The organism is Streptomyces sp. NPDC051172 (assembly GCF_040682555.1).
GTDB lineage: Bacteria > Actinomycetota > Actinomycetes > Streptomycetales > Streptomycetaceae > Streptomyces.
In genome coordinates this window covers 57,672-111,745 of sequence record NZ_JBFBBE010000020.1, presented here as the reverse complement: position 1 = coordinate 111,745, position 54,074 = coordinate 57,672, and the positions used below count along the sequence as shown (strand labels likewise).

General features: G+C 67.1%; 66 protein-coding genes, 1 tRNA gene and 1 pseudogene (2 of these 68 cut by a window edge). 58 read left to right on the top strand and 10 right to left on the bottom strand.

From position 1 onward, the window contains the following. Positions 1-292: the beginning of an NAD(P)-binding oxidoreductase gene (locus AB0N07_RS15220; RefSeq protein WP_365834969.1), read on the bottom strand. 341 nt of this gene lie to the left of the window's left edge; only the first 292 of its 633 coding nucleotides appear in the window; its start codon is at positions 290-292; its stop codon lies off the left edge, out of view. Between the two features lie 104 nt (positions 293-396). Here AB0N07_RS15220 and AB0N07_RS15215 point away from each other — a divergent pair, with 104 nt between their 5' ends. After that, complete coding sequence (locus tag AB0N07_RS15215) at positions 397-1,008, top strand: TetR/AcrR family transcriptional regulator (RefSeq protein ID WP_365834967.1); 612 nt, start codon at positions 397-399, stop codon at positions 1,006-1,008. A 54-nt stretch (positions 1,009-1,062) separates the two neighbouring features. Continuing rightward, positions 1,063-1,770 (top strand): hypothetical protein, encoded by a 708-nt coding sequence (locus tag AB0N07_RS15210; RefSeq protein ID WP_365834965.1) that lies wholly within the window; start codon positions 1,063-1,065, stop codon positions 1,768-1,770. Here AB0N07_RS15210 and AB0N07_RS15205 read toward each other — a convergent pair. Continuing rightward, positions 1,715-2,689: an adenosine deaminase gene (locus AB0N07_RS15205; RefSeq protein WP_365834963.1), complete on the bottom strand. Its 975-nt coding sequence runs from the start codon at positions 2,687-2,689 to the stop codon at positions 1,715-1,717. The genes AB0N07_RS15210 and AB0N07_RS15205 overlap by 56 nt on opposite strands. 215 nt (positions 2,690-2,904) lie before the next feature. After that, complete coding sequence (locus AB0N07_RS15200) at positions 2,905-4,131, bottom strand: pyridoxal phosphate-dependent aminotransferase (RefSeq protein ID WP_365834961.1); 1,227 nt, start codon at positions 4,129-4,131, stop codon at positions 2,905-2,907. A 282-nt stretch (positions 4,132-4,413) separates the two neighbouring features. Here AB0N07_RS15200 and AB0N07_RS15195 point away from each other — a divergent pair. The 15 genes from AB0N07_RS15195 (at position 4,414) to tuf (ending at position 23,676) form a co-directional block, all read left to right on the top strand. Further along, positions 4,414-4,486, top strand: a tRNA-Trp gene (locus AB0N07_RS15195). 108 nt (positions 4,487-4,594) lie between these two features. After that, positions 4,595-4,882 carry a preprotein translocase subunit SecE gene (gene secE / locus AB0N07_RS15190; RefSeq protein ID WP_365834959.1) on the top strand — a complete coding sequence of 96 codons (288 nt, stop codon included), beginning with the start codon at positions 4,595-4,597 and terminating at the stop codon, positions 4,880-4,882. 80 nt (positions 4,883-4,962) lie between these two features. Beyond that, positions 4,963-5,802, top strand: a complete 840-nt coding sequence (nusG, locus tag AB0N07_RS15185) for a transcription termination/antitermination protein NusG (protein ID WP_365834957.1) — start codon at positions 4,963-4,965, stop codon at positions 5,800-5,802. Positions 5,803-5,970: 168 nt separating this feature from the next. Next, positions 5,971-6,405, top strand: coding sequence for a 50S ribosomal protein L11 (gene rplK, locus AB0N07_RS15180; RefSeq protein ID WP_037858373.1), 435 nt, complete (start codon positions 5,971-5,973; stop codon positions 6,403-6,405). Positions 6,406-6,485: 80 nt separating this feature from the next. Continuing rightward, positions 6,486-7,211 (top strand): 50S ribosomal protein L1, encoded by a 726-nt coding sequence (gene rplA, locus AB0N07_RS15175; protein WP_365834955.1) that lies wholly within the window; start codon positions 6,486-6,488, stop codon positions 7,209-7,211. A gap of 140 nt (positions 7,212-7,351) precedes the next feature. Then, positions 7,352-8,284, top strand: coding sequence for a hypothetical protein (locus AB0N07_RS15170; protein WP_365834953.1), 933 nt, complete (start codon positions 7,352-7,354; stop codon positions 8,282-8,284). A 110-nt stretch (positions 8,285-8,394) separates the two neighbouring features. Next, on the top strand, positions 8,395-9,249 hold the full coding sequence (locus tag AB0N07_RS15165) for a DUF1396 domain-containing protein (protein ID WP_365834951.1): 855 nt from the start codon (positions 8,395-8,397) through the stop codon (positions 9,247-9,249). A gap of 280 nt (positions 9,250-9,529) precedes the next feature. After that, positions 9,530-10,060: a 50S ribosomal protein L10 gene (gene rplJ, locus AB0N07_RS15160; protein WP_365834949.1), complete on the top strand. Its 531-nt coding sequence runs from the start codon at positions 9,530-9,532 to the stop codon at positions 10,058-10,060. Between the two features lie 109 nt (positions 10,061-10,169). Continuing rightward, complete coding sequence (gene rplL / locus AB0N07_RS15155) at positions 10,170-10,559, top strand: 50S ribosomal protein L7/L12 (RefSeq protein ID WP_365834991.1); 390 nt, start codon at positions 10,170-10,172, stop codon at positions 10,557-10,559. 558 nt (positions 10,560-11,117) lie between these two features. Further along, positions 11,118-14,603, top strand: coding sequence for a DNA-directed RNA polymerase subunit beta (gene rpoB / locus AB0N07_RS15150; protein ID WP_365834947.1), 3,486 nt, complete (start codon positions 11,118-11,120; stop codon positions 14,601-14,603). A gap of 99 nt (positions 14,604-14,702) precedes the next feature. Next, positions 14,703-18,602, top strand: a complete 3,900-nt coding sequence (locus tag AB0N07_RS15145; RefSeq protein ID WP_266958967.1) for a DNA-directed RNA polymerase subunit beta' — start codon at positions 14,703-14,705, stop codon at positions 18,600-18,602. 699 nt (positions 18,603-19,301) lie between these two features. After that, entirely contained in the window at positions 19,302-19,673 is a 372-nt protein-coding gene (gene rpsL, locus AB0N07_RS15140; protein WP_003948652.1) for a 30S ribosomal protein S12, read from the top strand. Positions 19,674-19,676: 3 nt separating this feature from the next. After that, on the top strand, positions 19,677-20,147 hold the full coding sequence (gene rpsG, locus AB0N07_RS15135) for a 30S ribosomal protein S7 (RefSeq protein ID WP_003992340.1): 471 nt from the start codon (positions 19,677-19,679) through the stop codon (positions 20,145-20,147). Positions 20,148-20,186: 39 nt separating this feature from the next. After that, positions 20,187-22,313, top strand: a complete 2,127-nt coding sequence (gene fusA, locus AB0N07_RS15130; RefSeq protein WP_365834944.1) for an elongation factor G — start codon at positions 20,187-20,189, stop codon at positions 22,311-22,313. 169 nt (positions 22,314-22,482) lie between these two features. Next, positions 22,483-23,676 carry an elongation factor Tu gene (tuf, locus tag AB0N07_RS15125; RefSeq protein ID WP_115906452.1) on the top strand — a complete coding sequence of 398 codons (1,194 nt, stop codon included), beginning with the start codon at positions 22,483-22,485 and terminating at the stop codon, positions 23,674-23,676. Between the two features lie 203 nt (positions 23,677-23,879). Here tuf and AB0N07_RS15120 read toward each other — a convergent pair whose 3' ends face one another. Continuing rightward, positions 23,880-24,185 (bottom strand): hypothetical protein, encoded by a 306-nt coding sequence (locus AB0N07_RS15120; protein ID WP_365834997.1) that lies wholly within the window; start codon positions 24,183-24,185, stop codon positions 23,880-23,882. Between the two features lie 475 nt (positions 24,186-24,660). Here AB0N07_RS15120 and rpsJ point away from each other — a divergent pair, with 475 nt between their 5' ends. From rpsJ to truA, 31 genes are all read left to right on the top strand, one after another. Next, entirely contained in the window at positions 24,661-24,969 is a 309-nt protein-coding gene (gene rpsJ / locus AB0N07_RS15115; protein ID WP_003948644.1) for a 30S ribosomal protein S10, read from the top strand. Between the two features lie 17 nt (positions 24,970-24,986). Then, a complete protein-coding gene (rplC, locus tag AB0N07_RS15110) occupies positions 24,987-25,631 on the top strand; it encodes a 50S ribosomal protein L3 (protein ID WP_365834942.1) in 645 nt (214 codons plus the stop codon). A 7-nt stretch (positions 25,632-25,638) separates the two neighbouring features. Continuing rightward, a complete protein-coding gene (rplD, locus tag AB0N07_RS15105; RefSeq protein WP_142141938.1) occupies positions 25,639-26,295 on the top strand; it encodes a 50S ribosomal protein L4 in 657 nt (218 codons plus the stop codon). Beyond that, complete coding sequence (gene rplW / locus AB0N07_RS15100) at positions 26,295-26,714, top strand: 50S ribosomal protein L23 (protein ID WP_030930522.1); 420 nt, start codon at positions 26,295-26,297, stop codon at positions 26,712-26,714. The genes rplD and rplW overlap by 1 nt, the downstream gene beginning before the upstream one ends. Before the next feature lie 38 nt (positions 26,715-26,752). Beyond that, the gene (gene rplB / locus AB0N07_RS15095; protein ID WP_007494772.1) at positions 26,753-27,589 is read left to right on the top strand and encodes a 50S ribosomal protein L2; all 837 of its coding nucleotides are present in this window, start codon (positions 26,753-26,755) and stop codon (positions 27,587-27,589) included. A 12-nt stretch (positions 27,590-27,601) separates the two neighbouring features. Then, positions 27,602-27,883 (top strand): 30S ribosomal protein S19, encoded by a 282-nt coding sequence (gene rpsS / locus AB0N07_RS15090; protein WP_030930516.1) that lies wholly within the window; start codon positions 27,602-27,604, stop codon positions 27,881-27,883. Between the two features lie 44 nt (positions 27,884-27,927). Next, complete coding sequence (gene rplV, locus AB0N07_RS15085) at positions 27,928-28,275, top strand: 50S ribosomal protein L22 (protein WP_003974262.1); 348 nt, start codon at positions 27,928-27,930, stop codon at positions 28,273-28,275. After that, positions 28,275-29,102, top strand: a complete 828-nt coding sequence (gene rpsC / locus AB0N07_RS15080) for a 30S ribosomal protein S3 (RefSeq protein ID WP_030839666.1) — start codon at positions 28,275-28,277, stop codon at positions 29,100-29,102. Before rplV ends, rpsC begins: the two co-directional genes overlap by 1 nt. Positions 29,103-29,107: 5 nt before the next feature. Then, positions 29,108-29,527 carry a 50S ribosomal protein L16 gene (rplP, locus tag AB0N07_RS15075; RefSeq protein ID WP_009327094.1) on the top strand — a complete coding sequence of 140 codons (420 nt, stop codon included), beginning with the start codon at positions 29,108-29,110 and terminating at the stop codon, positions 29,525-29,527. Continuing rightward, positions 29,527-29,751: a 50S ribosomal protein L29 gene (gene rpmC / locus AB0N07_RS15070; RefSeq protein ID WP_030930505.1), complete on the top strand. Its 225-nt coding sequence runs from the start codon at positions 29,527-29,529 to the stop codon at positions 29,749-29,751. The genes rplP and rpmC overlap by 1 nt, the downstream gene beginning before the upstream one ends. Beyond that, entirely contained in the window at positions 29,751-30,041 is a 291-nt protein-coding gene (rpsQ, locus tag AB0N07_RS15065; protein ID WP_099930779.1) for a 30S ribosomal protein S17, read from the top strand. Before rpmC ends, rpsQ begins: the two co-directional genes overlap by 1 nt. A 201-nt stretch (positions 30,042-30,242) precedes the next feature. Next, positions 30,243-30,611, top strand: a complete 369-nt coding sequence (gene rplN / locus AB0N07_RS15060) for a 50S ribosomal protein L14 (protein WP_003998823.1) — start codon at positions 30,243-30,245, stop codon at positions 30,609-30,611. Between the two features lie 2 nt (positions 30,612-30,613). Then, on the top strand, positions 30,614-30,937 hold the full coding sequence (gene rplX, locus AB0N07_RS15055) for a 50S ribosomal protein L24 (RefSeq protein WP_030930498.1): 324 nt from the start codon (positions 30,614-30,616) through the stop codon (positions 30,935-30,937). Then, positions 30,937-31,494 (top strand): 50S ribosomal protein L5, encoded by a 558-nt coding sequence (rplE, locus tag AB0N07_RS15050; RefSeq protein WP_007494758.1) that lies wholly within the window; start codon positions 30,937-30,939, stop codon positions 31,492-31,494. The genes rplX and rplE overlap by 1 nt, the downstream gene beginning before the upstream one ends. Positions 31,495-31,499: 5 nt before the next feature. Then, complete coding sequence (locus AB0N07_RS15045; protein WP_003948630.1) at positions 31,500-31,685, top strand: type Z 30S ribosomal protein S14; 186 nt, start codon at positions 31,500-31,502, stop codon at positions 31,683-31,685. 212 nt (positions 31,686-31,897) lie between these two features. Next, a complete protein-coding gene (rpsH, locus tag AB0N07_RS15040; RefSeq protein WP_007384075.1) occupies positions 31,898-32,296 on the top strand; it encodes a 30S ribosomal protein S8 in 399 nt (132 codons plus the stop codon). 24 nt (positions 32,297-32,320) lie between these two features. Beyond that, positions 32,321-32,860, top strand: a complete 540-nt coding sequence (rplF, locus tag AB0N07_RS15035; RefSeq protein ID WP_365834936.1) for a 50S ribosomal protein L6 — start codon at positions 32,321-32,323, stop codon at positions 32,858-32,860. A gap of 3 nt (positions 32,861-32,863) precedes the next feature. Beyond that, positions 32,864-33,247: a 50S ribosomal protein L18 gene (rplR, locus tag AB0N07_RS15030; protein WP_030930487.1), complete on the top strand. Its 384-nt coding sequence runs from the start codon at positions 32,864-32,866 to the stop codon at positions 33,245-33,247. A 36-nt stretch (positions 33,248-33,283) separates the two neighbouring features. Continuing rightward, entirely contained in the window at positions 33,284-33,889 is a 606-nt protein-coding gene (gene rpsE, locus AB0N07_RS15025) for a 30S ribosomal protein S5 (protein ID WP_009190144.1), read from the top strand. 2 nt (positions 33,890-33,891) lie between these two features. Next, positions 33,892-34,074, top strand: coding sequence for a 50S ribosomal protein L30 (gene rpmD / locus AB0N07_RS15020; RefSeq protein WP_003974250.1), 183 nt, complete (start codon positions 33,892-33,894; stop codon positions 34,072-34,074). A 2-nt stretch (positions 34,075-34,076) separates the two neighbouring features. Further along, positions 34,077-34,532, top strand: coding sequence for a 50S ribosomal protein L15 (rplO, locus tag AB0N07_RS15015; RefSeq protein WP_006140897.1), 456 nt, complete (start codon positions 34,077-34,079; stop codon positions 34,530-34,532). Between the two features lie 187 nt (positions 34,533-34,719). Continuing rightward, positions 34,720-36,033, top strand: a complete 1,314-nt coding sequence (secY, locus tag AB0N07_RS15010) for a preprotein translocase subunit SecY (protein WP_365834933.1) — start codon at positions 34,720-34,722, stop codon at positions 36,031-36,033. Next, a complete protein-coding gene (locus AB0N07_RS15005; RefSeq protein WP_344404664.1) occupies positions 36,033-36,695 on the top strand; it encodes an adenylate kinase in 663 nt (220 codons plus the stop codon). The genes secY and AB0N07_RS15005 overlap by 1 nt, the downstream gene beginning before the upstream one ends. Before the next feature lie 99 nt (positions 36,696-36,794). After that, on the top strand, positions 36,795-37,631 hold the full coding sequence (gene map / locus AB0N07_RS15000; RefSeq protein ID WP_365834931.1) for a type I methionyl aminopeptidase: 837 nt from the start codon (positions 36,795-36,797) through the stop codon (positions 37,629-37,631). A 164-nt stretch (positions 37,632-37,795) separates the two neighbouring features. Further along, the gene (gene infA, locus AB0N07_RS14995) at positions 37,796-38,017 is read left to right on the top strand and encodes a translation initiation factor IF-1 (protein ID WP_003948620.1); all 222 of its coding nucleotides are present in this window, start codon (positions 37,796-37,798) and stop codon (positions 38,015-38,017) included. A gap of 59 nt (positions 38,018-38,076) precedes the next feature. Continuing rightward, on the top strand, positions 38,077-38,190 hold the full coding sequence (gene rpmJ / locus AB0N07_RS14990) for a 50S ribosomal protein L36 (protein WP_003998809.1): 114 nt from the start codon (positions 38,077-38,079) through the stop codon (positions 38,188-38,190). A 195-nt stretch (positions 38,191-38,385) separates the two neighbouring features. Then, the gene (rpsM, locus tag AB0N07_RS14985) at positions 38,386-38,766 is read left to right on the top strand and encodes a 30S ribosomal protein S13 (RefSeq protein WP_020135802.1); all 381 of its coding nucleotides are present in this window, start codon (positions 38,386-38,388) and stop codon (positions 38,764-38,766) included. A 70-nt stretch (positions 38,767-38,836) separates the two neighbouring features. Then, complete coding sequence (gene rpsK, locus AB0N07_RS14980) at positions 38,837-39,241, top strand: 30S ribosomal protein S11 (protein ID WP_003956432.1); 405 nt, start codon at positions 38,837-38,839, stop codon at positions 39,239-39,241. A 120-nt stretch (positions 39,242-39,361) separates the two neighbouring features. Further along, on the top strand, positions 39,362-40,384 hold the full coding sequence (locus AB0N07_RS14975; RefSeq protein WP_003966937.1) for a DNA-directed RNA polymerase subunit alpha: 1,023 nt from the start codon (positions 39,362-39,364) through the stop codon (positions 40,382-40,384). Positions 40,385-40,470: 86 nt separating this feature from the next. Next, a complete protein-coding gene (gene rplQ / locus AB0N07_RS14970) occupies positions 40,471-40,986 on the top strand; it encodes a 50S ribosomal protein L17 (protein WP_365834928.1) in 516 nt (171 codons plus the stop codon). A 165-nt stretch (positions 40,987-41,151) separates the two neighbouring features. Further along, positions 41,152-42,009, top strand: coding sequence for a tRNA pseudouridine(38-40) synthase TruA (gene truA / locus AB0N07_RS14965; protein ID WP_365834926.1), 858 nt, complete (start codon positions 41,152-41,154; stop codon positions 42,007-42,009). Here truA and AB0N07_RS14960 read toward each other — a convergent pair whose 3' ends face one another. Next, on the bottom strand, positions 42,010-42,912 hold the full coding sequence (locus AB0N07_RS14960) for a hypothetical protein (RefSeq protein WP_365834924.1): 903 nt from the start codon (positions 42,910-42,912) through the stop codon (positions 42,010-42,012). It abuts the gene before it with no gap. 349 nt (positions 42,913-43,261) lie between these two features. Between AB0N07_RS14960 and rplM the strand changes: the two genes are divergently transcribed. The 4 genes from rplM (at position 43,262) to AB0N07_RS14940 (ending at position 46,437) form a co-directional block, all read left to right on the top strand. Then, positions 43,262-43,705: a 50S ribosomal protein L13 gene (gene rplM / locus AB0N07_RS14955; protein ID WP_030930458.1), complete on the top strand. Its 444-nt coding sequence runs from the start codon at positions 43,262-43,264 to the stop codon at positions 43,703-43,705. Positions 43,706-43,748: 43 nt separating this feature from the next. Beyond that, positions 43,749-44,270, top strand: coding sequence for a 30S ribosomal protein S9 (gene rpsI / locus AB0N07_RS14950; RefSeq protein WP_115906438.1), 522 nt, complete (start codon positions 43,749-43,751; stop codon positions 44,268-44,270). A 162-nt stretch (positions 44,271-44,432) separates the two neighbouring features. Further along, entirely contained in the window at positions 44,433-45,791 is a 1,359-nt protein-coding gene (gene glmM, locus AB0N07_RS14945) for a phosphoglucosamine mutase (RefSeq protein WP_365834920.1), read from the top strand. Positions 45,792-45,906: 115 nt separating this feature from the next. After that, positions 45,907-46,437, top strand: coding sequence for a hypothetical protein (locus AB0N07_RS14940; protein ID WP_365834918.1), 531 nt, complete (start codon positions 45,907-45,909; stop codon positions 46,435-46,437). On the opposite strand, the gene AB0N07_RS14935 is transcribed toward AB0N07_RS14940, so the two are convergent. The 3 genes from AB0N07_RS14935 to AB0N07_RS14925 form a co-directional block, all read right to left on the bottom strand. Next, positions 46,434-47,381: a DUF389 domain-containing protein gene (locus AB0N07_RS14935; protein ID WP_365834916.1), complete on the bottom strand. Its 948-nt coding sequence runs from the start codon at positions 47,379-47,381 to the stop codon at positions 46,434-46,436. The genes AB0N07_RS14940 and AB0N07_RS14935 overlap by 4 nt on opposite strands. A 21-nt stretch (positions 47,382-47,402) precedes the next feature. Continuing rightward, positions 47,403-48,392 (bottom strand): type I pantothenate kinase, encoded by a 990-nt coding sequence (coaA, locus tag AB0N07_RS14930; RefSeq protein ID WP_365834914.1) that lies wholly within the window; start codon positions 48,390-48,392, stop codon positions 47,403-47,405. A gap of 112 nt (positions 48,393-48,504) precedes the next feature. Further along, the gene (locus AB0N07_RS14925) at positions 48,505-49,497 is read right to left on the bottom strand and encodes a LysR family transcriptional regulator (protein WP_365834912.1); all 993 of its coding nucleotides are present in this window, start codon (positions 49,495-49,497) and stop codon (positions 48,505-48,507) included. A 176-nt stretch (positions 49,498-49,673) separates the two neighbouring features. On the opposite strand from AB0N07_RS14925, the gene AB0N07_RS14920 reads away from it, so the two are divergent. Continuing rightward, positions 49,674-50,009: an EthD family reductase gene (locus AB0N07_RS14920; protein WP_365834910.1), complete on the top strand. Its 336-nt coding sequence runs from the start codon at positions 49,674-49,676 to the stop codon at positions 50,007-50,009. Between the two features lie 50 nt (positions 50,010-50,059). Next, positions 50,060-50,929, top strand: a complete 870-nt coding sequence (locus tag AB0N07_RS14915) for a PhzF family phenazine biosynthesis isomerase (RefSeq protein WP_365834908.1) — start codon at positions 50,060-50,062, stop codon at positions 50,927-50,929. Positions 50,930-51,024: 95 nt separating this feature from the next. Here the strand turns inward: AB0N07_RS14915 and AB0N07_RS14910 are convergent, their stop codons facing one another. Further along, the gene (locus AB0N07_RS14910) at positions 51,025-51,243 is read right to left on the bottom strand and encodes a hypothetical protein (protein ID WP_365834906.1); all 219 of its coding nucleotides are present in this window, start codon (positions 51,241-51,243) and stop codon (positions 51,025-51,027) included. 146 nt (positions 51,244-51,389) lie between these two features. On the opposite strand from AB0N07_RS14910, the gene glmS reads away from it, so the two are divergent. After that, positions 51,390-53,237: a glutamine--fructose-6-phosphate transaminase (isomerizing) gene (gene glmS / locus AB0N07_RS14905; protein WP_365834904.1), complete on the top strand. Its 1,848-nt coding sequence runs from the start codon at positions 51,390-51,392 to the stop codon at positions 53,235-53,237. On the opposite strand, the pseudogene AB0N07_RS14900 reads toward glmS, so the two are convergent. Beyond that, positions 53,198-53,407, bottom strand: a pseudogene (locus tag AB0N07_RS14900) (DUF397 domain-containing protein); the annotation flags it as partial. The gene glmS and the pseudogene AB0N07_RS14900 sit on opposite strands and share 40 nt — an antisense overlap. Here AB0N07_RS14900 and AB0N07_RS14895 point away from each other — a divergent pair. The 3 genes in view from AB0N07_RS14895 to AB0N07_RS14885 are tightly spaced (at most 16 nt apart) and all read left to right on the top strand, a layout consistent with a single transcriptional unit that may run on beyond the window. After that, entirely contained in the window at positions 53,378-53,584 is a 207-nt protein-coding gene (locus AB0N07_RS14895; protein ID WP_365834995.1) for a hypothetical protein, read from the top strand. The pseudogene AB0N07_RS14900 and the gene AB0N07_RS14895 overlap by 30 nt on opposite strands. 9 nt (positions 53,585-53,593) lie before the next feature. Beyond that, on the top strand, positions 53,594-53,965 hold the full coding sequence (locus tag AB0N07_RS14890; protein WP_115906428.1) for a holo-ACP synthase: 372 nt from the start codon (positions 53,594-53,596) through the stop codon (positions 53,963-53,965). A gap of 16 nt (positions 53,966-53,981) precedes the next feature. Beyond that, on the top strand, positions 53,982-54,074 hold the 5' portion of the coding sequence (locus AB0N07_RS14885; RefSeq protein WP_365834902.1) for an NAD(P)H-hydrate dehydratase. 1,380 nt of this gene lie beyond the right edge of the window; the window shows 93 of its 1,473 coding nt (coding positions 1-93); the start codon lies at positions 53,982-53,984; its stop codon lies beyond the right edge, outside the window.

Sequence of the window (54,074 nt, the reverse complement as noted above, 5' to 3'; positions counted from 1 at the left end):
CGTGCTCGGTCTCCATGGCGCGCAGGACCGTACGGGTCAGCCGGGTGGCGACCCCGGCGTCCTTGCGGCTGCGCGCGCCCAGGCCGGACAGGACGGCGTCCCGGCCGCTGACGGCGGCGCGCAACGCGTCGGGGTCGGTGAGGTCGGCGCGGAAGACCTCCAGCGCGTCCCCCGTGACGTCGAGCCGGGCCGGATCGCGGACCACGGCCGTCACCCGGTGGCCGGCCCCGAGGGCCTGGCGCACGATCTCCCGGCCGATGCCGCCAGTGGCGCCGAAAACGGTGAGGTTCATGAGTGCTCCCGTGTTCGGGGTTGGTGGGTGAGTATTCACTCACCCCTGCTGCCTTCTAGAGTGGGTAATCACACACTCACCCGTCAAGCCCGATTGGACGCCCCATGGAGCCGAAGCCGGCGCGTGTCCGCATCCTCGACGCCGCCCACGAGCTCATGCTCACCGTCGGACTCGCCCGCACCACCACCAAGGAGATCGCCCGGGCGGCCGACTGCTCCGAAGCGGCCCTCTACAAGTACTTCGAGAGCAAGGAGGAACTGTTCGTGCGCGTGCTCGCCGAGCGGCTGCCCCGGCTCACGCCCCTCCTGGCCGGCCTCGCCGCCGAACCGGGACAGGGCACCCTGGAGGCAAACCTCACCGGGATCGCCCGCCAGGCCGCACTCTTCTATGAGCAGAGCTTCCCGATCGCCGCCTCCCTGTACGCCGAGCCCCAGCTCAAACGGCGCCACGACGACGCCCTGCGCACGCTCGGCGCCGGCCCGCACCGGCCCATCCAGGACCTGGATGCCTACCTGCGAGCCGAACAGGCCCTCGGCCGCGTCCGCGCCGACGCCGACACCTTTGCCGCGGCGTCCCTGCTGCTGGGCGCCTGCGCACAGCGTGCGTTCGCCTACGACATGACCGGCACGGGGGAGCGGCCCCCGGTCGACGCGTTCGCCGCACGGCTCGCGAGGACACTGCTGGGCGGAATCTCCGTTGCACCCACGCACGCGTGAACCTCACGCTGTGAGCATGACAAGCACCCGGACCGGCACCTCGGGCAGCACCGTATGCGACTGAGGCTGCGCCGGTTCCAGCCCCGCACCGGCCCACACACATACCGGGTCGTCCAGCCCCGGCACCCCTTGCGGCACACCTCGTTGCGCGCTCCCGACCCCATCGGCCTGCTGCTCGGCGACCACGACGGACTGAGCAAGCTGGCGGGTCTGTTCTCCTTCGCCGCCTGCTCCCGGCGCACCATCGTTCATGTGCCGCTGCGCGACGGCGTGCCGCCCGACGAGGGCGTCGGCGAGTTGGTCGACCTCGTCCTGGTCCACCACAGCCTCGGCCTGCGCGCCGGCCAGTGGCCCGAACTGCGGCGCAGGCTACGGCAGTCCACCCCGCTCACCGTCCGCACCGACGAGGCGCGGACCGCGCGGGACGCCGCCGCGTGGCGCGCAGGCCAGGAGCGGACCGGTTTCCAGGACGCCCCGAGGCACGCCACGCACGCGCGGACGCTCTTTTTCTTCGGCGACCGCGACCTGTTCGCCGACACCGCGGTCCGGCTCGCCCATGCGGCGGGCCACGGGCCGCTTCAGAAGGGTGTCGGCGAGGGGCACATGGCGTACATGGGATCGATCTTCCCCCTGGTCGACCCGCCCGGCGGCGGGCATCCGGTCGAGGTGATGATCTGCTTCAAGGCATATCCGCCCTACGCCCACTTCAGGCCGCCGGGCGGGCCAGCCACTCGTCCACGCCGGCCAGCAGCCGTGCCCTGACGTCCTCCGGGGCGGCCGAGCCCCGGACCGACTGGCGGGCCAGCTCGGCGAGTTCGGCGTCCGAGAAACCGTGGGCCTGCCGGGCGATCTCGTACTGCGCGGCCAGCCGGGAACCGAACAGAAGCGGGTCGTCGGCGCCCAGGGCCATCGCGACACCGGCGTCGTACAGCGTCCGCAGCGGAACGTCCTCCGGCTTCTCGTACACGCCCAGGGCCACGTTCGAAGCGGGACAGACCTCACACGTCACCCCCCGCTCAGCGAGGCGCCTCAGCAGCCGCGGGTCCTCCGCGGCCCGCACCCCGTGACCGATCCGGTCCGCGTCCAGGTCGTCGAGACAGTCCCGTACCGACGAAGGACCCGTCAGCTCGCCGCCGTGCGGCGCCGACAGCAGCCCACCCTCGCGGGCGATCGCGAACGCCCGGTCGAAGTCCCTCGCCATGCCCCGGCGCTCGTCGTTGGACAGTCCGAAGCCGACCACACCCCGGTCCGCGTACCGCACGGCCAGCCGGGCCAGCGTCCGCGCGTCCAGAGGATGCTTCATCCGGTTCGCGGCGACCAGCACCCGCATCCCGAGCCCGGTCTCCCGCGAGGTCGTCTCCACCGCGTCCAGGATGATCTCCAGCGCCGGGATCAGACCGCCCAGACGGGGCGCGTACGAGGTCGGGTCGACCTGGATCTCCAGCCACCCCGAGCCGTCCTTCAGATCCTCCTCGGCGGCCTCCCGCACCAGACGCTGGATGTCCTCGGGCACCCTGAGGCACGAGCGCGCCGCGTCGTACAGCCGTTGGAAGCGGAACCAGCCCCGCTCGTCCGTCGCCCGCAGCCTCGGCGGCTCCCCGCTGGTCAGCGCCTCGGTCAGGGCTTCGGGCAGTCGCACACCGTACTTGTCGGCCAGCTCCAGCACCGTGACGGGCCGCATCGACCCGGTGAAGTGCAGATGCAGATGGGCCTTCGGCAGCTCAGAGACATCACGTACACGCGGGGGGTTCGGGGGGTGCCCCCCTGAAGAGCTCAGCATTCCAGGATCCTGCCGTACGCCCCAGCCGTCCCGGAAGCGGATTCCCCGTTCGTGGTCTTGCTCGCACGAAAAAACGGACCCCCTCGCACGAGGGGGTCCGCATCCGTCCGCGCAGGTCAGTCCTGCGCCTCCGCCAGCAGCTTCTGGATCCGGCTGACACCCTCGACGAGATCCTCGTCACCCAGGGCGTACGACAGCCGCAGATAACCCGGCGTACCGAAGGCCTCGCCCGGGACGACCGCGACCTCCGCCTCCTCCAGGATCAGCGCGGCCAGCTCCACGGTGTCCTGCGGACGCTTGCCGCGGATCTCCTTGCCGAGCAGGCCCTTGACCGACGGGTACGCGTAGAAGGCACCCTCGGGCTCCGGGCAGAGCACGCCGTCGATCTCGTTCAGCATCCGCACGATGGTCTTGCGGCGGCGGTCGAAGGCCTCGCGCATCTTCGCGACCGCGTCCAGGTCGCCGGAGACGGCGGCCAGGGCGGCGACCTGCGCGACGTTCGACACGTTCGACGTGGCGTGCGACTGCAGGTTGGTCGCGGCCTTGACCACGTCCTTCGGGCCGATGACCCAGCCCACGCGCCAGCCCGTCATCGCGTACGTCTTCGCGACACCGTTGACCACGATGCACTTGTCGCGCAGCTCGGGCAGCAGCGCGGGCAGGGACACGGACACCGCGTCGCCGTACACCAGGTGCTCGTAGATCTCGTCGGTCAGCACCCACAGGCCGTGCTCGACGGCCCAGCGGCCGATCGCCTCGGTCTCGGCCTCGGAGTACACCGCGCCGGTCGGGTTGGACGGCGACACGAACAGGACGACCTTGGTCTTCTCCGTGCGGGCGGCCTCGAGCTGCTCGACCGACACGCGGTAGCCGGTGGTCTCGTCGGCGACGACCTCCACCGGCACGCCACCCGCGAGACGGATCGACTCCGGGTACGTCGTCCAGTACGGCGCCGGGACGATGACCTCGTCGCCCGGGTCGAGGATCGCGGCGAAGGCCTCGTAGATGGCCTGCTTGCCGCCGTTGGTGACGAGGATCTGCGACACGTCCGGCTCCCAGCCGGAGTCGCGCAGCGTCTTCGCGGCGATCGCGGCCTTCAGCTCGGGCAGACCGCCGGCCGGGGTGTACCGGTGGTACTTCGGGTTCTTGCAGGCCTCGACGGCGGCCTCGACGATGTAGTCCGGGGTCGGGAAGTCCGGCTCACCGGCGCCGAAGCCGATCACCGGACGCCCGGCGGCCTTGAGGGCCTTGGCCTTGGCGTCCACGGCGAGGGTGGCGGACTCGGAGATCGCGCCGACTCGGGCGGAGACCCGGCGCTCGGTGGGAGGGGTTGCAGCGCTCATGGGGCCCATCGTTTCAGACCGGAAACGACCCCGGCACGCGGGTTTCACAGACTGAACATGTGTGGGTCGACCACTGAACACCTGTCCGGAATCAGCCGGTGGCCTGGGTGATCTTCCATCGGTTTTCCGGCGATCTTCCTCCGCCAAGGCCCCTACGGGCGCTTTCTGTTCGACGATGCGCTCCGGACCACGTACACTCTCACCTCGTTGGCCATCAGCTGCCGCGCCGCAGGCGGTGCACACCGAGCACCCGGTCGGATGCGGTACGTTGGGGACACACAAAGGGTCGTAGCTCAATTGGTAGAGCACCGGTCTCCAAAACCGGCGGTTGGGGGTTCAAGTCCCTCCGGCCCTGCTACACACACCTTCGCCAGGATGTGTGCGCATGTACGTACAGCAATGCAACGCCGTGCGGCTCAGACCGGGCGCGGCACGGCCACGACCCGGGAACAGGTGAGGACGAATGGCGGACGCCGTGGGCTCCATCGACACGCCTGATGCCCAGGACGAGGCGCAGGAGTCGAGGAAGAAGGCCCGCAAGGGCGGTAAGCGGGCCAAGAAAGGTCCGTTCAAGAGGCTTGCCCTCTTCTACCGCCAGGTCATCGCCGAGCTACGCAAGGTCGTCTGGCCTACGCGCAACCAGCTGACGTCGTACACCACCGTGGTGATCTTCTTCGTCGCCGTCATGATCGCCCTGGTGACCGTGATTGACTATGGGCTCAACCACGCGGCCAAGTACGTCTTCGGCTGAGCCGAGAGCGAAGGGCGCCGAGGTACCCGGCGCCCCTTTCGCATGTTCCACCCCTATGTATCCAGGAAGAAGCAGCCACCGTGTCTGACACGAACCTGAACGACGACGCCATCGAGCCGGACGAGTCCGTGGACGACGAGCTCGACATCGTCGAGGGCGCGGACGAGCAGGACGAGTTCGAGGCTGCCGAGGCCGAGGCGGGCGAGCCGGCCGAGGAGGCCGCCCTGCAGGTCGTGGACGAGGACGAGACCACCGCCGACGAGACCGCCGAGGAAGAGATCGCGGAGGAGGAGTCCGAGCCGGTCGACCCCGTCGAGGCCCTCCGCGAGGAACTGCGCACTCTGCCCGGCGAGTGGTACGTCATCCACACCTACGCCGGTTACGAGAACCGCGTGAAGACCAACCTGGAGCAGCGCGCCGTCTCGCTGAACGTCGAGGACTACATCTTCCAGGCCGAGGTGCCGCAGGAAGAGGTCGTCCAGATCAAGAACGGCGACCGCAAGACGATCAAGCAGAACAAGCTCCCGGGCTACGTCCTCGTCCGCATGGACCTGACGAACGAGTCCTGGGGTGTCGTCCGCAACACCCCCGGCGTCACCGGATTCGTGGGCAACGCCTACGACCCGTACCCGCTGACCCTGGACGAGATCGTCAAGATGCTCGCCCCGGAGGCCGAGGAGAAGGCCGCCCGCGAGGCCGCCGAGGCCGAGGGCAAGCCCGCTCCGCAGCGCAAGGTCGAGGTCCAGGTGCTGGACTTCGAGGTCGGCGACTCGGTCACCGTCACCGACGGCCCGTTCGCCACGCTGCAGGCGACCATCAACGAGATCAACCCCGACTCGAAGAAGGTCAAGGGTCTGGTGGAGATCTTCGGTCGCGAGACGCCGGTCGAGCTTTCGTTCGACCAGATCCAGAAGAACTAGCAGCTTCTGGACGGACCGCTTCCGCGCAGGTCAGGCAGGCTCTCGTAGCCGGTCTGACCTGCTCGGTTTTCAGCCGCGCATCTATACCCGTTATCGTTGTGCGGTATGCCTTCATCCGGGACGCGACCCGGGCGGGGGCACGCCTCAATCGAAAGGACCCGGAGAGCAATGCCTCCCAAGAAGAAGAAGGTCACGGGGCTCATCAAGCTCCAGATCAACGCCGGTGCGGCGAACCCGGCTCCGCCGGTCGGCCCCGCGCTGGGCCAGCACGGCGTCAACATCATGGAGTTCTGCAAGGCGTACAACGCCGCGACCGAGTCGCAGCGTGGCTGGGTGATCCCGGTGGAGATCACGGTCTACGAGGACCGCTCCTTCACCTTCGTCACCAAGACGCCGCCGGCCGCCAAGATGATCCTCAAGGCCGCGGGTGTGGAGAAGGGCTCCGGCGAGCCGCACAAGACCAAGGTCGCCAAGATCACCGAGGCGCAGGTCCGCGAGATCGCCCAGACCAAGCTCCCCGACCTCAACGCCAACGACCTGGACGCCGCGTCGAAGATCATCGCCGGCACCGCCCGTTCCATGGGCATCACGGTCGAGGGCTGAGCCCAACTCCCGCACGTAGCAGAAGTGGCAGGGCCTGCTCGGCCCGGACCACGACTCCTCAGACACACACAGGAGCAGTAGTGAGCAAGCGCAGCAAGTCTCTCCGCGCTGCGGACGCCAAGATCGACCGGGAGAAGCTCTACGCCCCGCTCGAGGCCGTCCGTCTCGCCAAGGAGACCTCCACGACCAAGTTCGACGGCACCGTCGAGGTCGCCTTCCGTCTGGGTGTCGACCCGCGCAAGGCCGACCAGATGGTCCGTGGCACCGTGAACCTTCCGCACGGCACCGGTAAGACCGCCCGGGTCCTGGTCTTCGCGACCGGTGACCGTGCTGCGGCCGCGGAGGCCGCGGGCGCCGACATCGTCGGCTCCGACGAACTGATCGACGAGGTCTCGAAGGGCCGCCTGGACTTCGACGCCGTCGTCGCCACCCCGGACCTCATGGGCAAGGTCGGCCGCCTCGGCCGCGTGCTCGGTCCCCGTGGTCTCATGCCGAACCCCAAGACCGGCACCGTGACCCCGGACGTGGCGAAGGCCGTCAACGACATCAAGGGCGGCAAGATCGAGTTCCGCGTCGACAAGCACTCGAACCTGCACTTCATCATCGGCAAGGTGTCGTTCGACGACAGCAAGCTGGTGGAGAACTACGGCGCCGCGCTGGAGGAGATCCTCCGTCTGAAGCCGTCCGCCGCCAAGGGTCGCTACATCAAGAAGGCCGCGATCAGCACCACGATCGGCCCCGGCATTCCGCTCGACCCCAACCGCACCCGCAACCTCCTCGTCGAGGAGGACCCGGCCGCCGTCTGATCCTGACGGCAGTCGCGCGTACGCGTTTTTCACACGAGCCCCGCAACCTCACTGGTGCGGGGCTCGTCCCTTTTCCCGGACGGGTGTCAGTGCTCTGCGTTAGCGTGCGGGCACAGCAATCGCACAGGGGTGGGGGACCGATGAAGAGCACGACCGTGCGCCGGGTCAGCCTTTCGATCGCAGCGCTGACCGCGCTGTCGGGCGTGGCAGCCTGCAGCTCCTCGGATGCCTCCGGAAAGCGCGAGGGGACCTCCGGCAAGGGCGCGGCGTACGTCAGCCCCATAGCGGCCCTGCGCACCGCTGAGAAGTCCACCGACGGCGCCGACTCGGTGAAGGTCGAGTCCACGACCACCATGGGCTCCCTGATGTCCATGACGGGCGACGGAGCCCTGGGCTGGGCGGACGGCCTCACCGGCAACATGACCATCACGTACACCGGCGGCACCGTCGCGGACACCATGCGCCGGCTCGGCACCACGTCGATGGAGGCCCGCTATCTGCCCGACGCCTACTACGCGAAGATGGGCGACAAGTTCGCCGAGCGGGCGGGCGGCAAGCACTGGCTCCGGTACGGCTACGCGGACCTCGCCGAGCTGGGTGGCAGCTCCGGCGCCTACCTCAGGGACCAGATGCAGAACACGACCCCCAACCAGTCGGTGAAGCTCCTGCTGGCATCCGGGGACGTCAAGGAGGTCGGCACCGAGAAGGTGCGCGGCGTCGACACCACGCACTACTCGGGCACGGTGGACGTCGCCGACCTCGCCCGCAAGAACTCCAACCTCACCGCGAGCCAGCTCGCCGGCCTGAAGAAGCAGCTCACCCAGGCCGGCGTCAGCACGGAGTCCGTCGACATCTGGGTCGACGACCAGAACCTCCTGGTCAAGAAGGTCGAGAAGGGCCGCTTGTCGGCCGGGGAGTACACCCAGACCGCGTACTACAGCGACTACGGCGTGCCGGTCTCCGCCACCGAGCCGCCGGCGAGTGACACCGAGGACTTCAAGCAGCTGCTGAAGAAGCAGGGCTGGACACCGGGCAGCAGCGACACCGCGAGCGGATCCGGCAGCAGCTCCTGAGGCGGCGGGGCTGCCGATGTCCGGGGGAATACGGAAGACTCCTGCAGCCTCCTGAGGTTAGGCTCGGCTCCTTACTGTGTATCAGCCATGCATTCCATGGGGGGAAATCAATGGGGACTTCCGTACGGGTTTCAGCGCGCCGTAAAGCGACGGGGGCCGGGGTCGCCGCCTTGCTGCTCGCCGGGGGAGCGGTCGGCTGTCAGAAGAGCGACTCCGCCGAGTCGCCCGCGATGACTCCGGCGGCGGCCGTCGCCAAGGCGGCGAAGAACAGCGAGGCGATCAAGTCCGCGCATTACAGGATGACGGGCCAGGTCCCGGGGGCCGGCCGGATGTCCGCCGAGGCGGCGGTGAGCATCAAGCCGCTGGCCATGAGCATGAAAATGACGGCCCAGAACCAGGCAGCCAAGGGCCCGGTCGAGATCCGCCTCGTCGGCAAGGCCATGTACATAGGCGGGAACGCCTCCATGGCCAAGGAGATGGACGGCAAGAGCTGGATCAAGCTCGACCTGTCCGCACTCGGCGGCAAGGGGCTGAACGCGGATCAGCTGGGCGCCGGCCAGGCCGACCAGAACCCGGCCGCCAACTCCACCTTCCTCACCGGCTCCAAGAACGTGAAGAAGGTCGGCACCGAGACCGTCGACGGGGTCAAGACCACCCACTACAAGGGCAAGGTCACCGTCGAGGACCTCAAGGCCTCGCTCAAGGACAAGGACAAGACGGTACGGGAGCAGCGCGAGAAGGCTCTGGAGCAGTACGAGAAGCTGGGCGTCGACTCGTTCACCATGGACGCGTGGATCGACGGCGACGACCACACCAAGCAGTTCCGGATGCGCGGCGAGGCCGACAAGGGCCCGCTCGACCTGACGATCACCTTCCTCGACATCAACCAGCCGGTGAAGGTGACGGCCCCGCCGGCCAAGGACACCGCCGACCTCGCCAAGATGATGAAGGGCGCCCAGAGCTGAGCCGTAGGACCGGATTTGCTTGACAGCGATCCGGTCACGTACCCTCCTGGAGAAGCCAAAGACCGCTGGTCGTTGCCGTGCGCTCCTGGAGGGTGCGGTGGCCGAAGGATCCGCTGAACCGCGGACGACCCGCGCAGGTGACTGTGGAAGTGCTCCCGGAGTTCGCAGCTGGCGCTGTGATGATCCGGTCGAGCTACGCCCCGTGCGCCTGCGCCGGGGCGTTTCGTTTGCTCCAGCCCCTTCCGAGCGGTCGTCATCACCCGGAAGGAGGCCGACGCTCATGGCAAGGCCCGACAAGGCTGCCGCGGTGGCCGAGCTCACGGAGCAGTTCCGTAGCTCGAACGCCGCTGTGCTGACCGAGTACCGGGGTCTCACCGTGGCGCAGCTCAAGACGCTGCGCCGTTCGCTCGGTGAGAACGCCCAGTACGCCGTGGTGAAGAACACGCTGACCAAGATTGCGGCCAACGAGGCCGGGATCTCGACGCTCGACGACCTGTTCAACGGTCCGACGGCGGTCGCCTTCGTCACCGGTGACCCGGTGGAGTCGGCGAAGGGTCTTCGTGACTTCGCCAAGGACAACCCGAACCTCGTCATCAAGGGCGGTGTCCTTGACGGCAAGGCGCTGTCCGCCGACGAGATCAAGAAGCTTGCGGACCTTGAGTCCCGCGAGGTTCTGCTCGCCAAGCTGGCGGGCGCCCTGAAGGGCAAGCAGACGCAGGCTGCACAGCTCTTCCAGGCGCTTCCGACGAAGCTCGTCCGCACCGTGGACGCCCTTCGCGCCAAGCAGGACGAGCAGGGCGGTGCCGAGTAACTCGGCTCGCGCATTGACCGCCGCCTGAGGCGACGGTCACAGCGGGCCGAACGTACGCCCGCCAGACATGTACATCCCGGCACCAGCCGAAATTAGTGGAAGGAAAGCCATCGTGGCTCTCACCCAGGACGAACTGCTCGCCGAGTTCGAGGGCATGACCCTCATCCAGCTCTCCGAGTTCGTGAAGGCGTTCGAGGAGAAGTTCGACGTCACCGCCGCTGCCGCGGCCGTCGTCGCCGCCCCCGCTGCCGGCGGTGCCGCCGGTGGTGCCGCCGAGGTCGAGGAGAAGGACGAGTTCGACGTCATCCTCACCGGCGCCGGCGACAAGAAGATCCAGGTCATCAAGGTCGTGCGTGAGCTGACCTCGCTGGGCCTGAAGGAGGCCAAGGACCTCGTGGACGGCGCCCCGAAGCCCGTTCTCGAGAAGGTCGCCAAGGACGCCGCCGAGAAGGCCGCCGAGTCCCTCAAGGGCGCCGGCGCCTCCGTCGAGGTCAAGTAAGACCTCTCGGCTCCACAGGGGCTGTAACGCCTGAGCACTGAAGAGCGATCATCCATCCGGGTGGTCGCTCTTCGGCGTTCCTGAGCGCCGAGTGGTGGCTGCCTTGCACCCTCGGGTGTGCGGAGTATGGTGATCTTCGTCGTGCCTCCAAGCACCCCAGGTGGTATGTGGTTTGGGCCATGGGGGCCTTGACGAACCGCACGCAGCGCGCAATTCTCAGGACGCGTCGTCACAAGGATCCGAATCCGAGGCATGGATCGACGACGAAGAGGGCAGTATCAACGTGCATTGAGGGCGTGGGCTTGCTGCAGGTGTTGAGAACAACGAGGGTCTCCGAAAACCGGGACTGGACATCAGTGTGCCGAGTGGCTACACTGACCCTTTGCGCTGCCTGTTAGCTGTCCCCTGCCCGTCACCAGGGGCATGCCCTCGCTTGAACACCGACGATCGGAACGACCCTGACCTGGCCTTTCGGCCAAATCGGGGAGTCCTGTCTCTGTGTGTGGGAGAGGGACCGGTACGCGCGTAGTGAGTCCGAGCCCTCGGAAGGACCCCCTCTTGGCCGCCTCGCGCACTGCCTCGACCGCGAATACGAACAACGGTGCCAGCACCGCCCCGCTGCGCATCTCCTTTGCAAAGATCAAGGAGCCCCTCGAGGTTCCCAACCTGCTCGCGCTGCAGACCGAGAGCTTTGACTGGCTGCTCGGGAACACCGCCTGGCAGAGTCGGGTCGAGGCGGCTCTGGAGTCCGGTCAGGACGTCCCCACCAAGTCCGGTCTGGAGGAGATCTTCGAGGAGATCTCTCCGATCGAGGACTTCTCCGGGTCGATGTCGCTGACGTTCCGCGACCACCGTTTCGAGCCGCCGAAGAACAGCATCGACGAGTGCAAGGAGCGCGACTTCACGTACGCCGCTCCGCTCTTCGTGACGGCTGAGTTCACCAACAACGAGACCGGCGAGATCAAGTCCCAGACGGTCTTCATGGGCGACTTCCCGCTCATGACCCACAAGGGCACCTTCGTCATCAACGGCACCGAGCGTGTCGTGGTGTCGCAGCTGGTCCGTTCGCCCGGCGTCTACTTCGACTCCTCGATCGACAAGACGTCCGACAAGGACATCTTCTCGGCCAAGATCATCCCGTCCCGGGGTGCCTGGCTGGAGATGGAGATCGACAAGCGCGACATGGTCGGTGTGCGCATCGACCGCAAGCGCAAGCAGTCCGTGACCGTTCTGCTCAAGGCTCTCGGTTGGACGACCGAGCAGATCCTGGAGGAGTTCGGCGAGTACGAGTCGATGCGCGCCACCCTGGAGAAGGACCACACCCAGGGCCAGGACGACGCGCTGCTCGACATCTACCGCAAGCTGCGCCCGGGCGAGCCCCCGACGCGTGAGGCCGCGCAGACGCTGCTGGAGAACCTGTACTTCAACCCGAAGCGTTACGACCTCGCCAAGGTCGGCCGCTACAAGGTCAACAAGAAGCTGGGTGCGGAGGCCCCGCTCGACGCGGGCATCCTGACCGTCGAGGACGTCATCTCGACGATCAAGTACCTGGTGAAGCTGCACGCCGGCGAGACCGAGACGGCCGCGGACAACGGCCAGACGATCGTTGTCGAGACCGACGACATCGACCACTTCGGCAACCGTCGTCTGCGCAGCGTCGGCGAGCTCATCCAGAACCAGGTCCGCACGGGTCTGGCTCGTATGGAACGCGTCGTCCGCGAGCGCATGACGACTCAGGACGTCGAGGCGATCACGCCGCAGACCCTGATCAACATCCGGCCGGTCGTCGCCTCCATCAAGGAGTTCTTCGGCACCAGCCAGCTGTCGCAGTTCATGGACCAGAACAACCCGCTGTCGGGTCTCACCCACAAGCGCCGTCTGTCGGCTCTTGGCCCGGGTGGTCTCTCCCGTGAGCGGGCCGGCTTCGAGGTCCGTGACGTGCACCCGTCTCACTACGGCCGTATGTGCCCCATTGAGACCCCCGAAGGCCCGAACATCGGTCTGATCGGTTCGCTCGCCTCCTACGGCCGCGTCAACGCGTTCGGTTTCGTGGAGACGCCGTACCGCAAGGTCGTCGACGGTCAGGTCACCGACGAGGTGGACTACCTGACGGCCGACGAGGAGGACCGCTTCGTCATCGCGCAGGCCAACGCCACGCTCAACGACGACCTGCGCTTCACCGAGAACCGTGTCCTGGTCCGCCGTCGTGGCGGCGAGGTCGACTACGTCGCCGGTGACGACGTGGACTACATGGACGTCTCGCCGCGCCAGATGGTGTCGGTCGCGACCGCCATGATCCCGTTCCTCGAGCACGACGACGCCAACCGTGCCCTCATGGGCGCGAACATGATGCGTCAGGCCGTACCCCTGATCAAGAGCGAGTCCCCGCTCGTCGGCACCGGCATGGAGTACCGCTCCGCCGTCGACGCCGGCGACGTGGTCAAGGCCGAGAAGGCGGGTGTGGTCCAGGAGGTCTCCGCGGACTACATCACCACCGCCAACGACGACGGCACGTACATCACGTACCGCCTGGCCAAGTTCGCCCGCTCCAACCAGGGCACCTCGGTCAACCAGAAGGTCATCGTCAACGAGGGCGACCGGATCATCGAGGGCCAGGTCCTGGCCGACGGTCCGGCCACCGAGAACGGCGAGATGGCGCTGGGCAAGAACCTGCTCGTGGCGTTCATGCCGTGGGAGGGTCACAACTACGAGGACGCGATCATCCTGTCGCAGCGCCTCGTGCAGGACGACGTCCTCTCCTCGATCCACATCGAGGAGCACGAGGTCGACGCCCGTGACACCAAGCTCGGCCCCGAGGAGATCACCCGGGACATCCCGAACGTCTCCGAGGAGGTCCTCGCCGACCTCGACGAGCGCGGCATCATCCGTATCGGTGCCGAGGTCGTCGCCGGCGACATCCTCGTCGGCAAGGTCACGCCCAAGGGTGAGACCGAGCTGACCCCGGAGGAGCGCCTGCTCCGTGCGATCTTCGGTGAGAAGGCCCGTGAGGTCCGTGACACCTCGCTGAAGGTGCCGCACGGCGAGATCGGCAAGGTCATCGGCGTCCGCGTCTTCGACCGCGAGGAGGGCGACGAGCTTCCCCCCGGTGTGAACCAGCTGGTGCGCGTGTACGTGGCGCAGAAGCGCAAGATCACCGACGGCGACAAGCTCGCCGGCCGTCACGGCAACAAGGGTGTCATCTCGAAGATCCTGCCCATCGAGGACATGCCGTTCCTCGAGGACGGAACTCCGGTCGACATCATCCTCAACCCGCTGGGTGTGCCGTCCCGAATGAACCCGGGACAGGTTCTCGAGATCCACCTCGGCTGGCTCGCCAGCCGTGGCTGGGACGTCTCCGGTCTCGCCGACGAGTGGGCGCAGCGCCTGCAGGCCATCGGCGCCGACCAGGTCGACCCGGGCACGAACGTCGCGACCCCCGTCTTCGACGGTGCGCGCGAGGACGAGCTCGCGGGTCTGCTGCAGCACACCATCCCGAACCGCGACGGCGAGCGCATGGTGCTCCCGTCCGGCAAGGCGCGGCTGTTCGACGGCCGTAGCGGTGAGCCGTTCCCGGAGCCGATCTCGGTCGGCTACATGTACATCCTGAAGCTGCACCACCTGGTCGACGACAAGCTGCACGCGCGTTCGACCGGCCCGTACTCGATGATCACCCAGCAGCCGCTGGGTGGTAAGGCCCAGTTCGGTGGCCAGCGGTTCGGCGAGATGGAGGTGTGGGCGCTGGAGGCATACGGCGCCGCATACGCCCTCCAGGAGCTGCTGACCATCAAGTCCGACGACGTCACCGGCCGCGTGAAGGTCTACGAGGCCATCGTCAAGGGCGAGAACATCCCCGAGCCCGGCATCCCCGAGTCCTTCAAGGTGCTCATCAAGGAGATGCAGTCGCTCTGCCTGAACGTGGAGGTGCTGTCCAGCGACGGTATGTCCATCGAGATGCGTGACACCGACGAGGATGTCTTCCGCGCTGCGGAGGAGCTCGGCATCGACCTGTCCCGGCGCGAGCCGAGCAGCGTCGAAGAGGTCTGACGGGAGTCCGGCCGGAGGCCCTGGTGAGGACCCTCCGGCCGGCCCCTGGACCCCCGTATCAGACCAAAGACTTACAACCCTGAGAGGGATTGACGCATAGTGCTCGACGTCAACTTCTTCGACGAGCTCCGGATCGGCCTGGCCACCGCTGACGACATCCGTCAGTGGAGCCACGGCGAGGTCAAGAAGCCCGAGACGATCAACTACCGCACCCTCAAGCCCGAGAAGGACGGACTCTTCTGCGAGAAGATCTTCGGTCCGACCCGGGACTGGGAGTGCTACTGCGGCAAGTACAAGCGTGTCCGGTTCAAGGGCATCATCTGTGAGCGCTGCGGCGTCGAGGTCACTCGCGCCAAGGTGCGCCGTGAGCGGATGGGCCACATCGAACTGGCCGCCCCCGTCACGCACATCTGGTACTTCAAGGGCGTCCCGTCGCGTCTGGGCTACCTGCTCGACCTGGCTCCCAAGGACCTCGAGAAGGTCATCTACTTCGCGGCGTACATGATCACGTACGTCGACGAGGAGCGCCGTACCCGCGACCTGCCCTCCCTGGAGGCGCACGTCTCCGTGGAGCGTCAGCAGGTCGAGAACCGCCGGGACGCCGACCTGGAGGCCCGCGCCAAGAAGCTCGAGTCCGACCTGGCCGAGCTCGAGGCCGAGGGTGCCAAGGCCGACGTGCGCCGCAAGGTGCGCGAGGGTGCCGAGCGTGAGATGAAGCAGCTGCGCGACCGTGCGCAGCGCGAGATCGACCGTCTCGACGAGGTGTGGACCCGGTTCAAGAACCTCAAGGTCCAGGACCTGGAGGGCGACGAGCTCCTCTACCGCGAGCTGCGGGACCGCTTCGGCACGTACTTCGACGGTTCGATGGGTGCCGCGGCGCTGCAGAAGCGCCTGGAGTCCTTCGACCTGGAGGAGGAGGCCGAGCGCCTCCGCGAGATCATCCGCACCGGCAAGGGCCAGAAGAAGACCCGTGCGCTGAAGCGGCTGAAGGTGGTGTCTGCGTTCCTGCAGACCTCCAACAGCCCCAAGGGCATGGTCCTCGACTGCGTCCCGGTCATCCCGCCGGACCTTCGCCCGATGGTGCAGCTGGACGGTGGCCGCTTCGCGACCTCCGACCTGAACGACCTGTACCGCCGTGTGATCAACCGCAACAACCGACTGAAGCGCCTTCTCGACCTCGGTGCCCCCGAGATCATCGTCAACAACGAGAAGCGCATGCTCCAGGAGGCCGTCGACGCGCTGTTCGACAACGGCCGTCGCGGTCGCCCGGTCACGGGCCCCGGCAACCGCCCGCTGAAGTCCCTCAGCGACATGCTGAAGGGCAAGCAGGGCCGTTTCCGTCAGAACCTGCTCGGCAAGCGTGTGGACTACTCCGCGCGTTCCGTGATCGTCGTCGGTCCGCAGCTGAAGCTGCACCAGTGCGGTCTGCCGAAGGCGATGGCGCTGGAGCTCTTCAAGCCGTTCGTGATGAAGCGCCTGGTCGACCTGAACCACGCGCAGAACATCAAGAGCGCCAAGCGCATGGTGGAGCGCGGCCGTACGGTCGTGTACGACGTCCTCGAAGAGGTCATCGCCGAGCACCCGGTTCTGCTGAACCGTGCTCCCACCCTGCACCGCCTCGGCATCCAGGCCTTCGAGCCGCAGCTGGTCGAGGGCAAGGCCATCCAGATCCACCCGCTCGTCTGCACCGCGTTCAACGCGGACTTCGACGGTGACCAGATGGCCGTGCACCTGCCGCTGTCCGCGGAGGCGCAGGCCGAGGCCCGCATCCTGATGCTGTCCTCGAACAACATCCTCAAGCCCGCCGACGGCCGTCCGGTGACGATGCCGACCCAGGACATGGTCCTCGGTCTGTTCTTCCTCACCACCGACGGCGAGCTGCGTGACACCAAGGGCGAGGGCCGGTCCTTCGGCTCCACGGCCGAGGCGATCATGGCGTTCGACGCCGGCGAGCTGGCGCTGCAGTCCGCGGTCGACATCCGCTTCCCGGTGGGCACCATTCCGCCGCGCGGCTGGACCCCGCCCGCCGTCGAGGAGGGCGAGCCGGAGTACCAGACCGGTGACACCTTCCGGCTGCGCACCACCCTGGGCCGCGCGCTCTTCAACGAGCTGCTGCCCGAGGACTACCCGTTCGTCGACTACTCGGTGGGCAAGAAGCAGCTCTCCGAGATCGTCAACGACCTGGCCGAGCGCTACCCCAAGGTCATCGTGGCGGCGACGCTCGACAACCTGAAGGCGGCGGGCTTCTACTGGGCGACCCGTTCCGGTGTCACCGTGGCCATCTCCGACGTCGTCGTTCCCGAGGCGAAGAAGGAGATCGTCAAGGGCTACGAGGCGCAGGACGAGAAGGTCCAGAAGCAGTACGAGCGCGGTCTGATCACCAAGGAAGAGCGCACTCAGGAGCTCATCGCGATCTGGACCAAGGCGACCAACGAGGTCGCCGAGGCGATGAACGAGAACTTCCCCAAGACGAACCCCATCTTCATGATGGTTGACTCGGGTGCCCGAGGAAACATGATGCAGATGCGGCAGATCGCCGGTATGCGTGGTCTGGTGTCGAACGCCAAGAACGAGACGATCCCGCGTCCGATCAAGGCGTCGTTCCGTGAGGGTCTGTCCGTGCTGGAGTACTTCATCTCCACGCACGGTGCCCGTAAGGGTCTGGCCGACACCGCTCTGCGTACCGCCGACTCGGGTTACCTGACCCGTCGTCTGGTGGACGTCTCGCAGGACGTCATCATCCGCGAGGAGGACTGCGGCACCGAGCGCGGTCTGAAGCTGCGGATCGCCAACCGCGGCGCCGACGGTGTGCTGCGCAAGGCGGACGACGTCGAGACCAGCGTCTACGCCCGCATGCTCGCCGAGGACGTCGTCATCGACGGCAAGGTGATCGCGCCGGCCAACGTGGACCTGGGCGACGTGCTCATCGACCAGCTGGTGCACCACGGTGTCGAGGAGGTCAAGACCCGCTCGATCCTGACCTGTGAGTCCCAGGTCGGCACCTGCGCCATGTGCTACGGCCGCTCGCTGGCCACCGGCAAGCTGGTCGACATCGGTGAGGCGGTCGGCATCATCGCCGCCCAGTCCATCGGTGAGCCCGGTACCCAGCTGACGATGCGTACCTTCCACACCGGTGGTGTGGCCGGTGACGACATCACCCAGGGTCTGCCGCGTGTCGTCGAGCTCTTCGAGGCCCGTACCCCGAAGGGTGTCGCCCCGATCTCCGAGGCCTCCGGCCGCGTCCGGATCGAGGAGACCGAGAAGACCAAGAAGATCGTCGTCACCCCGGACGACGGCAGCGACGAGACGGCGTACCCGATCTCGAAGCGTGCCCGACTCCTGGTGAGCGAGGGCGAGCACGTCGAGGTGGGCCAGAAGCTCACGGTGGGTGCCACCAACCCGCACGACGTGCTGCGCATCCTGGGCCAGCGTGCCGTCCAGGTCCACCTGGTCGGCGAGGTCCAGAAGGTCTACAACTCGCAGGGTGTGTCGATCCACGACAAGCACATCGAGATCATCATCCGGCAGATGCTCCGCCGTGTGACGATCATCGAGTCCGGCGACGCCGAGCTGCTGCCCGGCGAGCTGGTCGAGCGCTCGAAGTTCGAGGTCGAGAACCGTCGTGTGGTCCAGGAAGGCGGCCACCCGGCCTCCGGCCGTCCGCAGCTGATGGGTATCACCAAGGCCTCGCTGGCGACCGAGTCGTGGCTGTCGGCGGCGTCCTTCCAGGAGACGACCAGGGTCCTCACGGACGCGGCGATCAACGCCAAGTCCGACTCCCTGATCGGCCTCAAGGAGAACGTCATCATCGGTAAGCTCATCCCGGCCGGTACGGGCCTGTCCCGCTACCGCAACATCCGGGTCGAGCCGACCGAGGAGGCCAAGGCCGCTATGTACTCGGCCGTCGGCTACGACGACATCGACTACTCGCCGTTCGGCACCGGCTCCGGCCAGGCCGTCCCGCTGGAGGACTACGACTACGGTCCGTACAACCAGTAAGCGAGCAGCTTGAGCCGAAGGGCGGTCGCCCCCGTTGGGGGTGGCCGCCCTTCGGCGTTGCAAGACGTCAGGACGCGCCCCTGCGGCCCTGGCAGCAGGCCTGGCAGGGGCTGACCGTCCCGTCCGTCCGCGCCTGCCACGCCGGGGCCCGGGCCGGTCGGTCAGGCCGCTCCGGCCGTGCCCGCGGCCTTTCTGGCGGCCCCGCCGCCCATGAACGGCAAGGCGGTCGGCGCCATGGTCTGCGGGATCCCCACGTTCTTCACCGCCGGGCTCTCCGGGAGCCCGCGGTCGTCCTCGGCCGGCTGTCGGTCGCCGGATGGGCGCTGGTCATCACGATCCTCGTCGCCGCGGCCCTGGCCTCCGCATGACCTGCGGTGACGTAGCTGCTCGGGGTGTCGGGAACGTGAATTCGAAGATCATGTACGGCGTAGGGTCTTGACACGCTTCGCATGGCGATGCGGGCGCGGCCCATTTGTTTTGACCGCAGCGTATGAGGTAGGTACGCTCAGACCTTGTGCCTGGGGTGTGCCCTGGCTCTCGTGCGTGCCTTCAACCGCATAGCGAGCCGTCATTGGCCACCGTAATCTGCGCCCTTTCCGCCTGGCGGCGGGAGTCTGCCGGATTCGACACACCCGACCGCGTGGGTCGGCGACGTTCCAGGTTAGCTTCACCATTCGGCACACAGAAACCGGAGAAGTAGTGCCTACGATCCAGCAGCTGGTCCGCAAGGGCCGGCAGGACAAGGTCGAGAAGAACAAGACGCCCGCACTCGAGGGTTCCCCTCAGCGTCGTGGCGTCTGCACGCGTGTGTTCACGACCACCCCGAAGAAGCCGAACTCGGCCCTGCGTAAGGTCGCGCGTGTGCGTCTGACCAGCGGGATCGAGGTCACCGCTTACATTCCGGGTGAGGGACACAACCTGCAGGAGCACTCCATCGTGCTCGTGCGTGGTGGCCGTGTGAAGGACCTGCCGGGTGTTCGCTACAAGATCATCCGCGGTTCCCTTGACACCCAGGGTGTGAAGAACCGCAAGCAGGCCCGCAGCCGCTACGGCGCCAAGAAGGAGAAGTAGAAAATGCCTCGTAAGGGCCCCGCCCCGAAGCGCCCGGTCATCATCGACCCGGTCTACGGTTCTCCCCTGGTGACGTCGCTCATCAACAAGGTGCTGCTGAACGGCAAGCGCTCCACCGCCGAGCGCATCGTCTACGGCGCCATGGAGGGTCTGCGTGAGAAGACGGGCAACGACCCGATCATCACGCTGAAGCGCGCGCTGGAGAACATCAAGCCGACCCTCGAGGTCAAGTCCCGCCGTGTCGGTGGTGCGACGTACCAGGTTCCGATCGAGGTCAAGCCCGGTCGCGCCAACACGCTCGCGCTGCGCTGGCTGGTCGGTTACTCCCGCGCCCGTCGCGAGAAGACCATGACCGAGCGTCTGCTCAACGAGCTTCTCGACGCTTCGAACGGCCTCGGTGCGGCCGTCAAGAAGCGCGAGGACACGCACAAGATGGCCGAGTCCAACAAGGCCTTCGCGCACTACCGCTGGTAGTCGCTACCCACATCGAGACCGAGAGAAGACTGAAGCCTTATGGCTACCACTTCACTTGACCTGGCCAAGGTCCGCAACATTGGGATCATGGCCCACATCGACGCGGGCAAGACGACCACCACCGAGCGGATCCTGTTCTACACCGGTGTGTCCTACAAGATCGGTGAGGTCCACGACGGCGCTGCCACCATGGACTGGATGGAGCAGGAGCAGGAGCGTGGCATCACGATCACCTCTGCTGCCACCACCTGTCACTGGCCGCTGGAAGACGTCGACCACACCATCAACATCATCGACACCCCGGGCCACGTCGACTTCACCGTCGAGGTGGAGCGTTCCCTGCGCGTGCTCGACGGTGCCGTGACGGTGTTCGACGGCGTCGCCGGCGTTGAGCCCCAGTCCGAGACGGTGTGGCGTCAGGCGGACCGCTACGGCGTCCCCCGCATCTGCTTCGTCAACAAGCTCGACCGGACCGGTGCCGAGTTCCACCGCTGCGTCGACATGATCTCTGACCGCCTCGGCGCTCAGCCGATCGTGATGCAGCTCCCGATCGGTGCCGAGGCCGACTTCAAGGGCGTCGTCGACCTCGTGACGATGAAGGCCTTCGTGTGGTCCGCCGAGGCCACCAAGGGTGAGATGTACGACATCGTCGACATCCCGGCCACGCACACCGAGGCTGCCGAGGAGTACCGCGGCAAGCTGATCGAGGCCGTCGCCGAGAACGACGAAGAGATCATGGAGCTGTACCTGGAGGGCGAGGAGCCTTCCGTGGAGCAGCTGTACGCCGCGATCCGTCGTATCACCATCGCGTCCGGCAAGTCGAAGGACACCACGGTCACCCCGGTGTTCTGCGGCACCGCGTTCAAGAACAAGGGCGTCCAGCCCCTGCTCGACGCGGTCGTGCGCTACCTGCCCTCTCCCGTTGACATCGAGGCCATCGAGGGCCACGACGTCAAGGACGCGGAGACGGTCGTCAAGCGCAAGCCGTCCGACGAAGAGCCGCTGTCGGCGCTGGCGTTCAAGATCATGAGCGACCCGCACCTCGGCAAGCTCACCTTCGTCCGGGTGTACTCCGGTCGCCTGGAGTCCGGCACGGCCGTGCTGAACTCCGTCAAGGGCCGCAAGGAGCGCATCGGCAAGATCTACCGTATGCACGCGAACAAGCGTGAGGAGATCGAGTCGGTGGGCGCCGGCGACATCGTCGCCGTGATGGGTCTGAAGCAGACCACGACCGGTGAGACGCTGTGCGACGAGAAGGCCCCGGTGATCCTGGAGTCCATGGACTTCCCGGCGCCGGTCATCCAGGTCGCCATCGAGCCCAAGTCGAAGGGCGACCAGGAGAAGCTGGGCATCGCGATCCAGCGCCTGGCCGAGGAGGACCCGTCCTTCCAGGTCCACTCGGACGAGGAGACCGGCCAGACCATCATCGGTGGCATGGGCGAGCTGCACCTCGAGGTGCTGGTCGACCGTATGCGCCGTGAGTTCAAGGTCGAGGCCAACGTCGGCAAGCCGCAGGTCGCCTACCGCGAGACGATCCGCAAGGCCGTCGAGCGCGTGGACTACACCCACAAGAAGCAGACCGGTGGTACCGGTCAGTTCGCCAAGGTGCAGATCGCGATCGAGCCCATCGAGGGCGGCGACGCCTCGTACGAGTTCGTGAACAAGGTGACCGGTGGCCGCATCCCGAAGGAGTACATCCCTTCGGTGGACGCCGGTGCGCAGGAGGCCATGCAGTTCGGCATCCTCGCGGGCTACGAGATGACGGGCGTCCGCGTCACGCTCATCGACGGTGGCTACCACGAGGTCGACTCCTCCGAGCTCGCCTTCAAGATCGCCGGTTCGCAGGCCTTCAAGGAGGCCGCGCGCAAGGCCAGCCCCGTGCTGCTCGAGCCGATGATGGCCGTCGAGGTCACCACGCCCGAGGACTACATGGGTGAGGTCATCGGCGACATCAACTCCCGCCGTGGTCAGATCCAGGCCATGGAGGAGCGGGCCGGTGCCCGCGTCGTGAAGGGCCTCGTGCCCCTCTCGGAGATGTTCGGCTACGTCGGAGACCTCCGCAGCAAGACCTCGGGTCGCGCAAGCTACTCGATGCAGTTCGACTCCTACGCCGAGGTTCCGCGGAACGTCGCCGAGGAGATCATCGCGAAGGCCAAGGGCGAGTAACGCACTGCGTTAACGCACTGCGTTCACACGCCGTAGGCTTGACTCCGGAGCCTCACGGGGCATTCCGCCGCAAGAGCGGAGGAATGCCCCGGGGATCCGGGCCATCCAGCAAAGATCACCTGGCGCCGATGAAGTAAGGCGTACAGAACCACTCCACAGGAGGACCCCAGTGGCGAAGGCGAAGTTCGAGCGGACTAAGCCGCACGTCAACATCGGCACCATCGGTCACATCGACCACGGTAAGACGACCCTCACGGCCGCCATTACCAAGGTGCTGCACGACGCGTTCCCGGACCTGAACGAGGCCTCGGCGTTCGACCAGATCGACAAGGCTCCTGAAGAGCGCCAGCGCGGTATCACCATCTCCATCGCGCACGTCGAGTACCAGACGGAGACGCGTCACTACGCGCACGTCGACTGCCCCGGTCACGCGGACTACATCAAGAACATGATCACCGGTGCTGCCCAGATGGACGGCGCCATCCTCGTGGTCGCCGCCACCGACGGCCCGATGCCGCAGACCAAGGAGCACGTGCTCCTGGCCCGCCAGGTCGGCGTTCCGTACATCGTCGTCGCCCTGAACAAGGCCGACATGGTGGACGACGAGGAGATCCTGGAGCTCGTCGAGCTCGAGGTCCGTGAGCTGCTCTCCGAGTACGAGTTCCCGGGCGACGACGTCCCGGTCGTCAAGGTCTCGGCGCTCAAGGCGCTCGAGGGCGACAAGGAGTGGGGCCAGTCGGTCCTGGACCTGATGGCCGCCGTCGACACCGCGATCCCGGAGCCGGAGCGCGACGTCGACAAGCCCTTCCTGATGCCGATCGAGGACGTCTTCACGATCACCGGTCGCGGTACGGTCGTCACCGGCCGTATCGAGCGTGGTGTCCTGAAGGTCAACGAGACCGTCGACATCATCGGCATCAAGACCGAGAAGACCACCACCACGGTCACCGGCATCGAGATGTTCCGCAAGCTGCTCGACGAGGGCCAGGCCGGTGAGAACGTCGGTCTGCTGCTCCGCGGCATCAAGCGCGAGGACGTCGAGCGCGGCCAGGTCATCATCAAGCCGGGCTCGGTCACCCCGCACACCGAGTTCGAGGCGCAGGCCTACATCCTGTCCAAGGACGAGGGTGGCCGTCACACGCCGTTCTTCAACAACTACCGTCCGCAGTTCTACTTCCGTACCACGGACGTGACCGGCGTCGTGACCCTCCCCGAGGGCACCGAGATGGTCATGCCGGGCGACAACACTGAGATGAAGGTCGAGCTCATCCAGCCCATCGCCATGGAAGAGGGCCTGAAGTTCGCCATCCGTGAGGGTGGCCGGACGGTCGGCGCCGGCCAGGTCACCAAGATCAACAAGTGAGCTTGTTGACTTGACCTGGTAGCTCCAGCGCGAGCTCCTGAAGGGGCCCGTACGACTTCGGTCGTACGGGCCCTTTCGCTTGCCCGGCGTCCGCCCCCGCCGTGAGCTTCCCGCCCTGATGGTGGTCGTGCACCACCGCGTCGGCAGCCGGCGGCGGATCGCGTGCGGTCTCCTTGGCGCCTGGGGGAGTCGGAAGCACCCGGTCACGGCGTCATCGCCTTGCCGCCGAAGGCCACGGCGAGATGGCCGTCCGAGGCCAGGGACCAGCCCAGGGAGCCGTTCGTGCCGCTCACCCTGAAGCGGCACGAGATGTTCGTCCGGAACACGGACGTTCCCGTGTCGAACGAGGAGTTGCGCTCGCCGCGGACGTGCCAGTGGTCGGCGTTCAACTGGAGCCCGCGGTTCGACGAACTCTCGCTCTGCGCCAAGAAGTTGAGCACCGGGGTCTCGCCCGGGTAGGCGGACAGGGTGGTGCGGGCAGTCGAGGTGCCGTTGCTGCCGTGCGTCAATAGTTACGTGCTTGATTCTTGTTCGCGGACATGAACAAGGGGCGACGCGCGGCGAGGGTCCGTCCGGGGCTCGTCCGAGGGATGTCGAGGGTGCGGGTTTGACCTGCGTCACCCTCGGGGTATTCTCTCCGGCTCGATTGGCCAGGCCCCTGCCCCGTATGGCAGACTGTCGGAGTTGCTCGGTCGAGTGTTGATGCTGTGCGCCTCCCGCCGGGAGGACCGGAAGCGAGTCCCACAGTACTCGTCGCCCTAACTGCCGTAAGGCAGCACTGGGGCGGACGTACGGGAATCTTTCGGGAAGTGCGGTGCGGCACTGGCCAGGCACCCGGGTGAACCTCTTTCCCAGGCAAGGGATGTTCGAACAAGGGACATCTGTGTCAGCGGAAGCGCGACACGCCCGACCGCGTGGGTCGGCGAAGGAGCGTTGGAGGGCCGGGTTCCAGAGCGTGAAGAGACAAAGGACTACTGAGTAGCCATGGCGGGACAGAAGATCCGCATCCGGCTCAAGGCCTACGACCACGAGGTCATCGACTCTTCGGCGAAGAAGATCGTCGAGACGGTGACCCGTACTGGTGCGTCGGTCGCGGGCCCGGTGCCGCTGCCCACTGAGAAGAACGTGTACTGCGTCATCAAGTCGCCGCACAAGTACAAGGACTCGCGCGAGCACTTCGAGATGCGCACGCACAAGCGCCTGATCGACATCCTCGACCCGACGCCCAAGACCGTTGACTCTCTGATGCGACTCGACCTCCCGGCCGGTGTCGACATCGAGATCAAGCTCTGAGGGCCGGTGATCTGAGAATGGCTAAGCAGATCAAGGGCATCCTGGGCGAGAAGCTCGGCATGACGCAGGTGTGGGACGAGAACAACCGTGTTGTTCCGGTCACCGTCGTCAAGGCCGGCCCGAACGTCGTCACCCAGGTGCGTACGAACGACAGCGACGGCTACGAGTCGGTTCAGATCGCCTTCGGCGAGATCGACCCGCGCAAGGTGAACAAGCCCCTCAAGGGCCACTTCGCCAAGGCCGACGTCACCCCCCGCCGCCACCTCGTCGAGCTTCGTACCGCTGACGCCAGCGAGTACACCCTCGGCCAGGAGATCACCGCTGAGGTGTTCGAGGCGGGCGTCAAGGTCGACGTCACCGGCAAGAGCAAGGGCAAGGGCTTCGCCGGTGTCATGAAGCGCCACAACTTCCGTGGCCTCGGCGCCGGACACGGCACCCAGCGCAAGCACCGCTCTCCCGGTTCCATCGGTGGCTGCGCCACCCCGGGCCGTGTGTTCAAGGGCCTCCGCATGGCGGGTCGCATGGGCAACGAGCGCGTCACCACCCAGAACCTGACCGTCCACGCCGTTGACGCGGAGAAGGGTCTGCTGCTCATCAAGGGCGCGGTTCCCGGTCCGAACGGCGGCCTCGTCCTGGTCCGCACCGCGGCCAAGGGGGCCTGAGGTACCGATGAGCACTGTTGACATCCTTTCGCCTGCCGGCGAGAAGACCGGTAGCGTCGAGCTCCCCGCGGAGATCTTCGGCGTGGAGAAGGTCAGCATCCCGCTGATCCACCAGGTCGTCGTCGCGCAGAACGCCGCTGCCCGTCAGGGCACGCACAAGACCAAGACCCGTGGCGAGGTTCGCGGTGGCGGCAAGAAGCCGTACCGCCAGAAGGGCACCGGCCGCGCCCGTCAGGGCTCGACCCGCGCCCCGCAGTTCGCCGGTGGTGGCGTCGTGCACGGTCCCGTGCCGCGTGACTACTCGCAGCGGACCCCGAAGAAGATGAAGGCCGCGGCCCTGCGCCACGCCCTCACCGACCGGGCCCGCCACAACCGCATCCACGTCGTCTCCGGCGTGATCGAGGGCGAGACCCCCAGCACCAAGGCCGCTCGCACGCTGTTCGGCAAGATCTCGGAGCGCAAGAACCTGCTCCTGGTCGTCGAGCGCGCCGACGAGGCCGCGTGGCTGTCCGCCCGCAACCTGCCCCAGGTCCACATCCTGGAGCCGGGCCAGCTGAACACGTACGACGTGATCGTCTCGGACGACGTGGTCTTCACCCAGGCCGCTCTCGAGTCCTTCGTCGCCGGCCCGAAGGCCAACGACACCGAAGGGAGCGAGGCCTGATGGCTACGCGTCACCCGAGCATTGCCTCCAAGGCTGCGAAGGCCGCCAAGGCCGCGCGCGTCGCCAAGGCGCGTCGCCACGAGGCCGAGGGCAAGAACACCGTCGAGACCCCGCTGAGCAAGTCGTACACGGACCCCCGTGACGTGCTGCTCAAGCCGGTCGTCTCCGAGAAGAGCTACGCGCTTCTCGACGAGAACAAGTACACGTTCATCGTCGACCCGAGTGCCAACAAGACCCAGATCAAGCAGGCCGTCCAGGCGGTCTTCTCGGTCAAGGTCACCGGGGTCAACACGATCAACCGCATCGGCAAGCGCAAGCGGACCCGCACCGGCTTCGGCCAGCGTGCGGCCACCAAGCGCGCGATCGTGACCCTCGCCGAGGGCGACCGTATCGACATCTTCGGCGGTCCGACCGCGTAAGCGGGTCGGATCGTCCGATATCGGACGAGGACTGAGAAATGGGAATCCGCAAGTACAAGCCGACTACGCCGGGCCGCCGTGGCTCCAGCGTCGCCGACTTCGTCGAGGTCACGCGGTCCACGCCGGAGAAGTCGCTGGTCCGCCCGCTGCACAGCAAGGGCGGCCGTAACAACGCCGGTCGTGTGACCGTTCGCCACCAGGGTGGCGGACACAAGCGCGCCTACCGCGTGATCGACTTCCGTCGTCACGACAAGGACGGCGTGCCGGCGAAGGTCGCGCACATCGAGTACGACCCCAACCGCACCGCGCGCATCGCGCTGCTGCACTACGCGGACGGCGAGAAGCGCTACATCCTCGCCCCGCGCAACCTGCAGCAGGGCGACCGCGTCGAGAACGGTCCCGGGGCCGACATCAAGCCGGGCAACAACCTGGCGCTCCGCAACATCCCGGTCGGTACCACGATCCACGCGATCGAGCTCCGTCCCGGTGGCGGCGCCAAGTTCGCCCGCTCCGCCGGTGCCTCCGTGCAGCTGCTCGCGAAGGAGGGCTCGATGGCCCACCTCCGCATGCCGTCCGGTGAGATCCGCCTGGTCGACCAGCGCTGCCGCGCCACGGTCGGCGAGGTCGGCAACGCCGAGCAGAGCAACATCAACTGGGGCAAGGCCGGCCGCAAGCGCTGGCTGGGCGTCCGCCCGACCGTTCGCGGTGTGGCGATGAACCCGGTTGACCACCCCCACGGTGGTGGTGAGGGCAAGACCTCCGGTGGTCGCCACCCGGTCAGCCCCTGGGGTCAGAAGGAAGGTCGTACTCGTTCGCCCAAGAAGGCGTCGAACAAGTACATCGTCCGCCGCCGCAAGACGAACAAGAAGCGCTAGGAGCGGGTTTAGATGCCGCGCAGTCTCAAGAAGGGGCCTTTCGTCGACGAGCACCTCGCCAAGAAGGTGGATGCTCAGAACGAAGCCGGTTCCAAGAACGTCATCAAGACCTGGTCCCGTCGCTCGATGATCGTCCCGGCCATGCTCGGCCACACGATCGCGGTGCACAACGGCAAGACCCACATCCCGGTGTTCGTCACCGAGTCGATGGTCGGTCACAAGCTCGGCGAGTTCTCGCCGACGCGCACCTTCCGGGGCCATGTCAAGGACGACCGGAAGTCGAAGCGCCGCTAGTAGCGGATCGCATTCAGACACGTAAGTAACTGAGAGGGACAACCATGGAAGCCAGGGCCCAGGCGCGGTACATCCGCGTTACGCCCATGAAGGCCCGCCGCGTGGTGGACCTTATCCGTGGCATGGATGCCACGGAGGCTCAGGCTGTTCTGCGATTCGCTCCGCAGGCAGCCTCCGTGCCCGTCGGCAAGGTGCTCGACAGCGCCATCGCCAACGCCGCGCACAACTACGACCACACCGACGCCGACAGCCTCTTCATCTCCGAGGCGTACGTCGACGAGGGCCCGACCCTGAAGCGGTTCCGTCCGCGCGCCCAGGGCCGTGCCTACCGGATCCGCAAGCGGACCAGCCACATCACCGTGGTCGTCAGCAGCAAGGAAGGAACCCGGTAATGGGCCAGAAGGTTAACCCGCATGGGTTCCGGCTCGGTGTCACCACGGACTTCAAGTCCCGGTGGTACGCCGACAAGCTGTACAAGGACTACGTCAAGGAAGACGTCGCCATCCGTCGGATGATGACGTCCGGCATGGAGCGCGCCGGCATCTCGAAGGTGGAGATCGAGCGCACCCGTGACCGTGTGCGTGTGGACATCCACACCGCTCGTCCGGGCATCGTCATCGGCCGCCGTGGCGCCGAGGCCGACCGCATCCGCGGCGACCTCGAGAAGCTCACGGGCAAGCAGGTCCAGCTGAACATCCTCGAGGTCAAGAACCCCGAGACGGACGCTCAGCTGGTTGCGCAGGCCGTCGCCGAGCAGCTCTCCTCCCGCGTCTCCTTCCGCCGCGCCATGCGTAAGAGCATGCAGTCGGCGATGAAGGCCGGCGCCAAGGGCATCAAGATCCAGTGCGGTGGCCGCCTCGGCGGCGCCGAGATGTCCCGCTCGGAGTTCTACCGCGAGGGCCGTGTGCCCCTGCACACGCTCCGCGCGAACGTGGACTACGGCTTCTTCGAGGCCAAGACGACCTTCGGCCGCATCGGTGTGAAGGTCTGGATCTACAAGGGCGACGTCAAGAACATCGCCGAGGTCCGCGCCGAGAACGCTGCGGCCCGTGCGGGTAACCGCCCGGCTCGCGGTGGCGCCGACCGCCCGGCCCGTGGTGGCCGCGGTGGCGAGCGTGGCGGGCGCGGTCGCAAGCCGCAGCAGGCTGCCGGCGCCGAGGCCCCCAAGGCCGAGGCACCCGCCGCCGCTCCGGCTGAGAGCACCGGAACGGAGGCCTGACCGACATGCTGATCCCCCGTAGGGTCAAGCACCGCAAGCAGCACCACCCGAAGCGCTCCGGCGCTGCCAAGGGCGGCACGCAGGTTGCGTTCGGCGAGTACGGCATCCAGGCGCTCACCCCGGCGTATGTGACGAACCGCCAGATCGAGGCCGCTCGTATCGCCATGACGCGTCACATCAAGCGTGGTGGCAAGGTCTGGATCAACATCTACCCGGACCGTCCCCTCACCAAGAAGCCTGCCGAGACCCGCATGGGTTCCGGTAAGGGTTCGCCGGAGTGGTGGATCGCCAACGTCAAGCCCGGACGCGTGATGTTCGAGCTGTCGTACCCCAACGAGAAGATTGCGCGTGAGGCCCTCACTCGTGCCGCTCACAAGCTGCCGATGAAGTGCCGGATCGTCAAGCGCGAGGCAGGTGAAGCGTGATGTCGGCCGGTACCAAGGCGTCCGAGCTGCGCGAGCTGGGCAACGAGGAGCTTCTGGCGAAGCTCCGCGAGTCCAAGGAAGAGCTGTTCAACCTCCGCTTCCAGGCGGCGACGGGTCAGCTCGAGAACCACGGCCGTCTGAAGGCGGTCCGCAAGGACATCGCGCGGATCTACACCCTGATGCGCGAGCGTGAGCTGGGCATCGAAACGGTGGAGAACGCCTGATGAGCGAGAGCAATGTGACTGAAGAGCAGACGACCGAGGCACGTGGCGCCCGCAAGACCCGTGAGGGTCTCGTCGTCAGCGACAAGATGGACAAGACCGTCGTCGTCGCTGTCGAGGACCGCGTGAAGCACGCGCTGTACGGCAAGGTCATCCGCCGTACGAACAAGCTCAAGGCGCACGACGAGCAGAACGCCGCGGGTGTCGGCGACCGTGTCCTCCTCGCGGAGACCCGGCCGCTGTCCGCGACGAAGCGCTGGCGCGTCGTCGAGATCCTCGAGAAGGCGAAGTAACCAAGCGGGGGCTCGCCCCCGCTGACCCCGCCGGGGCTTCGGCCCCGGCGTCCGCTGGGGGCTTCGCCCCCGGCTACAGGGTTTCCGCCTCAAGAGGTGCAAGTAATTCCTGCGGGGCAAATCCGCAGGACGGTTCCGCCAGGCTCGCAGGTCCGCCCCGAAGGGGCCCTGCGGGAACCGGCAGACAAACAGGAGATAGACGTGATCCAGCAGGAGTCGCGACTGCGTGTCGCCGACAACACTGGTGCGAAGGAGATCCTTTGCATCCGTGTGCTCGGTGGCTCCGGTCGCCGCTACGCGGGCATCGGTGACGTCATCGTCGCCACCGTCAAGGACGCGATCCCCGGTGGCAACGTGAAGAAGGGTGACGTCGTCAAGGCGGTCATCGTTCGCACCGTCAAGGAGCGCCGCCGTCCGGACGGCTCGTACATCCGCTTCGACGAGAACGCCGCCGTCATTCTGAAGAACGACGGTGACCCTCGCGGCACCCGCATCTTCGGCCCGGTCGGGCGTGAGCTGCGCGAGAAGAAGTTCATGAAGATCATCTCGCTGGCTCCGGAGGTGCTGTAAGCATGAAGATCAAGAAGGGCGACCTGGTCCAGGTCATCACCGGCAAGGACAAGGGCAAGCAGGGCAAGGTCATTGCCGCTTACCCGCGCGAGGAGCGCGTCCTGGTCGAGGGTGTCAACCGGGTCAAGAAGCACACCAAGGCCGGTCCGACCGCCAGCGGTTCGCAGGCCGGCGGCATCGTCACGACCGAGGCGCCGATCCACGTCTCCAACGTCCAGCTGGTCGTTGAGAAGGACGGCAACAAGGTCGTCACGCGTGTCGGTTACCGCTTCGACGACGAGGGCAACAAGATCCGCGTTGCCAAGCGGACGGGTGAGGACATCTGATGGCTACCACCACCACTCCGCGTCTCAAGACGAAGTACCGCGAGGAGATCGCGGGCAAGCTGCGTGACGAGTTCAAGTACGAGAACGTCATGCAGATCCCCGGCCTCGTCAAGATCGTGGTCAACATGGGTGTGGGCGACGCCGCCCGCGACTCCAAGCTGATCGAGGGCGCCATCCGCGACCTCACCACGATCACCGGTCAGAAGCCGGCCGTCACCAAGGCCCGCAAGTCCATCGCGCAGTTCAAGCTGCGTGAGGGCCAGCCGATCGGTGCCCACGTCACGCTCCGTGGCGACCGCATGTGGGAGTTCCTGGACCGCACCCTGTCGCTCGCGCTGCCGCGCATCCGCGACTTCCGCGGCCTGTCCCCCAAGCAGTTCGACGGCCGTGGCAACTACACCTTCGGTCTCACGGAGCAGGTCATGTTCCACGAGATCGACCAGGACAAGATCGACCGCGTCCGGGGTATGGACATCACCGTGGTGACCACGGCGACCAACGACGCTGAGGGCCGTGCGCTCCTTCGTCACCTCGGCTTCCCCTTCAAGGAGGCGTGAGCGAGATGGCGAAGAAGGCTCTGATCGCGAAGGCTGCTCGCAAGCCCAAGTTCGGCGTGCGTGGCTACACGCGCTGCCAGCGCTGCGGCCGTCCCCACTCCGTGTACCGCAAGTTCGGCCTGTGCCGCGTGTGCCTTCGTGAGATGGCTCACCGTGGCGAGCTGCCGGGCGTGACCAAGAGCTCCTGGTAATCCCGCATTTAGGGATTCCCGAAGCTCTCGGTAAGCAATGGGCGTGTCAGGCGCCCTCCCTTCCATGGCTTAGGCTTGGAGGGTTGGGCGTCTGACGACTGCCCGTACGACTTACTACGCCGTAGGTCCACCGCACCGCACCCGCCTCGTCTCGGATCGAGGAGAGGGATGGGCACCTGGAAACCCCGGCGAGAGAGGCCGAAGGCCAATTCATGACCATGACTGATCCGATCGCAGACATGCTTACGCGTCTGCGGAACGCGAACTCGGCATACCACGACTCCGTGACGATGCCGGCATCGAAGATCAAGTCGCACATCGCGGAGATCCTCCAGCAGGAGGGCTTCATCACGGGCTGGAAGGTCGAGGACGCCGAGGTCGGCAAGAACCTCGTTCTCGAGCTGAAGTTCGGCCCGAACCGTGAGCGCTCCATCGCGGGCATCAAGCGGATCTCCAAGCCCGGTCTCCGGGTGTACGCGAAGTCCACCAACCTGCCGAAGGTGCTCGGCGGCCTCGGCGTGGCGATCATCTCCACGTCGCACGGGCTCCTCACCGACAAGCAGGCCGGCAAGAAGGGCGTGGGTGGGGAAGTCCTCGCCTACGTCTGGTAGCGGAAGGGAACGGAGGAAACAGCTATGTCGCGTATTGGCAAGCTCCCCATCACGGTTCCCGCCGGCGTGGACGTCACCATCGACGGCCAGACGGTCTCGGTCAAGGGCCCCAAGGGCTCGCTGACCCACATCGTCGCGGCGCCGATCGAGATCGCCAAGGGTGAGGACGGCGTTCTGAACGTCACCCGCCCCAACGACGAGCGTCAGAGCAAGGCCCTGCACGGCCTGTCCCGCACGCTGGTGGCGAACATGATCACCGGCGTGACCCAGGGTTACGTGAAGAAGCTCGAGATCAGCGGTGTCGGTTACCGCGTGACCGCCAAGGGTTCGAACCTCGAGTTCGCTCTCGGCTACAGCCACCCGATCACCGTCGAGGCGCCCGAGGGCATCACCTTCAAGGTGGAGACCCCGACCCGCTTCCAGGTCGAGGGCATCGACAAGCAGAAGGTCGGCGAGGTTGCGGCCAACATCCGCAAGCTGCGCAAGCCCGACCCGTACAAGGCCAAGGGCGTCAAGTACGAGGGCGAAGTCATCCGCCGCAAGGTCGGAAAGGCGGGTAAGTAAGCCATGGCATACGGACAGAAGATCCTCAAGGGCGACGCCTACAAGCGCGCCGCGATCAAGCGCCGCCACATCCGGATCCGTAAGAACATCAACGGAACGGCGGAGCGTCCGCGTCTGGTCGTTACCCGCTCGAACCGCCACATCGTGGCCCAGGTGATCGACGACATCAAGGGTCACACCCTGGCGTCGGCGTCCACCCTGGACACCTCGATCCGCGGTGGCGAGGGCGACAAGTCCGCGCAGGCCAAGCAGGTCGGCGCCCTGGTCGCCGAGCGCGCCAAGGCCGCCGGTGTCGAGGCTGTCGTATTCGACCGTGGTGGCAACCAGTACGCCGGGCGCATCGCCGCCCTGGCGGACGCCGCCCGCGAAGCCGGGCTCAAGTTCTGAGCCGCTCGTAGCTAGCGGAAAGAGAGAGGTAATCCAATGGCTGGACCCCAGCGCCGCGGTGGCGGTGCCGGTGGCGGCGAGCGGCGGGACCGTAAGGGTCGTGACGGTGGCGCAGCCGCCGCCGAGAAGACTGCTTACGTTGAGCGTGTCGTCGCGATCAACCGTGTCGCCAAGGTTGTGAAGGGTGGTCGTCGCTTCAGCTTCACCGCGCTGGTCGTGGTGGGCGACGGTGACGGCACCGTGGGTGTCGGTTACGGCAAGGCCAAGGAGGTGCCGGCCGCCATCGCCAAGGGTGTTGAGGAGGCCAAGAAGCACTTCTTCAAGGTCCCCCGTATCCAGGGCACCATCCCGCACCCGATCCAGGGTGAGAAGGCTGCCGGCGTCGTGCTGCTCAAGCCCGCGTCCCCCGGTACCGGTGTTATCGCCGGTGGCCCGGTGCGTGCCGTGCTCGAGTGCGCCGGTATTCACGACGTACTGTCGAAGTCGCTCGGCTCCGACAACGCGATCAACATCGTGCACGCGACCGTGGAGGCCCTGAAGGGTCTGCAGCGTCCCGAGGAGATCGCGGCCCGCCGTGGTCTGCCGCTCGAGGACGTCGCCCCCGCGGCTCTGCTGCGTGCGCGTGCCGGGGCGGGTGCGTAATCATGGCGCAGCTCAAGATTACGCAGGTCAAGTCCTACATCGGCAGCAAGCAGAACCACCGTGACACCCTGCGCTCCCTTGGTCTCAAGGGCATCAACACGCAGGTCGTCAAGGAGGACCGCCCCGAGTTCCGCGGCATGGTGCACACCGTCCGCCACCTCGTGACGGTCGAGGAGGTCGACTGATCATGGCGGAGAACAACCCGCTCAAGATCCACAACCTCCGTCCCGCCCCGGGCGCCAAGACCGCCAAGACCCGTGTGGGTCGTGGTGAGGCGTCGAAGGGTAAGACGGCCGGTCGTGGTACCAAGGGCACGAAGGCCCGTTACCAGGTTCCGGAGCGCTTCGAGGGTGGGCAGATGCCCCTCCACATGCGCCTCCCGAAGCTGAAGGGCTTCAAGAACCCGTTCAAGACCGAGTACCAGGTCGTGAACCTCGACAAGCTGGCCGCGCTGTACCCCGAGGGTGGCGAGGTCACCGTCGAGGGTCTGGTGGCCAAGGGTGCCGTTCGCAAGAACAGCCTCGTCAAGGTCCTCGGCCAGGGCGAGGTCTCCGTGGCGCTGCAGGTGACGGTCGACGCCGTCTCCGGTTCCGCCAAGGAGAAGATCACCGCCGCCGGCGGTACGGTCACCGAGCTCGTCTGAATTTCTCGGGCGTCTCGATGACGTAAGCAGTCCCGACCGGGGATACCTCACAATGGGGTATCCCCGGTCGGTCGTTCCAAGGGGAGCCGTGCCGCCGGTAAGGTAGCCTGCACTGTTCTTTTTTGTATCCGTCGAACCTCAAGACCGTCACCCTTGACGCAGTTGCGCGGGGGTCGCAGGAGGCACCGTGCTCACCGCGTTCGCCCGGGCGTTCAGGACGCCCGACCTGCGCAAGAAACTGCTCTTCACGCTCGCCATCATCGTGGTGTACCGGGTCGGTACGCACATCCCGATCCCGGGCGTCGACTACAAGAACGTCCAGCAGTGCATGGATGTGGCCAGCTCCAACCGCGGCCTGTTCAGCCTGATCAACATGTTCAGCGGCGGTGCGCTGCTGCAGATCACGATCTTCGCGCTCGGCATCATGCCGTACATCACCGCGAGCATCATCCTGCAGCTGCTGACCGTGGTGATCCCGCGCCTCGAAGCCCTCAAGAAGGAGGGCCAGGCCGGCACGGCGAAGATCACGCAGTACACCCGGTACCTGACGGTGGCGCTGGCCATCCTCCAGGGCACCGGTCTGGTCGCCACCGCCCGTAGTGGTGCGCTGTTCTCCGGCTGCCCGGTGGCCAGTCAGATCGTCCCTGACCAGTCGATCTTCACCACCATCACCATGGTCGTCACCATGACCGCCGGTACCTGTGTCGTCATGTGGCTCGGTGAGCTCATCACCGACCGGGGCATCGGCAACGGCATGTCGATCCTGATGTTCATCTCGATCGCCGCGACCTTCCCGAGCGCGCTGTGGGCGATCAAGCTGCAGGGCAAGCTCGCCGGTGGCTGGATCGAGTTCGGCACGGTCATCGCCGTGGGTCTGGTGATGGTCGGTCTGGTGGTCTTCGTCGAGCAGGCCCAGCGACGGATCCCCGTGCAGTACGCGAAGCGGATGATCGGACGCAGGTCGTACGGCGGTACGTCCACGTACATCCCGCTGAAGGTCAACCAGGCGGGTGTCATCCCCGTGATCTTCGCCTCGTCGCTGCTCTACATCCCGAGCCTGATCGCTCAGTTCTCGGGCGGCAACTCCAGCTGGAAGACGTGGGTCCAGAACAACCTGACCAAGGGCGACCACCCGGTTTACGTGGCCACGTACTTCTTGCTGATCGTTTTCTTCGCGTTCTTCTACGTGGCGATCTCCTTCAACCCCGAGGAAGTCGCCGACAACATGAAGAAGTATGGTGGCTTCATCCCGGGCATCCGGGCTGGCCGACCGACCGCTGAGTACCTCAGCTACGTACTCAACCGGATCACCTGGCCGGGTTCGCTGTATCTGGGTCTGATCGCTCTCGTACCGACGATGGCGTTGGTTGGCTTCGGGGCAAGCCAGAACTTCCCGTTCGGTGGTACCAGCATCCTGATCATCGTGGGTGTCGGCCTCGAAACGGTGAAGCAGATTGAGAGCCAGCTTCAGCAGCGCAATTACGAAGGGTTCCTCCGCTGATGCGAATCGTCCTCGTCGGGCCGCCGGGTGCAGGGAAGGGCACGCAGGCCACTCGCCTTGCCGACAAGCTGCGCGTTCCGCACATCTCCACGGGCGACCTGTTCCGCGCCAACATCAGCCAGCAGACGGAGCTCGGGAAACTCGCGAAGTCCTACATGGACGCCGGCAACCTCGTCCCCGACGAGGTCACCATCGCGATGGCCAAGGACCGCATGGAGCAGCCCGACGCGGAGAACGGCTTCCTGCTCGACGGTTTCCCGCGCAATGTCTCGCAGGCCGAGGCGCTGGACGAGCTGCTCAAGACCGAGGGCATCAAGCTGGACGCGGTACTCGACCTCGAGGTCCCCGAGGAAGAGGTCGTCAAGCGGATCGCCGGCCGGCGCATCTGCCGCAACGACTCGTCGCACGTCTTCCACGTGACGTACAGCCCCGCGAAGAAGGAAGGCGTCTGCGACGTCTGCGGCGGCGAGCTGTACCAGCGTGACGACGACTCCGAGGACACCGTGCGCACGCGGCTGGAGGTCTACCACACGCAGACCGAGCCGATCATCGACTACTACAAGTCGCAGGGCCTGGTCGTCACGATCTCGTCCCTCGGCCCGGTGGGCGAGGTCACGCAGCGGGCGCTGGAAGCCCTCAAGCGCGAGGACGACGGCAAGTAGCCGTCAGCCAGTTACGGCCGTGGCACCCGAAGGGGCGTCACGGCCGTACTGTTGTGTACGTAACCGGTTGACGTGAGTGACGGAGAGCGCAGGCCACAAATGGTGCAGATCAAGACCCCCGAGCAGATCGCCAAGATGCGTGAGGCGGGGCTGGTCGTCGCCGCCATCCACGCGGCCACTCGTGAGGCCGCGGTGCCCGGGGCCACCACCAAGGACCTGGACCAGGTCGCGCGCAAGGTGCTCGCCGAGCACGACGCCAAGCCGAACTTCCTCGGCTACGGCGGCTTTCCGGCGACCATCTGCACCTCCGTCAACGAGGTCGTCGTCCACGGCATCCCGTCCGACGACGTCGTCCTGAAGGACGGCGACATCATCTCCATCGACTGCGGCGCGATCATCGACGGCTGGCACGGCGACGCTGCGTACACCGCTTTCGTCGGCTCCGGCCACGCCCCCGAGCTGATCGAGCTCTCCCGGGTCACGGAGGAGTCCATGTGGGCCGGCATCGCGGCGATGAAGCAGGGCAACCGGCTGGTGGACGTGTCGAGGGCCATCGAGACGTACATCCGCCGCCAGCCGAAGCCGGGCGGCGGCAAGTACGGGATCATCGAGGACTACGGCGGTCACGGCATCGGCACCGAGATGCACATGGATCCGCATCTGCTGAACTACGTCGAGAAGCGCCGTGGGAAGGGGCCGAAGCTGGTCCCCGGCTTCTGCCTCGCCATCGAGCCGATGGTGTCCCTCGGGACGCCGAAGACGGAGGTTCTCTCCGACGACTGGACCGTCATCACGATCGACGGTACGTGGTCGTCCCACTGGGAGCACTCGGTGGCGCTGACGGAGGAAGGCCCGCTGGTGCTCACGTCTCCCGACGGGGGCAGGGCGAAGCTGGCGGAGCACGGGATTGTTGCCGCGCCCGACCCGCTGGCATAGCACCGCAGGCAGAGGTCGGCTTAATGATCTCCCCGTCTGGGCATCCTTCCTCGATTCGTCTTTCAGGGTGTGCTGACGTAGACTGACTCGTCGGCTCTCGTGCACTCGCATGTCTTCATGCGCTGGCGGGAGTCGATCAAGGTAGTCGATTCGAAGGGCGAAGCGTGGCCAAGAAGCAAGGTGCCATCGAGATCGAGGGCACTGTCGTCGAGTCTCTTCCGAACGCCATGTTCAAGGTCGAGCTCCAGAACGGCCACCAGGTCCTGGCACACATCAGCGGCAAGATGCGTATGCACTACATCCGCATCCTCCCTGACGACCGGGTCGTGGTGGAGCTGTCTCCGTACGACCTGACGCGTGGCCGGATCGTCTACCGCTACAAGTAGATCTTGCCCGCATTCCGCTTCGGCGGGGTGGTGGCACTGACCCGGAGAACCTCAATCCCATGAAGGTCAAGCCGAGCGTCAAGAAGATCTGCGACAAGTGCAGGGTGATCCGCCGTCACGGTCGGGTCATGGTCATCTGCGAGAACCCGCGCCACAAGCAGCGCCAGGGCTGACGCACGATCGACCGATCCCTCTGCATCGATATCGCAGAGATTCGCGCGACGCGAGCTGAATATGTTCATACGCAGGACCCAAGCCGACACGGCTTGATACCCCCGGTTCGGAGGCCGGGGACTCGGTTCGTACCTGGTACGGCGGCCGGGAAGCGGTTCTGTGGCAGACCTCCGAAGATCACCAGGAGCCATTAAGTGGCACGCGTTTCCGGTGTTGACATCCCGCGCGAAAAGCGCGTGGAGGTCGCCCTCACCTACGTGTTCGGCATCGGCCGGACCCTTTCGCAGCAGACGCTTGCGGAGACGGGCATCGACCCGAACACCCGTGTTCGTGACCTGAGCGAAGAGCAGCTCGTCGCGATCCGCGAGTACGTGGACAACAACATCAAGACCGAGGGTGACCTCCGTCGCGAGATCCAGGCCGACATCCGCCGCAAGGTCGAGATCGGCTGCTACCAGGGTCTCCGTCACCGTCGCGGTCTGCCCGTCCGTGGTCAGCGCACCAGCACCAACGCCCGTACCCGCAAGGGTCCGCGTCGCGCCATCGCCGGCAAGAAGAAGCCGGGCAAGAAGTAGTCCTCAGCGGACAACGCTTCATCAGCGGTCTTCGCTGTAGGACCGACCACCTCCCCGTAGGAGTTAGTAGATGCCCCCCAAGGGTCGTCAGGGCGCTGCCAAGAAGGTGCGCCGCAAGGAAAAGAAGAACGTCGCTCACGGCCACGCGCACATCAAGAGCACGTTCAACAACACGATCGTCTCGATCACGGACCCCTCGGGCAACGTGATCTCCTGGGCCTCCGCCGGCCACGTCGGCTTCAAGGGCTCGCGCAAGTCCACCCCCTTCGCCGCGCAGATGGCCGCCGAGTCGGCCGCCCGCCGCGCGCAGGAGCACGGCATGCGCAAGGTCGATGTCTTCGTGAAGGGCCCGGGCTCCGGTCGCGAGACCGCGATCCGCTCCCTCCAGGCCACCGGCCTCGAGGTCGGCTCCATCCAGGACGTCACCCCCACCCCGCACAACGGCTGCCGTCCGCCGAAGCGTCGTCGCGTCTGACGCGTCGCCTTCGCAGGCAGTGGTTTCGGGCGGTACGGCTCTGTAAGGGTCGTATCGCCCGTACCCTTGTAGTACCTCAGGGCGTCAAATAGCGGGCGCCCCTGACAGAAGGAACGCAACATGCTGATCGCTCAGCGTCCCTCGTTGACCGAAGAGGTCGTCGACGAGTTCCGCTCCCGGTTCGTGATCGAGCCGCTGGAGCCGGGCTTCGGCTACACCCTCGGCAACTCCCTGCGTCGTACGCTCCTCTCGTCGATCCCGGGTGCGGCGGTCACGTCCATCCGTATCGACGGCGTTCTGCACGAGTTCACCACCGTGCCGGGCGTCAAGGAGGACGTCACCGACCTGATCCTCAACATCAAGCAGCTGGTCGTCTCCTCGGAGCACGACGAGCCGGTCGTGATGTACCTGCGCAAGCAGGGCCCGGGTCTCGTCACCGCCGCCGACATCGCGCCCCCGGCCGGTGTCGAGGTGCACAACCCCGACCTGGTCCTCGCCACGCTCAACGGCAAGGGCAAGCTGGAGATGGAGCTGACGGTCGAGCGTGGCCGCGGTTACGTCTCCGCCGTGCAGAACAAGCAGGTGGGCCAGGAGATCGGCCGTATCCCGGTCGACTCCATCTACTCGCCGGTGCTGAAGGTCACGTACAAGGTCGAGGCGACCCGTGTCGAGCAGCGCACCGACTTCGACAAGCTGATCGTCGACGTCGAGACCAAGCAGGCGATGCGTCCCCGTGACGCCATGGCCTCCGCCGGCAAGACCCTGGTCGAGCTGTTCGGTCTCGCCCGCGAGCTGAACATCGACGCCGAGGGCATCGACATGGGCCCGTCCCCGACGGACGCCGCCCTTGCCGCCGATCTGGCGCTGCCGATCGAGGAGCTGGAGCTCACCGTTCGGTCGTACAACTGCCTCAAGCGTGAGGGCATCCACTCCGTGGGTGAGCTCGTCGCCCGCTCCGAGGCCGACCTCCTGGACATCCGCAACTTCGGTGCGAAGTCCATCGACGAGGTCAAGGCGAAGCTGGCCGGCATGGGCCTGGCCCTGAAGGACAGCCCGCCCGGATTCGACCCGACCGCCGCCGCCGACGCCTTCGGCGCCGACGACGACGCGGACGCCGGGTTCGTGGAGACCGAGCAGTACTGATCGGTCGTTTGCCGGTGAGCATCCGCTCATCGGGTTCCTGACCCCGGTACCTGATACGGCCGGGGCAGACACACAGGAGAAGAACAATGCCGAAGCCCACCAAGGGTGCCCGTCTGGGCGGCAGTGCCGCGCACGAGAAGCTGCTTCTCGCGAACCTCGCGAAGTCGCTGTTCGAGCACGGCCGTATCACCACCACCGAGGCGAAGGCCCGCCGTCTGCGGCCGTACGCCGAGCGTCTGGTGACCAAGGCGAAGAAGGGCGACCTTCACAACCGCCGCCAGGTGCTGCAGGTCATCACGGACAAGAGCGTCGTCCACACGCTCTTCACCGAGATCGGCCCGCGCTACGAGAACCGTCCGGGTGGCTACACCCGCATCACCAAGATCGGTAACCGCCGTGGCGACAACGCGCCCATGGCTGTCATCGAGCTGGTCGAGGCGCTGACGGTTGCGCAGCAGGCTACGGGTGAGGCCGAGGCCGCCACCAAGCGTGCCGCCAAGGACGCTGAGGCTGCCGCTCCGGCTGCCGAGGAGACCAAGGTCGACACGGCCAAGGCCGACGAGGTCGAGGACGCCGCTGCCGAGGAGTCCAAGGACGCGTAAGCGTCTGCCGGGGCTGTTCGTTGGCGGGTGCGGCTTTCGTCGTGGCTTGTCGCGCCCGCGCGGCGGTAGCCGCAAGTCGGCACAGCCCCGCGCCCCTTCAGGGCGTTGGCGGGTCCGTTCCTTTCGAGGAGCGGGCCCGCTTTTTGTTGCTGAGAGGATCTCTGTGTGAGTGACGAAGTAGAGCCCGGGTTCGTTCGTGTCCGTCTTGATCTGTCCTACGACGGTTCCGAGTTCTCCGGGTGGGCCAAGCAGGCCGGCGGGCGGCGGACCGTTCAGGGGGAGATCGAGGACGCTCTGCGGACCGTCACGCGGTCGGGGGAGACGTCGTACGAGCTGACCGTGGCCGGGCGGACCGATGCCGGGGTGCATGCGCGGGGGCAGGTTGCCCATGTGGATCTGCCGCGGGAGGTCTGGGGCGCGCACCACGACAAGCTGCTCAAGCGGCTTGCCGGGCGGCTGCCGCGGGATGTGCGGGTGTGGGCCCTCAGGGAGGCGCCGAGCGGCTTCAACGCCCGTTTCTCGGCGGTCTGGCGGCGGTACGCGTACCGGGTCACCGACAACCCGGGCGGGGTCGATCCGCTGCTGCGCAGCCATGTGCTCTGGCACGACTGGCCGCTCGACGTCGACGCCATGAACGAGGCCGCCGAGCGGCTGCTGGGGGAACACGACTTCGCCGCCTACTGCAAGAAGCGGGAGGGCGCGACCACCATTCGTACGCTGCAGCAGCTGAGCCTGGTGCGCGGGGACGACGGGATCATCACCGCGACCGTGCGGGCCGACGCCTTCTGCCACAACATGGTGCGCTCGCTGATCGGGGCGCTGCTGTTCGTGGGGGACGGGCACCGGGGGCCGGACTGGCCGGGCAAGGTGCTCGCGGCCGGCGTCCGGGACTCGGCCGTGCATGTCCTACGGCCGCACGGGCTGACCCTGGAGGAGGTCGGCTACCCGGCCGACGAGCTGCTCGCCGCGCGCAACAAGGAGGCGCGCAACAAGCGGACGCTGCCCGGGGCCGGGTGCTGCTAGTTACCGGTTCGCCGCTGCCGACGCCTGGGCCTCGCCGCGGGCGTGGATCTGGCGGAAGGTGTACAGCTGCAGGTCGTTGCCGGTCTTGAAGACGGACGTGGACTGGTTCGTGACGTCCTTGCCGTTGGTGAAGCCGACGGTGGCGAAGTAGGCGTAGCGGCCGTAGGAGTTGGCCGTCGTGAGGCACCGGGCGGCGTTGCAGAAGGCCTTCACTCCGTTGCCCGCCAGCGCCGTGACGAAGGACTTCTTGCGTGCCTTGGCTGCTGCGTCCGACTGGGCCCTCGCCGTGGCCGCCTTCGCCTCGGTGTCGAAGACGGCGACGCCGACGGTCACCGCGACGCCGTCCTTGCTGTAGGTGACGCGCAGCAGGCGGGTGCAGCCGTTGCTGGTGAGGATCTTCGCGAGGCTGTCCTGGGCGGCCGAGGCGCAGTTCTTGGTGTCGGCCGTGGCGCCCTTCTTGTAGACGTTCGACTCCATGGTCAGCTGCGCGAGCGGGAAGAGGTTCTGCACGCTGAGCGGGGCCGTGTCCTTGGCCTTGCTGGCGATGAACTCCTTCGGGTCCAGCGGGGGCGGGGCGCTGGTCGGGGCGAAGGAGGGCGCCGAGGCGCTGCCGCTCGGGATGGACCCGCCGGCGGGCAGGTTGGACGGGTTGCCCGAGGCCTCGTTCTTGCCGTTCGCCGAGACCACGGCCATGGCGACGGCGGTGCCGATCGCGATCGTGGCGAGAGCGCCGCCGCCGATGAACAGCAGCCGGCGCCTCTTGTTGCGGGTCTCGGAGGCCTCGGCGAGCGCTGCCCAGTCCGGGGTCTGGCCGTCGTCGCCGCCGCTGGTCCACGGCTGCTGCGAGTGCGGTTTCCAGGGGTCCCACTGGGACTGCGGTCCCCCCTGCTGCCCAAAGCTCATGGGGCGCATCTTAGACGGGAGGCGGGAGGTGCCGGTGAGGGTCCGGGGAGGCCCACGGGGACCTTTCCGGCAGGGCCGTACATCTCGACCCGGTATTGTCGCCGTGGCGTTGTGCGCGAGGGTGCGCGGGCCTCGTTTTGACCCGTCTGGGGCAGCGCTAGTATCCTTGCGGTTTGTTATGCGTATCGGCTTGGTCGCTCTCCGGCGGAAGGCCCTTACGTAGGTTCCCTGGAGCAGTTACCAGTGGGCGGCATACGGGCAGTGGTCCCGGCTTCTGTCGTCCCCAGCTGCACGATCGCTTCAAGGATGCCTTGTGTCAGCACCCATCCCTGAAGAAGAAGGCTGAGAAGTGCGTACGTACAGCCCCAAGCCCGGCGATGTGACTCGCCAGTGGCACGTCATTGACGCTCAGGACGTCGTCCTGGGCCGTCTCGCCACCACCGCCGCGTCCCTCCTGCGTGGCAAGCACAAGCCGATCTACGCCCCTCACGTCGACACCGGTGACTTCGTCATCATCATCAACGCCGACAAGGTGCACCTCTCCGGCAACAAGCGGACCCAGAAGATGGCGTACCGCCACTCCGGCTACCCGGGTGGTCTGCGCTCGGTGCGCTACGACGACCTCCTCGCGAACAACCCCGAGAAGGCCGTCGAGAAGGCCGTCAAGGGCATGCTCCCCAAGAACACCCTGGGCCGTCAGATGCTCTCCAAGCTGAAGGTCTACTCGGGCGACCAGCACCCGCACGCTGCCCAGCAGCCGGTGCCGTTCGAGATCACCCAGGTCGCGCAGTAAGTCCGGCCACCCCCTTAAGACTGAAGAGAATCTGAGGAGAATCGTGGCCGAGACCACCGTTGAGCAGCCGGTCGAAGAGACTGAGCTCGTCGACATCGACAGCTACACCACCGAGTCCGAGGTCCCCGTCGAGGGCGAGTACACCTCGGAGTCCCTCGCGTCCCGCTTCGGCGAGCCCCAGCCGGCCGCCGGCCTGGGCCGTCGCAAGAACGCCATCGCCCGCGTCCGGATCGTCCCGGGCACCGGCAAGTGGAAGATCAACGGTCGCACCCTCGAGGACTACTTCCCGAACAAGGTGCACCAGCAGGAAGTCAACGAGCCCTTCAAGGTGCTCGAGCTCGAGGGCCGTTACGACGTCATCGCCCGCATCGCGGGTGGCGGTGTCTCCGGTCAGGCCGGTGCGCTCCGTCTCGGTGTCGCCCGTGCGCTGAACGAGGCCGACGTGGACAACAACCGCGGCCCGCTCAAGAAGGCCGGCTTCCTCCGCCGCGACGACCGTGCGGTCGAGCGCAAGAAGGCCGGTCTGAAGAAGGCTCGCAAGGCCCCGCAGTACAGCAAGCGCTAAGCTTCGCTGCCTGCTCGTACGTACGCCCCGGCGGCACGCCTCAGTGCTGTCGGGGCGTTCGTTTATCACTGTCGGGGGCGTATAACGGCACAAGACCCTCGAAGGCTTGTGTGATGGGCTGCCGGTACGCCTGCGACAACTGACGCTTCCTCAGGAGGACAAGTGGGACGACTCTTCGGCACGGACGGCGTGCGCGGCGTCGCCAACGCGGACCTGACGGCGGAGATGGCGCTCGGCCTCTCCGTGGCCGCGGCGCACGTACTGGCCGAGGCGGGCACCTTCGAGGGCCACCGGGCGACGGCGGTCGTCGGACGGGACCCGCGTGCGTCCGGAGAGTTCCTGGAGGCCGCCGTGGTCGCCGGCCTCGCCAGCGCCGGTGTGGACGTCCTGCGCGTCGGCGTGCTGCCCACTCCTGCTGTGGCGTATCTCACGGGCGCCCTCGGCGCCGACCTGGGCGTCATGCTCTCCGCCAGCCACAACGCCATGCCCGACAACGGCATCAAGTTCTTCGCCCGCGGCGGCCACAAGCTCGCCGACGAACTGGAGGACAAGATCGAGGCCGTGTACGAGTCCCACCGGCACGGCGAGCCCTGGGAGCGTCCGACCGGTGCGGGCGTCGGCCGGGTGCGGTCGTACGACGAGGGCTTCGACCAGTACGTCGCGCATCTGATCGGCGTGCTCCCGAACCGGCTCGACGGGCTGAAGATCGTCCTGGACGAGGCGCACGGTGCCGCGGCGGGGGTGTCGCCGGAGGCGTTCTCGCGAGTCGGTGCCGAGGTGATCACGATCGGCGCCGAGCCGGACGGGCTCAACATCAACGACGGCTGCGGCTCGACCCATCTGGGCCTGCTGAAGGCTGCCGTCGTCGAGCACGGGGCCGCGCTCGGCATCGCGCACGACGGGGACGCGGACCGGTGCCTCGCCGTGGACCACACGGGTGCGGAGGTCGACGGCGACCAGATCCTGGCCGTGCTGGCGCTCGCGATGCGGGAGCGGGGCGTACTGCGGGAGGACACCGTTGTCGCGACGGTGATGTCCAACCTGGGCTTCAAGCTGGCGCTGGAGCGGGAGGGGCTGCATCTCGTCCAGACGGCGGTCGGGGACCGGTATGTGCTGGAGGAGATGAAGGAGCACGGGTACGCGCTCGGGGGTGAGCAGTCCGGGCACGTGATCATCCTCGATCACGCGACCACCGGCGACGGCACGCTGACCGGGTTGCTGCTGGCGGCCCGGGTCGCCGAGACCGGCCGTACGCTCAAGGACCTCGCGGGTGTCATGGAGCGGCTGCCGCAGGTGCTGATCAATGTGCCGGACGTGGACCGGACACGGGTGCGGACCTCCGCGGAGCTGGCGGCTGCCGTCGCCGAGGCCGAGCGGGAACTCGGGTCCACCGGGCGGGTGTTGCTGCGGCCGTCGGGGACGGAGCCGTTGGTGCGGGTGATGGTCGAGGCCGCGGACATCGACCAGGCGCGGGCGGTGGCCGGACGGCTTGCCGATGTGGTGAAGTCGGCGCTGGGTTAGAGCCCATCCGGGTCACCCGAAGGTCGTAACACAATGTGCCGAACGGGTTACTGATTGTTTCACTGGCGTCGAGGCCGCCATGCGTGGCGTGGCCCCGACGGAAGTGAGAAACAGCATGAAGTCAGTCAGCAGCACCCTGAAGCGATGGGCCGTTCCAGCCCTGGCCGTGAGTCTCACCGTTCCCGCGTTCGCCACCCCGGCCGCGGCCGCGACCCCAGGTTCCACCGCGCTCCGTCTCTTCGGCATGGTGGTGCTCAGCGCACGTTCGGGCGTGGCGAACCATGTCACCGCCGACACCACCAGCGGTCGTGTGATCCTCACGGACAGTACGGGTATCGCGCTGGGGCCGGGTTGTGTTCGGCTGTCCGCCACCAGCGTCGACTGCGGCAGCGTCGCCGGCACCTCGCGGCTCTCGGTCGGACTGGGTGACCTGGACGACAGCTTCGACGGGACGAGCGTCTCACTGCCCACCCTCGTCGACGCCGGCACGGGCTCCGACACCGTGGCGACCGGCAGCGGCAACGACACGATCGGAGTGAGCGGCGACTCGCCCTCCGTCGACACGGTGAGCTGTGACGGCGGCTCCGATGTGGTGTTCGCCGACCCCGGCGACAGTGTCGCCGCGGACTGCGAAACGCGCCACTAGACGCCGCCCGCCTTGGCGATGCGTTCACGCTGCCTGGCCCAGAGCCATTTCTGGGCCAGGAGTGTGAGGGTGCCGGCGAGGACGATGCCGAGCAGGTTCAGCAGGAGCTGCTCGGTGGAGCCCCAGGCCTGTCTGTACTCGTCGTAGGCGAAGGCCACTGCCGCGTTCGCGGCGGCGGGGACCGTGGTCACCGAGATGGCCACGCCCACCAGGGCACCCGACTTCGCCGAGGTGAGGGAGAGCGTGCCTGCTGCTCCGGCCAGTACCGCGACGACGAACGAGAACGCGTCGGGGCGGTAGATGAAGTTGGTGCTGGGGCGTTCGGCTTCCAGCCGGACCTTGGTGAACAGGTCGATGCCGTCCATGAAGTAGGTGAAGCCGACCGTCACCAGCATGGCGACGGCGAAGCCGACGAGCAGAGCGGTCGACGAGCGCAGGGCGAGACGCGGATGGCGTTGCACCAGCGCCGTGCAGATGCCGGCCAGCGGGCCGAACTCCGGTCCCACCGCCATCGCGCCCACGATCAGGATCGCGTTGTCGAGCACGACACCGCAGGCTGCGATCATCGTGGCGAGCGTGATGAAGGCGACGTAGGTGATGGAGAGCGTGGACTCCTCGTGCGTCGCTTCGGTGAGGTGCTCCCAGAGCACCGCGTCCGCGCCTTCGCCGGGTGCCTCCGCCTCGGCCTTGTCGGCACGCTTGGACAGCGACAGGTCGATGTTCTCCACGGCGATGGAACCGGTGCGGTCCAGCTCCAACGCCCTGAGTTCGCCTATGAGTTCGTCGCCCGCCTCGCGTGCGACGTCGCACATCACGACGTCACCGGCGGGATTGCGGGCGGCGCCCTGCATCACGACGAGATGCGTGGTGCCGACGGTCCTCTCGATCAGGCGGACCACGTCGCCGGTCGTGTCGGACGGCGTGATCAGGCGCAGGTGCAGCATGGTCCTTTTTAACAGGCGGGTCTACAGCTTGCGCAGCCGCAGGCGCTGGACCTTGTGGTCCGGGCCCTTGCGGACGACCAGGGTGGCCCGGCCGCGGGTCGGGGCGATGTTCTCCACCAGGTTGGGCTTGTTGATGGTGCGCCACTGGGTGCGGGCGTACTCGAGGGCCTCCTCCTCGGACACCTGCGTGTACTTGCGGAAGTACGAGTGCGGGTCCTGGAAGGCCGTCTGGCGCAGCTTCTTGAACCGGTTGAGGTACCAGCGTTCGACGTCCTCGGGGCTGGCGTCGATGTACACGCTGAAGTCGAAGAAGTCGGCGAGACCGACGCGGGTACGGCCGTCCTTGCCGGGAAGGGCGGGCTGCAGGACGTTCAGGCCCTCGACGATCAGGATGTCCGGGCGGCGCACGGTGAGCCGCTGGTCGGGGACGATGTCGTAGATGAGGTGGGAGTAGACGGGTGCCGTCACCTCGTCCTTGCCCGCCTTGATGTCGGCGACGAAGCGGGTCAGGGCGCGACGGTCGTAGGACTCCGGGAAACCCTTCCGTGACATCAGGCCCCGGGCCTGGAGCTCCCTGGTGGGAAGCAGGAAGCCGTCGGTCGTGACGCGCTCGACGCGCGGATGCTCGGGCCAGCGGGAGAGCAGGGCCTGGAGGAGGCGGGCGACGGTCGACTTCCCGCCGGCCACGGAGCCGGCGACCCCTATGACGAAGGGCGTGCCGGACTGGGTGCCCTGTTCGCCGAGGAAGGTGTTCAGGGCGCCTCTGAGGCCGTCGGTGGCGCCGACGTAGAGGTTGAGGAGCCGGGACAGCGGCAGGTAGATGTCCCGCACCTCGTCGAGGTCGATGACGTCGCCGAGGCCGCGCAGCTTCTCGACCTCCTCGGCGGTGAGGGGGAGCGGCGTCTTCTCACGCAGCGCGCTCCACTCGGATCGGGTGAGGTCGACGTAGGGAGTCGCCTCCGGCCTGGGCCGGTGGGCGCTCCGCAGTGTCGAGGAGACCGGAGAGATCACAGTCCATTGTTAACGGAGTTTGAACGGGGTGGGGGGTGGGGTCGGTCACGTTGTTCCGTGATCAAGCTCTGGGAGGTGTGATCACGAGAAGTCCGCGCAGGCCCTGGGCGCGTCAGTCCGGCAGCCAGTGCAGCTCGCGTGCCAGCGTTTTGGCGACGGTACGGATGCGGCGGTGCAGTGGTGACGGCACGCGCGGGAGGACCAGGTGGATCGTCAAGGGGGGTGCGCCCTGCAGCGGTCGCCACGTGAGACCGGCCGGTGATGTCGTGGCCGCGGCTTCACCGGCCGGGGCGAGGGTGAGCCCGTCGCGCAGGTCGCGCTGAGACATGTCGAAAGAGACTGCGGGCGTGTGGAATCGGGGGTTCGGCCGGATGTCGCGGAACAGCGCGGACAGCTGATCGTGGATCACGGGGTTGGCCGTACGGTCGGGGAGTCGCAGCGGATACGCGGCCGCGTCGGCGATCTCGATCTCCGGGTGTTCGGCCAGCGGATGATGCTGTGCCAGTTGGACCCCGACGCGCTGACGCCGCAGCAGGAACCGGCGCACGCCGCGACCCGGCTGTTCACCGCGGGTGATCCCGGCATCGATGCGGCCGTCGGCGACCGCGGGGGAGATCTCCGGTGTCGCCATCGGGACCGCGCCGACCTCGAGTCCCGGGCTGCTGCGCATCAGCCTGTCCACCAGGGCCGGTGTCGTCTCGGCCCCCGTGCTGAGGCTGTATCCGATGCGCAGCGTGCCCAGTTCACCGGCCCCCGCATTCCGGGCGGTTTCCCATGCCCGGTCCAGCGCCGCCAGCGCGGGCGGCGCGGACTCCGCCAAAGCCGCACCGGCCGTGGTCAATACGACGCTACGCGTGTTGCGAATCAGCAGGCTCGTACCGAGTTCCGCCTCCAGTCGGCGCATCCGGGCGCTGAGTGCGGGCTGCGCGATGCCGATCCGTGCGGCCGCGCGGGTGAAGTTCAACTCCTGCGCCAGCACCAGAAAGTACCGCAGGCTCACCGTGTCCGGCGCCAAATTCCCCCCTGTCGATTGATAACGATCCGTTCTGAGTCTATCCCGTACCGGTCTTTCCCTCGACGACACATCAAGCCCTAACCTGCGCATATGGCGATCCAACCGACCGCGTTACCGGATATCGCACGCACACACACCACCGATTTCGAGTCCGTCGTCACCGCTCTCGCGAAGGCCGCGGCCACCGACTACCACGCACTCCTCGAAACCACTTCTGTCCTCACCCGAACGACGATGTCCCGCACCTGGCGATGCAGGAGGCAGTCATGCACAAGTTGGTAGTCCTGTATTCCGAGCCCGCAGACCCTGACCACTTCCGCGACTACTACGTGACCAACCACCTTCCACTGGTCATGAAGATGCCCGGCCTGCTTGCATGGCGCTACAGCCTCGACGTAGGGAGCGCGGCCCGGCCGGGCCAGGCGGCGACCGAGGGAGAAGCGCCGTATTTCGCGGTCTTCGAAGCGGAGTTCGCCGACGCCGACGCCATGGCCGCGGCGCGGGCGTCGGAGTACGGCCAGCGGGTGGCCGCCGATGTCGCCAACTACGCCACCGGCGGTGTGGTCATCCTCCAGTATCCGGTGCGGGAGGGCACCGGCTGAGGCGACGCCGTTCGCGGTTGCCGGTTCGTCGAGCGTCAAAGGGGAGGCCGATGTCCTGGCCGGATGTCACGGTGGTTGATGCGTGCGTGCGGCGCGACGGCCGGGGCGGCAGCCCCACGGCCGTCACCGACGACGACCCGACGGCGACGGACGCGGACCGGCGTGCGGTCACTGCTGCGGCCGGCACCTCGCACGCGGCGTTCCTCGGCCCGGGGCGGACGCCGGACGGTGGCCGGCCGGTCCGGTTCTTCACCGCCACCGCCGAACTGTCCGGCTGCGGCCACGGAACCGTTGCCGCGCAGGCCGTCCGGTTGACCCGCACCGCGCTGGGCGAGCTGAACGACCGCCAGCACACCGGCGGGCGCACGTTCGACACCATCGCGATCCGCCGCCCCGTCGGCATCGAGGTGTGGTTCGACCAGGGCCTCGTCGAACTGCGTGATCCGGCACCGGACGAGCGCGCCGCGATCGTCGCCGCGCTCGGGCTCACCGCGGACGACCCGCATCCGACCGACGCGCCACGGATCGCCGCGCCCGGCACACCACGCATGCTGGTACCGGTCCACGACCGGTCGGCGCTGCTCCGGGTCCACCCACACCTCGGCAGGCTGACAGCGGCGTGCCGGCGGTACGGGCTCCTCGGCTGTTTCGTGTACGCGCCGCCGGCGGGCGAGCGACCGGGTGCGGCGCGGATGTTCGCGCCGGCGATCGGCGTCGACGAGGACGTCGCCAACGCCAACAGCACCGGCTGCCTGGCCGCTCACCTGCTCGACACGACAGGGGCCCAGACGGTCATGATCGAGGTGGAGCAGGGCGACACCCTCGGTCGACCGGCCAGCGTGCTCGCTTCGGCCCGACGCGGGCCGGCGGGCATCACGACCCGGGTCGGCGGGTTGGCGGTGGTCCGCGACGGACACTGAGGCGACGTCCAGGTTTTCCATGGCATGCGCAGCCGTCCAGAGCAAACCCCGCCAGGGATCACCTGGCGGGGTTCGACCTCATCGATCTGCCGAGATCACTCTTCGTTCAAGGCAGCTCGCAGGTAGGCGATCAGATCACCGGCCGGAACCTGGACCCAGGTGGCCTCGGGCGCCCCGACGCGCATCACCTCACAGCGTTCCCCGTCCAACTCGTCCACCAGAACCTGACGGCTCGTTCCGTCCAACGGATCGACCTGCAGGCGCACGGCGCCGTGCGTGATCGACGGGAACATGTTCCGCAGTACCTCGTCCACCCGGAGGCGCATGGCATGTACACGCAGAACCGCCACAGGGTTTCGGTTCGGCTGGATCGTCGTAGGCCTTCGCACCCCGGTGAAATTTCCGAATTCGGGCAAGCGGGGGGCGGTTTCGGGGGCTGTCGGATCGTAGGCTGCGGCTCATGTGCGGAATCGTGGGATACGTGGGGTCGCAGTCGGCGCTCGATGTCGTGATGGCCGGGCTGAAGCGGCTGGAGTACCGGGGTTACGACTCGGCGGGTGTCGCCGTGCTGGCGGACGGGGGGCTGGCTGCCGCGAAGAAGGCCGGGAAGCTGGTGAACCTGGAGAAGGAGCTGGTGGAACGGCCGCTGCCGACGGGCTCGACGGGGATCGGGCACACGCGGTGGGCCACGCACGGCGGGCCTACGGATCCGAATGCGCATCCGCATCTGGACAACGCGGGGCGGGTTGCCGTCGTCCACAACGGGATCATCGAGAACTTCGCCCTGCTGCGGGCCGAGTTGGAGGAGCGGGGGCATGACCTCGCCTCCGAGACGGACACCGAGGTGGTCGCGCACCTGCTCGCCGAGGAGTTCTCGGCGTGTGCGGATCTCGCCGAGGCGATGCGGCTGGTGTGCCGGCGGCTGGAAGGGGCGTTCACCCTGGTCGCAGTGCATGCCGATGAGCCGGACGTGGTGGTCGGGGCGCGGCGGAACTCACCGCTCGTGGTGGGCGTGGGGGAGGGCGAGGCGTTCCTGGCTTCCGATGTCGCCGCGTTCATCGAGCACACGCGGTCGGCGGTCGAGCTGGGCCAGGACCAGGTCGTCGAGCTGCGGCGGGACGGGGTGACGGTGACGGGGTTCGACGGCAGCCCGGCCGACGTGCGCTCGTACCACGTCGACTGGGACGCCTCCGCCGCGGAAAAGGGCGGTTACGACTACTTCATGCTCAAGGAGATCGCCGAGCAGCCGAAGGCGGTCGCCGACACGCTGCTGGGGCGCATCGACGCGGGAGGTTCGCTGACGCTGGACGAGGTCCGGATCAGCGCCGCCGAGCTGCGGGAAGTGGACAAGGTCGTGATCGTGGCGTGCGGTACGGCTTTTCATGCCGGGCTCATCGCCAAGTACGCCATCGAGCACTGGACGCGGATTCCGTGTGAGGTGGAGCTTGCGAGTGAGTTCCGGTATCGGGATCCGATTCTGGGTGCGCGGTCGCTGGTGATCGCGATTTCGCAGTCCGGCGAGACCATGGACACGCTGATGGCGTTGCGGCATGCGCGGGAGCAGGGCTCCAAGGTGCTGGCCATCTGCAACACGAACGGGTCGACCATTCCCCGGGAATCGGATGCGGTGCTGTATACGCATGCGGGGCCGGAGGTGGCCGTCGCGTCCACCAAGGCGTTTTTGACGCAGCTTGTGGCCTGTTATCTGGTTGCTCTGTATCTGGGGCAGGTGCGGGGCACCAAATGGGGCGACGAGATCGGGGCCGTGATCCGGGACCTGTCGCACATCTCCGGTGAGGTCGAGCGCGTGCTGGAGACCATGGAGCCGGTACGGGAGTTGGCCAGGTCGCTCGCCGACAAGAACACGGTGCTGTTCCTGGGGCGGCATGTGGGGTATCCGGTCGCACTGGAGGGGGCTCTGAAGTTGAAGGAGCTCGCCTACATGCATGCGGAGGGGTTTGCCGCGGGGGAGTTGAAGCACGGTCCGATCGCGTTGATCGAGCCCGATCTGCCGGTCGTTGTGGTCGTGCCGTCGCCTCGGGGGCGGTCCGTCCTCCACGACAAGATCGTGTCCAACATCCAGGAGATCCGGGCGCGGGGGGCGCGGACGATCGTGATCGCGGAGGAGGGCGACGAGGCGGTCGTGCCGTACGCCGACCATCTCGTACGGATCCCTGCGACGCCGACGTTGCTGCAGCCCCTGGTGGCAACGGTGCCGCTGCAGGTCTTCGCGTGTGAACTTGCGACGGCTCGCGGCAACGAGGTGGATCAGCCGCGGAACCTCGCGAAGTCGGTGACGGTGGAGTAGTTCTTCACGCCATCGAGGAAGGCGGAGAAGGCTCCGGTCGGGAAGGTGAGGGTTGCCCTGGCCGGGGCTTTTGCCATCGCCAGGGCCCGATTTGTTCGGTAGGTGTTGAGCTGAGCCTCGGAATCAGTGAAGGCTGAGCCGTGCAGCGCGTCGCGGAGCACGGTGTCCAGGACCGCGCCTTGATGATCCTCCGCGCGCTGGAGAAGCGCGGCATCGCCGTCCCCGAGGAGACGCGGGAGCGCATGGGAGATCGCGTATCCACGGGGCAAGATCGAGAAGTGGCCGCCGGGGCCTCCGGCTACGCCGAGGGACTGCTCAGCGAGGGCGCGGCGGCCACCCCGGAATAGAGTGCCCGAATGAGCATCATCGGGGTCGGTATCGACGTGGCCGAGATCGAGCGGTTCGAGGCGTCGCTCAAGCGGACGCCCGGGATGGCGGAACGGCTGTTCCTGGAGAGCGAGTTGCTGCTGCCCAGCGGGGAGCGTCGGGGTGTGGCCTCGCTTGCCGCCCGGTTCGCCGCCAAGGAAGCGCTGGCCAAGGCTCTCGGTGCGCCGGCCGGGCTGCTGTGGACGGATGCCGAGGTGTTCGTCGAGGACAGCGGGCAGCCCCGGGTGCGGGTGAAGGGGACCGTGGCGGCGCGGGCAGCCGAGCTGGGGGTGCGGTCGTGGCACGTGTCGCTCAGCCATGACGCGGGCGTGGCCTCGGCGGTGGTGATCGCCGAAGGCTGAGGGCAGACTCGACCCCATGCGTACTGCGTACAGCGTGGAGACGGTAAGGGCAGCGGAGCGGGAGCTCATGGCGAGGCTTCCCGAGGGAGCGTTGATGCAGCGGGCGGCC

Coding starts and splice junctions, on each gene's coding strand:
- AB0N07_RS15215 (WP_365834967.1), top strand. CDS start 397: ATGGAGCCGAAGCCGGCGCGTGTCCGCATCCTCGACGCCGCCCACGAG.
- AB0N07_RS15210 (WP_365834965.1), top strand. CDS start 1,063: ATGCGACTGAGGCTGCGCCGGTTCCAGCCCCGCACCGGCCCACACACA.
- AB0N07_RS15205 (WP_365834963.1), bottom strand. CDS start 2,689: ATGCGGCCCGTCACGGTGCTGGAGCTGGCCGACAAGTACGGTGTGCGA.
- AB0N07_RS15200 (WP_365834961.1), bottom strand. CDS start 4,131: ATGAGCGCTGCAACCCCTCCCACCGAGCGCCGGGTCTCCGCCCGAGTC.
- secE (WP_365834959.1), top strand. CDS start 4,595: ATGGCGGACGCCGTGGGCTCCATCGACACGCCTGATGCCCAGGACGAG.
- rplK (WP_037858373.1), top strand. CDS start 5,971: ATGCCTCCCAAGAAGAAGAAGGTCACGGGGCTCATCAAGCTCCAGATC.
- AB0N07_RS15170 (WP_365834953.1), top strand. CDS start 7,352: ATGAAGAGCACGACCGTGCGCCGGGTCAGCCTTTCGATCGCAGCGCTG.
- AB0N07_RS15165 (WP_365834951.1), top strand. CDS start 8,395: ATGGGGACTTCCGTACGGGTTTCAGCGCGCCGTAAAGCGACGGGGGCC.
- rplJ (WP_365834949.1), top strand. CDS start 9,530: ATGGCAAGGCCCGACAAGGCTGCCGCGGTGGCCGAGCTCACGGAGCAG.
- rpsG (WP_003992340.1), top strand. CDS start 19,677: ATGCCTCGTAAGGGCCCCGCCCCGAAGCGCCCGGTCATCATCGACCCG.
- fusA (WP_365834944.1), top strand. CDS start 20,187: ATGGCTACCACTTCACTTGACCTGGCCAAGGTCCGCAACATTGGGATC.
- rpsJ (WP_003948644.1), top strand. CDS start 24,661: ATGGCGGGACAGAAGATCCGCATCCGGCTCAAGGCCTACGACCACGAG.
- rplC (WP_365834942.1), top strand. CDS start 24,987: ATGGCTAAGCAGATCAAGGGCATCCTGGGCGAGAAGCTCGGCATGACG.
- rplD (WP_142141938.1), top strand. CDS start 25,639: ATGAGCACTGTTGACATCCTTTCGCCTGCCGGCGAGAAGACCGGTAGC.
- rplW (WP_030930522.1), top strand. CDS start 26,295: ATGGCTACGCGTCACCCGAGCATTGCCTCCAAGGCTGCGAAGGCCGCC.
- rplB (WP_007494772.1), top strand. CDS start 26,753: ATGGGAATCCGCAAGTACAAGCCGACTACGCCGGGCCGCCGTGGCTCC.
- rpsS (WP_030930516.1), top strand. CDS start 27,602: ATGCCGCGCAGTCTCAAGAAGGGGCCTTTCGTCGACGAGCACCTCGCC.
- rplV (WP_003974262.1), top strand. CDS start 27,928: ATGGAAGCCAGGGCCCAGGCGCGGTACATCCGCGTTACGCCCATGAAG.
- rpsC (WP_030839666.1), top strand. CDS start 28,275: ATGGGCCAGAAGGTTAACCCGCATGGGTTCCGGCTCGGTGTCACCACG.
- rplP (WP_009327094.1), top strand. CDS start 29,108: ATGCTGATCCCCCGTAGGGTCAAGCACCGCAAGCAGCACCACCCGAAG.
- rpmC (WP_030930505.1), top strand. CDS start 29,527: ATGTCGGCCGGTACCAAGGCGTCCGAGCTGCGCGAGCTGGGCAACGAG.
- rpsQ (WP_099930779.1), top strand. CDS start 29,751: ATGAGCGAGAGCAATGTGACTGAAGAGCAGACGACCGAGGCACGTGGC.
- rplX (WP_030930498.1), top strand. CDS start 30,614: ATGAAGATCAAGAAGGGCGACCTGGTCCAGGTCATCACCGGCAAGGAC.
- rplE (WP_007494758.1), top strand. CDS start 30,937: ATGGCTACCACCACCACTCCGCGTCTCAAGACGAAGTACCGCGAGGAG.
- AB0N07_RS15045 (WP_003948630.1), top strand. CDS start 31,500: ATGGCGAAGAAGGCTCTGATCGCGAAGGCTGCTCGCAAGCCCAAGTTC.
- rpsH (WP_007384075.1), top strand. CDS start 31,898: ATGACCATGACTGATCCGATCGCAGACATGCTTACGCGTCTGCGGAAC.
- rplF (WP_365834936.1), top strand. CDS start 32,321: ATGTCGCGTATTGGCAAGCTCCCCATCACGGTTCCCGCCGGCGTGGAC.
- rplR (WP_030930487.1), top strand. CDS start 32,864: ATGGCATACGGACAGAAGATCCTCAAGGGCGACGCCTACAAGCGCGCC.
- rpsE (WP_009190144.1), top strand. CDS start 33,284: ATGGCTGGACCCCAGCGCCGCGGTGGCGGTGCCGGTGGCGGCGAGCGG.
- rpmD (WP_003974250.1), top strand. CDS start 33,892: ATGGCGCAGCTCAAGATTACGCAGGTCAAGTCCTACATCGGCAGCAAG.
- rplO (WP_006140897.1), top strand. CDS start 34,077: ATGGCGGAGAACAACCCGCTCAAGATCCACAACCTCCGTCCCGCCCCG.
- AB0N07_RS15005 (WP_344404664.1), top strand. CDS start 36,033: ATGCGAATCGTCCTCGTCGGGCCGCCGGGTGCAGGGAAGGGCACGCAG.
- map (WP_365834931.1), top strand. CDS start 36,795: ATGGTGCAGATCAAGACCCCCGAGCAGATCGCCAAGATGCGTGAGGCG.
- rpmJ (WP_003998809.1), top strand. CDS start 38,077: ATGAAGGTCAAGCCGAGCGTCAAGAAGATCTGCGACAAGTGCAGGGTG.
- rpsK (WP_003956432.1), top strand. CDS start 38,837: ATGCCCCCCAAGGGTCGTCAGGGCGCTGCCAAGAAGGTGCGCCGCAAG.
- AB0N07_RS14975 (WP_003966937.1), top strand. CDS start 39,362: ATGCTGATCGCTCAGCGTCCCTCGTTGACCGAAGAGGTCGTCGACGAG.
- rplQ (WP_365834928.1), top strand. CDS start 40,471: ATGCCGAAGCCCACCAAGGGTGCCCGTCTGGGCGGCAGTGCCGCGCAC.
- AB0N07_RS14960 (WP_365834924.1), bottom strand. CDS start 42,912: ATGAGCTTTGGGCAGCAGGGGGGACCGCAGTCCCAGTGGGACCCCTGG.
- AB0N07_RS14940 (WP_365834918.1), top strand. CDS start 45,907: ATGAAGTCAGTCAGCAGCACCCTGAAGCGATGGGCCGTTCCAGCCCTG.
- AB0N07_RS14935 (WP_365834916.1), bottom strand. CDS start 47,381: ATGCTGCACCTGCGCCTGATCACGCCGTCCGACACGACCGGCGACGTG.
- AB0N07_RS14925 (WP_365834912.1), bottom strand. CDS start 49,497: ATGCGCAGGTTAGGGCTTGATGTGTCGTCGAGGGAAAGACCGGTACGG.
- AB0N07_RS14920 (WP_365834910.1), top strand. CDS start 49,674: ATGCACAAGTTGGTAGTCCTGTATTCCGAGCCCGCAGACCCTGACCAC.
- AB0N07_RS14915 (WP_365834908.1), top strand. CDS start 50,060: ATGTCCTGGCCGGATGTCACGGTGGTTGATGCGTGCGTGCGGCGCGAC.
- glmS (WP_365834904.1), top strand. CDS start 51,390: ATGTGCGGAATCGTGGGATACGTGGGGTCGCAGTCGGCGCTCGATGTC.
- AB0N07_RS14890 (WP_115906428.1), top strand. CDS start 53,594: ATGAGCATCATCGGGGTCGGTATCGACGTGGCCGAGATCGAGCGGTTC.